The organism is Paenibacillus sp. 01T424, from assembly GCF_056398745.1.
In genome coordinates this window covers 460,422-501,379 of record NZ_JBFTPZ010000001.1, presented here as the reverse complement: position 1 = coordinate 501,379, position 40,958 = coordinate 460,422, and the positions used below count along the sequence as shown (strand labels likewise).

The 40,958-nt window shown below is 42.6% G+C and carries 44 protein-coding genes and 8 tRNA genes (1 of these 52 only partly in view); 42 read left to right on the top strand and 10 right to left on the bottom strand.

Features of this window, described 5'->3' with window-relative positions:
• Nucleotides 1-6 precede the first annotated feature (6 nt).
• The 14 genes from AC1DPK_RS02135 to AC1DPK_RS02070 all read left to right on the top strand — a co-directional run bounded on the left by AC1DPK_RS02135 (nt 7) and on the right by AC1DPK_RS02070 (nt 11,892).
• Nucleotides 7-93, top strand: coding sequence for a WxcM-like domain-containing protein (locus AC1DPK_RS02135; protein ID WP_477509127.1), 87 nt, complete (start codon nt 7-9; stop codon nt 91-93).
• On the top strand, nt 90-647 hold the full coding sequence (locus AC1DPK_RS02130; protein ID WP_477509115.1) for an acyltransferase: 558 nt from the start codon (nt 90-92) through the stop codon (nt 645-647). Before AC1DPK_RS02135 ends, AC1DPK_RS02130 begins: the two co-directional genes overlap by 4 nt.
• 22 nt (nt 648-669) lie before the next feature.
• Nucleotides 670-1,767, top strand: a complete 1,098-nt coding sequence (locus AC1DPK_RS02125) for a DegT/DnrJ/EryC1/StrS family aminotransferase (RefSeq protein ID WP_477509114.1) — start codon at nt 670-672, stop codon at nt 1,765-1,767.
• A complete protein-coding gene (locus AC1DPK_RS02120; protein WP_477509113.1) occupies nt 1,748-2,683 on the top strand; it encodes a glycosyltransferase family 2 protein in 936 nt (311 codons plus the stop codon). Before AC1DPK_RS02125 ends, AC1DPK_RS02120 begins: the two co-directional genes overlap by 20 nt.
• Entirely contained in the window at nt 2,634-3,038 is a 405-nt protein-coding gene (locus tag AC1DPK_RS02115; protein WP_477509112.1) for a GtrA family protein, read from the top strand. Before AC1DPK_RS02120 ends, AC1DPK_RS02115 begins: the two co-directional genes overlap by 50 nt.
• A gap of 89 nt (nt 3,039-3,127) precedes the next feature.
• Entirely contained in the window at nt 3,128-3,685 is a 558-nt protein-coding gene (rfbC, locus tag AC1DPK_RS02110; protein WP_477509111.1) for a dTDP-4-dehydrorhamnose 3,5-epimerase, read from the top strand.
• 71 nt (nt 3,686-3,756) lie between these two features.
• Nucleotides 3,757-4,629, top strand: coding sequence for a glucose-1-phosphate thymidylyltransferase RfbA (gene rfbA, locus AC1DPK_RS02105; RefSeq protein ID WP_477509126.1), 873 nt, complete (start codon nt 3,757-3,759; stop codon nt 4,627-4,629).
• A 698-nt stretch (nt 4,630-5,327) separates the two neighbouring features.
• Complete coding sequence (rfbB, locus tag AC1DPK_RS02100; protein WP_477509110.1) at nt 5,328-6,350, top strand: dTDP-glucose 4,6-dehydratase; 1,023 nt, start codon at nt 5,328-5,330, stop codon at nt 6,348-6,350.
• Nucleotides 6,351-7,193 (top strand): dTDP-4-dehydrorhamnose reductase, encoded by an 843-nt coding sequence (gene rfbD, locus AC1DPK_RS02095; RefSeq protein ID WP_477509109.1) that lies wholly within the window; start codon nt 6,351-6,353, stop codon nt 7,191-7,193.
• A 184-nt stretch (nt 7,194-7,377) separates the two neighbouring features.
• Nucleotides 7,378-8,784, top strand: coding sequence for an undecaprenyl-phosphate glucose phosphotransferase (locus AC1DPK_RS02090; protein ID WP_477509108.1), 1,407 nt, complete (start codon nt 7,378-7,380; stop codon nt 8,782-8,784).
• Complete coding sequence (locus AC1DPK_RS02085) at nt 8,774-9,745, top strand: glycosyltransferase family 2 protein (protein WP_477509107.1); 972 nt, start codon at nt 8,774-8,776, stop codon at nt 9,743-9,745. Before AC1DPK_RS02090 ends, AC1DPK_RS02085 begins: the two co-directional genes overlap by 11 nt.
• Before the next feature lie 185 nt (nt 9,746-9,930).
• Nucleotides 9,931-11,355 carry a cardiolipin synthase gene (gene cls / locus AC1DPK_RS02080; RefSeq protein ID WP_477509106.1) on the top strand — a complete coding sequence of 475 codons (1,425 nt, stop codon included), beginning with the start codon at nt 9,931-9,933 and terminating at the stop codon, nt 11,353-11,355.
• A 130-nt stretch (nt 11,356-11,485) separates the two neighbouring features.
• Nucleotides 11,486-11,668 (top strand): hypothetical protein, encoded by a 183-nt coding sequence (locus tag AC1DPK_RS02075; RefSeq protein ID WP_076271822.1) that lies wholly within the window; start codon nt 11,486-11,488, stop codon nt 11,666-11,668.
• A gap of 41 nt (nt 11,669-11,709) precedes the next feature.
• Nucleotides 11,710-11,892, top strand: a complete 183-nt coding sequence (locus AC1DPK_RS02070; RefSeq protein WP_339204576.1) for an H-type small acid-soluble spore protein — start codon at nt 11,710-11,712, stop codon at nt 11,890-11,892.
• Nucleotides 11,893-11,986: 94 nt separating this feature from the next.
• On the opposite strand, the gene AC1DPK_RS02065 is transcribed toward AC1DPK_RS02070, so the two are convergent.
• Nucleotides 11,987-12,298 carry a dehydrogenase gene (locus tag AC1DPK_RS02065; protein ID WP_441876393.1) on the bottom strand — a complete coding sequence of 104 codons (312 nt, stop codon included), beginning with the start codon at nt 12,296-12,298 and terminating at the stop codon, nt 11,987-11,989.
• Nucleotides 12,299-12,373: 75 nt separating this feature from the next.
• Entirely contained in the window at nt 12,374-12,820 is a 447-nt protein-coding gene (locus tag AC1DPK_RS02060) for a cupredoxin domain-containing protein (protein ID WP_441876396.1), read from the bottom strand.
• A 167-nt stretch (nt 12,821-12,987) separates the two neighbouring features.
• Here AC1DPK_RS02060 and uptA point away from each other — a divergent pair, with 167 nt between their 5' ends.
• The 6 genes from uptA to AC1DPK_RS02030 all read left to right on the top strand — a co-directional run bounded on the left by uptA (nt 12,988) and on the right by AC1DPK_RS02030 (nt 18,583).
• Nucleotides 12,988-13,596, top strand: coding sequence for an undecaprenyl phosphate transporter UptA (gene uptA / locus AC1DPK_RS02055; RefSeq protein WP_076271826.1), 609 nt, complete (start codon nt 12,988-12,990; stop codon nt 13,594-13,596).
• 65 nt (nt 13,597-13,661) lie between these two features.
• Complete coding sequence (locus tag AC1DPK_RS02050; protein ID WP_339204573.1) at nt 13,662-14,228, top strand: thioredoxin family protein; 567 nt, start codon at nt 13,662-13,664, stop codon at nt 14,226-14,228.
• An 18-nt stretch (nt 14,229-14,246) separates the two neighbouring features.
• Nucleotides 14,247-14,900, top strand: coding sequence for an MBL fold metallo-hydrolase (locus AC1DPK_RS02045; protein ID WP_441876400.1), 654 nt, complete (start codon nt 14,247-14,249; stop codon nt 14,898-14,900).
• A gap of 23 nt (nt 14,901-14,923) precedes the next feature.
• Nucleotides 14,924-17,182: a Tex family protein gene (locus AC1DPK_RS02040; RefSeq protein WP_477509105.1), complete on the top strand. Its 2,259-nt coding sequence runs from the start codon at nt 14,924-14,926 to the stop codon at nt 17,180-17,182.
• A gap of 103 nt (nt 17,183-17,285) precedes the next feature.
• Nucleotides 17,286-17,732 (top strand): RrF2 family transcriptional regulator, encoded by a 447-nt coding sequence (locus AC1DPK_RS02035; RefSeq protein ID WP_477509104.1) that lies wholly within the window; start codon nt 17,286-17,288, stop codon nt 17,730-17,732.
• Between the two features lie 179 nt (nt 17,733-17,911).
• Nucleotides 17,912-18,583 carry a nitroreductase family protein gene (locus AC1DPK_RS02030; RefSeq protein WP_477509103.1) on the top strand — a complete coding sequence of 224 codons (672 nt, stop codon included), beginning with the start codon at nt 17,912-17,914 and terminating at the stop codon, nt 18,581-18,583.
• 183 nt (nt 18,584-18,766) lie between these two features.
• Here the strand turns inward: AC1DPK_RS02030 and cmpA are convergent, their stop codons facing one another.
• Nucleotides 18,767-18,919 carry a cortex morphogenetic protein CmpA gene (cmpA, locus tag AC1DPK_RS02025; RefSeq protein WP_441876410.1) on the bottom strand — a complete coding sequence of 51 codons (153 nt, stop codon included), beginning with the start codon at nt 18,917-18,919 and terminating at the stop codon, nt 18,767-18,769.
• 80 nt (nt 18,920-18,999) lie between these two features.
• Nucleotides 19,000-19,362 (bottom strand): hydrolase/acyltransferase, encoded by a 363-nt coding sequence (locus AC1DPK_RS02020; RefSeq protein ID WP_477509102.1) that lies wholly within the window; start codon nt 19,360-19,362, stop codon nt 19,000-19,002.
• A gap of 131 nt (nt 19,363-19,493) precedes the next feature.
• On the opposite strand from AC1DPK_RS02020, the gene AC1DPK_RS02015 reads away from it, so the two are divergent.
• From AC1DPK_RS02015 to AC1DPK_RS01965, 11 genes are all read left to right on the top strand, one after another.
• Complete coding sequence (locus AC1DPK_RS02015; RefSeq protein WP_477509101.1) at nt 19,494-19,973, top strand: SprT family protein; 480 nt, start codon at nt 19,494-19,496, stop codon at nt 19,971-19,973.
• A 27-nt stretch (nt 19,974-20,000) separates the two neighbouring features.
• Nucleotides 20,001-20,076, top strand: a tRNA-Asn gene (locus AC1DPK_RS02010).
• A 5-nt stretch (nt 20,077-20,081) separates the two neighbouring features.
• Nucleotides 20,082-20,172, top strand: a tRNA-Ser gene (locus AC1DPK_RS02005).
• A gap of 105 nt (nt 20,173-20,277) precedes the next feature.
• Nucleotides 20,278-20,352 (top strand) — tRNA-Glu (locus AC1DPK_RS02000).
• Between the two features lie 56 nt (nt 20,353-20,408).
• Nucleotides 20,409-20,484, top strand: a tRNA-Lys gene (locus AC1DPK_RS01995).
• Between the two features lie 49 nt (nt 20,485-20,533).
• Nucleotides 20,534-20,618 (top strand) — tRNA-Leu (locus AC1DPK_RS01990).
• Between the two features lie 180 nt (nt 20,619-20,798).
• The gene (locus AC1DPK_RS01985) at nt 20,799-21,116 is read left to right on the top strand and encodes a hypothetical protein (protein WP_076267429.1); all 318 of its coding nucleotides are present in this window, start codon (nt 20,799-20,801) and stop codon (nt 21,114-21,116) included.
• A 110-nt stretch (nt 21,117-21,226) separates the two neighbouring features.
• Nucleotides 21,227-21,301 (top strand) — tRNA-Glu (locus tag AC1DPK_RS01980).
• A gap of 49 nt (nt 21,302-21,350) precedes the next feature.
• Nucleotides 21,351-21,426, top strand: a tRNA-Lys gene (locus tag AC1DPK_RS01975).
• Between the two features lie 49 nt (nt 21,427-21,475).
• A tRNA-Leu gene (locus AC1DPK_RS01970) sits at nt 21,476-21,560 on the top strand.
• 166 nt (nt 21,561-21,726) lie between these two features.
• Nucleotides 21,727-21,966: a helix-turn-helix domain-containing protein gene (locus AC1DPK_RS01965; protein ID WP_339204567.1), complete on the top strand. Its 240-nt coding sequence runs from the start codon at nt 21,727-21,729 to the stop codon at nt 21,964-21,966.
• Between the two features lie 52 nt (nt 21,967-22,018).
• Here the strand turns inward: AC1DPK_RS01965 and AC1DPK_RS01960 are convergent, their stop codons facing one another.
• Entirely contained in the window at nt 22,019-22,594 is a 576-nt protein-coding gene (locus AC1DPK_RS01960; RefSeq protein ID WP_477509100.1) for a 50S ribosomal protein L25, read from the bottom strand.
• 366 nt (nt 22,595-22,960) lie between these two features.
• Here AC1DPK_RS01960 and AC1DPK_RS01955 point away from each other — a divergent pair, with 366 nt between their 5' ends.
• From AC1DPK_RS01955 to AC1DPK_RS01940, 4 genes are read left to right on the top strand one after another with little or no spacing between them, the layout of a single operon-like run.
• Entirely contained in the window at nt 22,961-24,142 is a 1,182-nt protein-coding gene (locus tag AC1DPK_RS01955; RefSeq protein WP_477509099.1) for a glycosyltransferase family 4 protein, read from the top strand.
• Complete coding sequence (locus AC1DPK_RS01950; protein WP_477509098.1) at nt 24,142-25,239, top strand: glycosyltransferase; 1,098 nt, start codon at nt 24,142-24,144, stop codon at nt 25,237-25,239. Before AC1DPK_RS01955 ends, AC1DPK_RS01950 begins: the two co-directional genes overlap by 1 nt.
• Entirely contained in the window at nt 25,232-26,311 is a 1,080-nt protein-coding gene (locus AC1DPK_RS01945) for a mannose-1-phosphate guanylyltransferase (protein ID WP_477509097.1), read from the top strand. The genes AC1DPK_RS01950 and AC1DPK_RS01945 overlap by 8 nt, the downstream gene beginning before the upstream one ends.
• A 26-nt stretch (nt 26,312-26,337) precedes the next feature.
• A complete protein-coding gene (locus tag AC1DPK_RS01940) occupies nt 26,338-27,300 on the top strand; it encodes a DUF1861 family protein (RefSeq protein WP_477509125.1) in 963 nt (320 codons plus the stop codon).
• 14 nt (nt 27,301-27,314) lie between these two features.
• Here the strand turns inward: AC1DPK_RS01940 and AC1DPK_RS01935 are convergent, their stop codons facing one another.
• Both AC1DPK_RS01935 and AC1DPK_RS01930 read right to left on the bottom strand, forming a co-directional pair.
• Complete coding sequence (locus tag AC1DPK_RS01935) at nt 27,315-27,653, bottom strand: L,D-transpeptidase (RefSeq protein ID WP_076267434.1); 339 nt, start codon at nt 27,651-27,653, stop codon at nt 27,315-27,317.
• 159 nt (nt 27,654-27,812) lie between these two features.
• Nucleotides 27,813-28,040: a zinc-binding dehydrogenase gene (locus tag AC1DPK_RS01930; RefSeq protein ID WP_477509096.1), complete on the bottom strand. Its 228-nt coding sequence runs from the start codon at nt 28,038-28,040 to the stop codon at nt 27,813-27,815.
• A gap of 109 nt (nt 28,041-28,149) precedes the next feature.
• On the opposite strand from AC1DPK_RS01930, the gene AC1DPK_RS01925 reads away from it, so the two are divergent.
• Nucleotides 28,150-28,620, top strand: coding sequence for a 2-thiouracil desulfurase family protein (locus AC1DPK_RS01925; protein WP_477509095.1), 471 nt, complete (start codon nt 28,150-28,152; stop codon nt 28,618-28,620).
• 72 nt (nt 28,621-28,692) lie between these two features.
• Here the strand turns inward: AC1DPK_RS01925 and uraA are convergent, their stop codons facing one another.
• Nucleotides 28,693-29,994, bottom strand: coding sequence for a uracil permease (gene uraA / locus AC1DPK_RS01920; RefSeq protein WP_339204559.1), 1,302 nt, complete (start codon nt 29,992-29,994; stop codon nt 28,693-28,695).
• A 141-nt stretch (nt 29,995-30,135) separates the two neighbouring features.
• Here uraA and AC1DPK_RS01915 point away from each other — a divergent pair, with 141 nt between their 5' ends.
• The 3 genes from AC1DPK_RS01915 (at nt 30,136) to AC1DPK_RS01905 (ending at nt 34,729) form a co-directional block, all read left to right on the top strand.
• On the top strand, nt 30,136-30,564 hold the full coding sequence (locus AC1DPK_RS01915; RefSeq protein ID WP_477509094.1) for an NfeD family protein: 429 nt from the start codon (nt 30,136-30,138) through the stop codon (nt 30,562-30,564).
• Between the two features lie 6 nt (nt 30,565-30,570).
• Nucleotides 30,571-31,497 (top strand): SPFH domain-containing protein, encoded by a 927-nt coding sequence (locus AC1DPK_RS01910; RefSeq protein ID WP_339204557.1) that lies wholly within the window; start codon nt 30,571-30,573, stop codon nt 31,495-31,497.
• A gap of 199 nt (nt 31,498-31,696) precedes the next feature.
• On the top strand, nt 31,697-34,729 hold the full coding sequence (locus AC1DPK_RS01905) for a carbohydrate-binding protein (RefSeq protein WP_477509092.1): 3,033 nt from the start codon (nt 31,697-31,699) through the stop codon (nt 34,727-34,729).
• Between the two features lie 95 nt (nt 34,730-34,824).
• Here AC1DPK_RS01905 and AC1DPK_RS01900 read toward each other — a convergent pair whose 3' ends face one another.
• Complete coding sequence (locus tag AC1DPK_RS01900) at nt 34,825-36,582, bottom strand: sensor histidine kinase (RefSeq protein WP_477509091.1); 1,758 nt, start codon at nt 36,580-36,582, stop codon at nt 34,825-34,827.
• A gap of 16 nt (nt 36,583-36,598) precedes the next feature.
• On the bottom strand, nt 36,599-38,173 hold the full coding sequence (locus AC1DPK_RS01895; protein ID WP_477509090.1) for a response regulator: 1,575 nt from the start codon (nt 38,171-38,173) through the stop codon (nt 36,599-36,601).
• A 196-nt stretch (nt 38,174-38,369) separates the two neighbouring features.
• Here AC1DPK_RS01895 and AC1DPK_RS01890 point away from each other — a divergent pair, with 196 nt between their 5' ends.
• The 3 genes from AC1DPK_RS01890 to AC1DPK_RS01880 form a co-directional block, all read left to right on the top strand.
• Complete coding sequence (locus AC1DPK_RS01890; RefSeq protein ID WP_477509089.1) at nt 38,370-39,359, top strand: ABC transporter permease; 990 nt, start codon at nt 38,370-38,372, stop codon at nt 39,357-39,359.
• A 26-nt stretch (nt 39,360-39,385) separates the two neighbouring features.
• Nucleotides 39,386-40,273 carry a carbohydrate ABC transporter permease gene (locus AC1DPK_RS01885; protein ID WP_076267442.1) on the top strand — a complete coding sequence of 296 codons (888 nt, stop codon included), beginning with the start codon at nt 39,386-39,388 and terminating at the stop codon, nt 40,271-40,273.
• Between the two features lie 94 nt (nt 40,274-40,367).
• Nucleotides 40,368-40,958, top strand: partial view of an ABC transporter substrate-binding protein gene (locus tag AC1DPK_RS01880; protein WP_477509088.1) — the start only. The gene runs 1,026 nt beyond the window's last position; only the first 591 of its 1,617 coding nucleotides appear in the window; its start codon is at nt 40,368-40,370; its stop codon lies off the right edge, out of view.

The following is a 40,958-nucleotide window of genomic DNA, read 5'->3' as shown; positions in this document are numbered from 1 at the left end:
GATTGTGTGTTGCTAGTACTTGCATCAGAATTGTATGACTCAAATGACTATATTAGAGACTATTCTGAATTTGTTGAGGTGTACGGTACATGAACAACTTTTATGCTCATCCGCATTCGATTGTTGAAACTGAACGTATTGGTGGTGACACTAGAATTTGGGCGTTTGCGCACATTCTTCCTGGTGCTGAAATAGGTTCAAACTGTAACATAAATGATCACACATTTATAGAAAACGATGTGATCATTGGTAATAACGTCACTGTTAAGTCAGGAGTATATATCTGGGACGGTGTAACTGTTCATGATAATGTATTTATTGGTCCCAATGTAACATTTACCAACGACTTGAAACCTCGTTCAAAACAATATCCAGACAAATTCTTGAAAACAATTTTGGAGGAATGGGCATCAATTGGAGCTAACGCTACAATAATTGCTGGAAATACAATTGGTAAGTATGCAATGGTTGGTGCTGGCTCAGTGGTCACTAGTGATATTCCGAATAATACTTTGTGGTTTGGAAATCCAGCTCGCTTCAGAGGATATATTTGTAATTGCGCTGAAAAGCTGGATGACAGCTTGATTTGTCCTTCTTGTTCAAAAAAATATATTATGATTGATGGTATGATTAAGGAAATACAATAATTTGAAGAAATAGGTGATAGTAGTGATTCCGTTTCTTGATTTGAAAAAAATTAATTTGCGTCATGAAGAGGCAATTCTAAATAGTATGAGTAAAGTACTCCACTCGGGCTGGTACATCTTAGGGGAAGAGGTTAAGGCGTTTGAAGCTAGTTTCGCTGAATATTGTGCTGTAAACTTTTGTTTAGGTGTCGCAAATGGATTAGATGCTCTGGAGTTGATTCTTAGAGGCTATGATATTGGACCAGAAGATGAAGTTATTGTTCCTTCTAATACATACATTGCCTCTATGTTATCCATTTCAGCAAATGGGGCTACTCCTGTTTTGGTTGAGCCTAATATTTCAACATACAACATAGACCCTGATAAAATTGTGGAAAAAATCACACCAAAAACGAAGGCCATACTCGTTGTACACTTATATGGACAAACTTGTAATATGGAATCAATTAATCAAATAGCCCGTAAATATAACTTGAAGGTTATTGAAGATTGTGCGCAAGCTCATGGTGCTGTGTATCGAGAGAGAAAGACAGGGAATTTAGGAGATGCTGCTGCATTCAGTTTTTACCCTGGGAAAAATCTCGGAGCATTAGGAGATGGCGGTGCTATCACTACAAATGATAAGGAACTGTATGAGAAACTATATGCGTTAAGAAATTATGGTTCACATAAAAAATACGAGAATTTATACAAAGGATATAACAGCAGATTGGATGAGTTCCAAGCTCCGATTTTGAAAGAAAAATTATTGTATTTAGACCAGGACAATGATTATAGAAGAAAAATTGCATCCTATTATTTAGAAAACATAAATAATGAGCATATTGTATTACCTCACGTGGAGGATAGAACTGATTCTCATGTATGGCATGTATTTGTAATTCGAACAGTAGAGCGTCAAAAATTCATTAATTATATGAGCGAAAACGGAATACAAACGATGATCCATTATCCAATTCCTCCTCATAAGCAAGAGGCATATCAAGAATGGAAAGACTTAAGTTTCCCTATTTCGGAAAAGATTCATTCTGAAATTGTAAGCATACCGATAAGTCCAGTAATGGAACATAAGGATGTTGAGAAAGTTGTGGAGGTCATGAATGAATACAGAGCACTTTAAATTATCTATTGTAGTGCCTGTTTACTATAATGAATTAAATATTCCTCACACGATTCCAAGATTACAGAACTTGCATAATATATTACCAAACTGTGAATTAGAATTTATATTTGTGGATGATGGATCAAAAGATAACTCTCTACGACTCTTATTGGAAGCTAGAGAAAAGGACTCTCGTATTAAAGTTGTAAAGCTAAGTCGAAATTTTGGTTCTATGGCTGCTATTCAGGCTGGACTACGCTATGTTACTGGCGATTGCGTAGGAATTATATCTGCTGATTTACAAGATCCGCCAGAGCTATATGAAGATATGATTAAGGAATGGAAGTCAGGTAAAAAAGTTATTCTTGCAACAAGGTCAGATCGTGAAGAATCTTTCTCTCAGAAAATGTTTTCAAACAGCTATTATTTTTTACTGGAGAAGTTCGCATTAAAGGGCTATCCAAAAGGTGGATTTGATTTTCTTTTAATTGATAAACAAGTCGTTCAAGAAGTGTTGGATATTAATGAAAAGAACACAAATATTATGAGTCTGATTTATTGGTTAGGACATGATAGAGAGTATGTTCCATATGTACGACAAGAGAGAAAACTCGGAACATCAAGATGGACCCTATCCAAAAAAATTAAATTGGTTATAGATTCTTTTGTGAGTTTTTCTTATACACCAATTCGATTTATGTCTGCTATAGGGTTTATTACTGCAATGCTTAGTTTTTTGTATGGAGTATTTGTAGTTGTTGGAACGGTGTTTGGTATGATAGAACTACAAGGTTGGACAACAATTATAGCGCTCATTACCTTTTTACTTGGTATAATTATGATTATGTTAGGTATTATTGGAGAGTATCTTTGGAGGATATTGGATGAAAGTAGAGCCAGACCGTCATACATTGTGGATGAAAATTACGAATAAGGTATTTTTAAAATATGTATTAAGTGGCGGCATTAATACGATTTCTACTTATATCATTTATTTAATATTGTTGAAGGTAACTAATTACAATGTATCGTATTCAATCTCCTATGTTTCAGGAATCTTTTTATCCTATTATTTGAATTCAGTGTTTGTGTTTAAAGAACAAATTTCTATTAGGAAATTTATCAAATATCCGATTGTTTATGTTGTTCAATATTTTGTGAATCTAATATTGATTAACATTCTAATTAGGTATTTTGGATTATCAAGTTCACTTGTTCCTATAATTGTAATCATATTAACGATTCCAATAACGTTTACCCTTTCGAAAATAATTATAAAAGGGAAATGAATAATCAATTTCGTGATGATCAGACTATTCATAGTTGTTAGAGTTGTCAGTTGTGAGTATTTTTTACTAATAAAGAGTAGGTGGAAAAGTTGAAAGTATTAGACACTAAACTGCCAGGTGTTAAGCTTCTAGAACCAATAGTATTCGGCGATGATCGTGGTTTTTTTATGGAGACATACAACGAGATTATTGCTCATAATAGTGGCATACCTAATGCTTTTATTCAAGATAATCATTCATTATCTGTTGAAGCAGGGGTGCTTCGTGGCTTGCATTATCAATTAAACCCAAAAGCACAAACCAAATTAGTGCGTGTCACATCGGGTGCAGTCTATGATGTTGTTATCGACATTCGTCGTGGCTCTCCTACATTTGGAAAATGGGAATCTTTTATACTTAGTGCTCACAATAAGAGACAGTTATTAGTTCCTAAAGGATTTGCACATGGATTTTGCACAATTGTATCTAACAGTGAAGTTCTATATAAAGTAGATGCACTCTACTCTCCTGAGCATGACCGTGGAATCTCATGGAATGATCCAGCGTTGGGAATAGATTGGCCGACCTCAAAACCGATTACTTCAGTGAAGGATACGGAATACCCTCTTTTAGCAGATGCTGAAAATAACTTTTATTATGAAGAATAGCTTGTTCCAAAGTGCGTTTAGTAAATATACTCGATTATCAAATTGAGACTTTGAATTAGGTAGGTGTGATGGTGAAAGGCATTATATTGGCTGGTGGTAGTGGCACGAGGCTATATCCTCTAACAAAAGCAACTTCTAAGCAATTGCTTCCGATTTACGATAAGCCTATGATTTACTATCCATTGTCTGTTCTGATGTTAGCGGGAATCAAGGATATTTTAATAATATCAACTCCTGAAGATACGCCTCGTTTTGAACAATTATTAGGAAATGGAAATGATTTAGGTATATCAATTAGTTATGCCATTCAACCTAGCCCTGATGGGCTGGCACAGGCGTTTATTATTGGCGAGACTTTCATAGGCGATGACAATGTGGCGTTAATCTTAGGGGATAATATCTTCTATGGTCAAGGGTTTACAGAAATGTTAGCATCAGCTGTTCGTCGTGATGAGGGTGCAACTGTATTTGGATATAAAGTTAAAGATCCACAAAGATATGGTGTAGTTGAATTTGATTCAAATTATAGAGCAATATCTATTGAGGAAAAACCGAATAAACCTAAATCTGATTTCGCGGTAACGGGATTATATTTTTATGATAATAAAGTGGTTAATTATGCGAAACAAATCTGTCCTTCAGATAGAGGAGAACTTGAAATAACCGATATTAATAAAATATATTTGGAACAAGGTCAATTAAATGTGAAGATGTTTGGACGGGGTTTTGCTTGGCTTGATACGGGAACCCATGAATCATTAATGCAAGCCTCACACTTTATAGAGACAATTGAGAAACGCCAAGGATTCAAAGTCGCATGTATTGAAGAAATAGCCTATTTGAAGGGATATATTACAAAGGAACAGTTGAAGATACTTGGTCAAGCCCTTTCAAAAAATGATTATGGAAGATATTTGTTAGATCTATCTGATCAAAATCTATAACAGTTGAATAAGATAATCATACCGGTCATATGTAATATTTCACATTCTATTTTTGTATTTTGGAAGGGCGTAGCCTTAGAATGCAGTTGAGATAGATTGATTTTTTAAAAGGAATTACAGAATTGGCAGTTGTATTTGACCACTTATTTTCGATCATTTATCAAAATAAAGAATTCCATTCACTAACAATCTATTCTGCAACTCTGTTTATTTTATTGGCAGGCGTAACCTCCGGAATATCTAAGATAAGTTAGGCTCTCTGATTGAGCATGCAATATCAGAAACGCTTTATTCTCTCTTTATAAATACTGAATGGTTAGATATTAGTTGGTCTAATCCACCAAATGTTTATGTTTACAATTATTGCTCTACCCGGTTATTTTTTGTTTCAAAACTCTCATACACCTAGGACTTCTAAAAAAATTTCATTTTTAGAGTTGCTTGGTAAATTATCATTGTATATCTTTCTATATCATTCCTGATTCATTTATTTGGGAATTAAGTGTATCAATACAAATATTTTCAAGTATTGGTGAAAAGGTACTTTTTGTAATGATAGCAATATTGCCAAGTGTTTTAATAGGGTTGGCTGTTCAATACAAGAAAAAATTCAGCTTAATTATGGATTAGAAAACTATTAAGTGAAGCTGGACTTGAAGCATTAATTACAATTTTTTTATGAAAGGTGAGTCAGACTCGTGAAACTACTCATTACCGGCGGAGCCGGCTTTATTGGGAGCAACTTTGTTTTATATTTGATTAAGAATTATCCCAGCTACGAGATTATCAATGTTGACGCACTTACTTATGCTGGCAACCTAGAAAACTTACGTTCAATCGAGAAGCAACCCAATTATACGTTCGTTAAAGCAGATATTACTGAACGCTCAGAGATGGATCCGTTATTTTCAGCTGGTATTGATGCTGTTGTTAATTTTGCGGCAGAATCTCATGTTGATCGTAGTATTTTACAGCCAGATGTATTTGTGCGAACTAATATACTTGGTACACAAACATTGCTAGATCTAACTAAGCAATATAATGTGAATAAATTTGTACAGGTATCGACGGATGAGGTATATGGAACGCTAGGTGATACTGGACTATTTACAGAAGAGACACCTTTAGCTCCGAACAGTCCGTATTCGGCTAGTAAAGCTGGAGCAGATTTACTTGTTCGGGCTTATCATGAGACATTTGGACTAAATGTTAATATTACTCGTTGCTCCAATAACTATGGTCCATTCCAATTCCCAGAGAAGCTTATTCCATTGATGATCCAGAATGCGATTCATGATAAGCCTTTGCCCGTTTACGGGGATGGTCTGAATGTGCGTGATTGGTTATACGTAGAAGACCACTGTAGCGCAATTGATCTGGTCTTGCATAAAGGAGTTAATGGTGAAGTCTATAACGTAGGTGGACGCAACGAGCGGAACAATCTACAGGTAGTCCGTACGATTCTTGAAGAACTAGGCAAGCCAGAGTCGCTTATCTCATATGTGAAGGATCGTCTTGGCCATGACCGCCGCTATGCAATTGATGCAGATAAAATCCGCAATGAACTAGGCTGGCAGCCAAAGTTTAACTATGAGAACGGAATTAAGGAAACAATTCACTGGTACCTAAATAATAAAGAATGGATGGAACAAATTACATCAGGCTCCTATCAACAATACTACGATACTCAATACAAGGAGCGTTTGGAGGCGAAAGAATAAATGTCTAGGCTAAAAATAGTTGTAACGGGTGCTAATGGGCAACTGGGAAAAGAGTTATCACAGTGGTCGAACGTATCCGCCGATATTATTGGACTTAGTCGAGATATTCTTGAAATTAAGAGTTTATCAGCATGCCGCCAAATATTTTCACTTCACAGTCCAGACATCGTGATTCATTGTGCCGCATATACAGCAGTGGATCAAGCTGAATCCGAATCAGATGAAGCTTTTCGAGTAAATGCTGTTGGTACGCGTAATGTCGCTATTGCTGCTAGGGAGATAGGTGCCAAGCTCTGCTACATCAGTACAGACTATGTGTTTGATGGGTTTGGAGTCACCCCTTATCACGAGTATGACATTACCAACCCGAAGACGGTATATGGTATGTCAAAATTAGCAGGCGAGCATCTAGTACAAACATTACATGATCGATATTATATTGTGCGTACATCATGGGTTTATGGTAAGTTTGGAAATAACTTCGTTAATACCATGTTAAAGCTGGCTGAAGAAAAAAGTGAACTTAAAGTGGTTTCGGATCAGCTTGGATCACCAACCTATACGTATGATTTAGCAGAATTCTTAATAGAATTGGTACAGACCGATTATTTTGGAATTTATCATGCGTCTAATACTGGAGTTTGTTCGTGGTTTGATTTTGCAAAAGCAATTTTTGAAGAAAGCGGACATAAAACAATCGTTACTGCTTGTAGTACAGAGGAATTTCCTCGTCCAGCTCCAAGACCAGCTTATTCGGTTATGGAACATAGCGGTATAAGAATTAATGGTTTAAAACTGCTTCGACCATGGAGAGAAGCACTTAATCATTATTTAAATAGTTAATATTAATTAATGATATCGGGGAGGTCGAGGAAGTAAACACTGTCCAAGGCCCCCTTTTTTATATTCTTATATGATAGTTCTGATATTTTGTAATATATGTCTTTTGAGGTATTTAAACATATTAAAGATTTTGATAAACTGTTACTAGATCGAATTTTAAAGAAACGTAGGTGAACTCAGCAAAATGCTTCGACAAAACCAACGGTTTCTGACGCAATTATACATGATGGCAGATCTTATATGCGCTTTGCTTGTATTTTTATTTGCGTATTGGTTAAAGTTTTATAGTAATATATTGCCTAATATTAAATCACTACCATTTTCTACTTATTTGCTATGGGGAACAGTTTATTCTTTCTCGGCAGTATTAATTGGTTTTTATTTGCAGTTTTATTCCCCTAAGCGTCGAAAAAGATACTCTTATGACATTTGGAAGATTTTTCAGATTCAAACCATTAGTTTTCTTGGTCTGTTAGGCATGTTATATTTTACCCGTGAAGTACATATCTCTCGTGAATTTCTAGCCATTTTCTTTTTCATGAATTTTATCGCCATTGCGTCATACCGATATTGGGTCAAATCGATCCTCGCTTCATTTCGTCGCAAAGGCTTTAATAAACGTTTTGTACTTATCGTTGGGGCGGGTTCCGTGGGACGCAGTTTCTATACAAATCTGCAGCAGCACCCGGATCTTGGTTATGAGGTAGTCGGCTTTTTGGATGATTTTCAAGATGAGCATGCGCCTGAGCATCAGTATATGAAGCCGATTATCGGAAGGCTCGACGCTTTGAAGCAAAAGCTGGATATGATGCCTATTGATGAAGTCATCATTGCACTGCCGCTTGAAGCGCATGCGAAGTATGCGGAAATTATTGAAATGTGTGAACGAACGGGCGTGAAGACGCTAATCATTCCTGATTTCTTTGATCTGCTGCCGGCTAGGCCATTTTTTGATAATTTTGCAGGCATCCCGCTTATTAATGTAAGGGATATTCCGCTCGATGAGCTGAGCAATCGGATATTAAAGCGCTGGTTTGATATCGCCTTCTCATTAGTAGCGATTGTTATAACGTCTCCAATCATGTTGTTCGCTGTCATAGGGCTTAAGCTGACATCGCCTGGACCCGTATTGTTTAAGCAGGAGCGGATGGGGCTCGATCGCAAAACGTTCCATATGTTTAAATTCCGCTCGATGCGTGTATCAACGGATAAAGTATCAGATACACAGTGGACAGTAGAGAACGATCCAAGGCGCACCAAGTTTGGCAGTTTTCTTCGTCGCACGAGTCTGGATGAGCTGCCGCAGTTTTTTAACGTCCTGCTCGGCCATATGAGTGTGGTTGGTCCGCGGCCAGAACGTCCCTATTTCGTGAATCAGTTCAAAGAGGAAATTCCAAAATATATGGTTAAGCATCAGATTAGACCTGGAATAACAGGCTGGGCACAAACCAATGGCTTAAGAGGCGACACTTCCATACAAGACCGTATTATGTTTGATATTTTTTATATTGAAAATTGGACTTTTTTCTTTGATATCAAAATTATTTTCAAAACGGTACTGAAGGGCTTGATTAACAAAAATGCTTACTAACAGCGATTCAGCATGCCGAGTATCGATTATTATTCCTACATTAAATGCAGGGCCAGAGCTGGAAGAGCTATTAGAGCGATTGAAGCATCAGTCGCTTCCTCCATATGAAATCATCATCATAGATTCCTGCTCGGACGATGGGACGCAGGAGCGAGCACTCAAGGCTGGCGCCCAAGTGATGCGCGTTGAACGCCGAGATTTCGATCACGGTGGTACGCGCAACGTTGCAGCGATGCAAGCACGCGGCGATATTTTGCTATTTATGACACAGGATGCTCTCCCTTGCAACGATAAGCTCATTGAAGAGCTGACTCGCCCACTTTTATCTGGAAATAATGTGGCGTATGCTTATGCAAGGCAGCTGCCGAGACCAGAAGCTAATGTGCTGGAACGACTGGCAAGGGAACATAACTATCCGGCACAGTCGCAATTGAAAGCTTATGAGGATATTGAGGAACTTGGGATTAAAACATTTTTTTGCTCCAATGTATGCTCAGCGATTTGGCGTGAGACGTTTGAGACGATGGGGCGGTTTCAGGAGCCTGTCATCTTTAATGAGGATTTATTTATGGCTGCCAAATGCATTTTGACTGGCTATAAGGTTGCTTACTGCGCAGAGGCTCTTGTTTTTCATTCGCATGACTATTCGATAAAGCAGCAATTCAAGCGTTACTTCGATAATGGAATATCTATGCGATGCAATACATGGATCACGCCTTACAGCGCGGTTGGCAAAGCAGGCTCAAAGCTCGTTAAGCTGCAGCTGAATGAGCTCAATCGAACCGGCAAATGGCATCTGATTCCCAAGCTGATCGCTGAATCAGCAGCAAAGCTGATCGGCTATAAGCTAGGCATGAATTACCGTTTACTGCCGCAGTTTATAACAAGAAGGCTTAGCATGCATCGCCTTATCCTTACTCATATTGAAAATAATAATGCTGGCGTGACAATGAAACAATAATCCACTCATCAGATCTAATTATTAATCTGCAATTCAAATTCTTAAGCTCGTCCGATTAGCAATAATCGGCGGGCTTTTTTTAATGTTATAAGATTTTATAAGAATAGGTATGTAAGCATGCGTTCAAACTAGAGGGACTTGTAAGATTCTGCACGGTAAGGAGAAAATGAGGTGTTATTTTAACTATGGGGTACATTTGGCTGTCGGCAATATTAATCGTATATATTATTCAGCTCGCTGTGGTTTTTGTGATGGAGCATCGTCGTCAGGTACAGTTGACTGCATGGCTTTTCATTACATTTATGTTCCCGTTCATAGGTTTTATAGCCTATATCATGCTTGGGAAAGACTTTGTCAGGCGCAGGCGTATGGAACGATTTAAGCAGGAGACTATACGCTATGCGAATCAATTATCCGAGCAGGTTACAGAGGCAACGGATATGGGAAATGAGCAGTTTGAGACAAAAAATAAACTGTTTGCCATGCTTACTGGCCTAGCTCCGTTTCCGATTACCCGTAATAATGAAGCATTCGTTTTGAATAACGGTGATGACACATACGAGGAGATATTGAGAGAGCTGAGACGAGCGACCCATCATATACATATGGATTATTACACGATTAGAGATGATGAAATTGGCCAACGCTTTTTGCAGGTGTTAACGAGTAAGGCGAGGGAAGGAGTTCAAGTCCGGATCGTATATGATGGGATAGGAAGCCTGCATTTAAGTGATAAGTATATCGAAGAGCTTCATCGTGCAGGAGTTCGGACAAGCTGCTTTTTACCGCCGCGCATCGCCTTTTTTGACAGAAAACTAAATTATCGCAATCATCGAAAAATCGTTGTAGTAGATGGAACCGTAGGTTTTATCGGAGGTATCAATATCGGTGATGAATACTTAGGAAAGGACCCGAAGCTTGGCTTCTGGCGGGATACCCATTTGCGTTTAAAAGGGGACTCTGTATATTACCTGCAGGAGCTTTTTATGAACGACTGGGCCTTCGCGGCTAARGAAGAGTTGGATGGTAAAGCGTATATGACGCCGCATCATTGCCTAGGAAATGAAAGGGTGCTGATGGTCTCAAGTAAACCGGGACAGCATGCTCATAAGATTGACGAGGTCATGTTTGCTGCAATAACAGCGGCTTTGACGAGGATATATATAACGACACCTTATTTTATACCTGATTCCAGCCTGCTTATGGGTCTCAGAACGGCAGCACTCAGCGGGGTAGATGTGAGGTTGATTATACCGGGCATTGCGGACTCCAAGCTCGTACTGCTTGCCACACTATCCTATATGCAAGAGATGCTGGATGCGGGAGTGAAGGTTTATCGCTATGAGAAAGGATTTATTCACTCGAAGGTGATGATTGTAGATCACATGCTGGCCACTGTTGGAACAGCAAATGTAGATATGCGCAGCTTGCTAAGTAATTTTGAGCTGAACGCGGTGCTTTTTGACGAAGGGACGATTAAGAAGCTGGAAACGGATTTTATGGAGGATTTGAAGCATAGCCGAGAATTGGACAAAAAGACCTTTATGAATCGACCGAATCGACAAAAGGCAGCAGAAGAATTACTGCGCATGTTATCGCCGCTGCTGTGAACGATGCATGCTTGACTGCGTTTTCGGGCATATTTTTCGAAGGTGGATAAACCATGTTATTACCGCCGCGAATGCGAAATCAGGCCTACACGGTATACGTATTCGCCAAAACAAATGGGAGGGTATAACTATGACAGATACTAACGACGAGCAAAAACAAGAGGCGGCAGATCCGAAGCATGAGGGTCGAGAGGATTATTTTATGGATATCGACAGAATGGTAAATGAAGGATTGGGCGGCGGCAATGTAACGCTGCAAAACGGCCTTATTGACGAATCAACAACAGATACGATGGAACGTGAATCCAGATAGCAATTGTTCAATGAATTTATAAAAAAGGAGGGGTAGGCAGTATGGACGTAGCACGCGCGAAGCAAATATACGAATCTGAACAGACAGTTAAAGTTCATCTGGATGAGGATTCGGTCTGGATTGAAAATGTCGACGAGGCGAATGGGATGGCAACCGTTATGGTCGGCAACAATCCTGTGAACACAAAGACGGTATCCTGTGACCGATTGAAGGAAGAAGGTTAATCATTACAAGCTAAGCAACAAGCAGCTGCACAGAAAAAGAGGCAATCCCAATAATAAATGGGAAAGCCTCTTTTTTGTTTATCCAATAACCATCTTAACCGCCAAAAGCTTCTCTAAACGCGATACAAAGCTGATTGCGATCGACTTCCCATAACTCGGCAATTTCAGCGCTGACATTCTCTTCCCACCAGTCGCATTGGATCTTCCGATTGTCTTTATTTTCGTGAACCCAGATCAGGTTGACAATAACCTTTTTAAAATAAAGTTTTTCAGCTTGCTCCATTTTCTCTTTGGACACCCAAAGTTTCATGCGCTTCACGGTGCGGTATAGCTCGTTGCTGCAGGCTCTGCGGATTTTACGCGCAGTCGGTAAGCCGGCTGTATGTTTTGGCGCGTTAGCTTTCATTATAGACCGACTCCTCTCTACCCCATATGTATGCGCCCGGGGAGAAGGAGGTCACTCGTTACAGCTGTTTGCCTGCTAATCTACTGTGATATATCCAACCATTGGTCCACCGTGGCGCATATCAGTATGGGTCAAGCATAAAATAGGATAAGTCCCCTCTTTTTTGGCAGTGAATCGTACAACCGTCGTTTTGCCTTTTAGTACTTCTCCCTTAATGCCAAGGCCTTCAATGACAAAGGGATGGCTTGCTCCACTTACACCACTAATATGCAGCTCAGTTAGTTCATCCTTTTGGACAACAATTTGACCCGGATCCCAGCGATACATTTCATGCTCTTTGCCGTCAGCGGTTTGTGACTTGTATTCAACCGTAACAATCTGGAAAATTCGCGGCTCTGACGGTTGTCCATCTACCTCTTTTGATCTGTCCCAGCTTAAGTAAACGCCGGTGAATACGATAAGGACTGCAACTACAATAAACAGTTGAATTTGTCGTTTACTTACAATAAAGACCTTTGACATGAAACGCTCACCTCATCCATTCGTATCATTTAAGGCTAGTCTATGCAGGGGCTTGTCAGCACATGACAAAAGTGGAAGGTTGTCTGTATCGTATGTTAGAATAGCTTCAGCGCAGCAAAAGCAAGCGAAAGCCATATTTTATGCAGGAAGGCGGATTGAGAACAGGAATGGATTTTATTCATGAAGTATTGGACAATGTATTGCAATGGGTAGAGAGTCTAGGGTACTTTGGTATTTTGATCGGACTATTGATTGAAGTTATACCAAGTGAAATTGTGCTCGGCTTTGGAGGTTATCTCGTATACAAAGGGGATATTTCCTTCTGGGGGGCAGTGTTGTTCGGTACGTTAGGTGCAATTGGACAAAACTGGATTTTATATTGGATTGGCAGATATGGCGGACGGCCGATCGTCGAGAAATACGGTAAATATATAAAGATCAAACAAAAACATGTAGATATTTCTGAAAATTGGTTTAACAAGTATGGCGTAGGCATCGTGTTCACTGCACGTTTTGTCCCAGTAATGAGACAGGTTATTTCAATTCCAGCCGGTATGGCAAGAATGAATTTTGGATTATTTACATTGCTGACTGCACTTGCATCTCTGCCATGGTCTATATTGTTTATTTATCTAGGCAAATCACTTGGCGAGAACTGGGATAAAATCGATGAGAAAGCTGCGCCTTATGTACAGCCTGCTATTCTTATCGCAATTGCACTCCTTATTATTTATGTCCTTTTCAAATTTGTACGCTCACGCCGCAAATCGGTATAATAGAACAGTCAACCTTGCATTTTTTTCTGATGAGCAACCATTAAATAGACGAAAGAGGGATTCATATGAGCAAAAGCATTGCAGATAAACTGGGCAAAGGAATAAGCCCGCAACAATTTATTGATGGCATGACCAAAAATAAAGAGCAGTTTTTGGATTGGTCGGAAAAGTTCGTTTGGACCGACGAGAGCGATAAGGAATATTTTGATTCGCTTAACAATCGTGATGATCTACGTGTATTGATCCTGATGGCTGATTGGTGTGGCGATGTTGTACGCAATATTCCTGTTGTATTCAAAGCGCTTGAGAACAGCGGCGTTCCGATTGACGTGCTCATTATGGAAGAGCATCTCGACACGATGGATCAATTTTTGACACTTGGCGGCCGTTCTGTACCTGTCGTTATTGTTGCGGATACAGGCGGAGCAGTGCTAGGTAAGTGGGGACCGCGTCCTACTCATGTTCAGGAAGCTATGCTTGCGTTCAAAAAAGAAAATCCTGACCGTGAAGCAGCCGACTATCAAGAGAAGCTGGCGATTACAAGACAGGAAATTGGCCGTCGTTATGGAGAAGGAACTGAATATCAATCCGTTATTGTGAAAGAGCTCCGCACTTTGTTGGAGTCATTTTAAACGAATATGAGTGAGAATATGAAGATTGAAACTTTTACATTAGGTCCCCTGCAAACGAATGCTTATCTCATCACGGTGAAGGAGCCTGCAACGGTAAATGGTGAAGAGGCGCAGGAACGCGGCATCGTGATTGATCCAGGAATGAATCCACGCAAGCTGATTGAGCGCCTAAAAGATGTGAAGGTGGAAGCAATTTTATTGACTCACGCTCATTTCGATCATATGGGCGGAGTGGATGAAGTGCGAAAGCTCGCTGACTGTCCTGTGTACATACATGACTTGGAGGCAGACTGGCTAACGGATCCGCGTAAAAATGGTTCAATGAGATGGCAGGATGTAACGCCTCCGCTTTCAACGGATCCCGCTGAATATGCGCTCGCGGAAGGTCAAACCTTATCGCTGCTTGGACTATCTTTCCGAGTTATGCATACACCGGGGCATTCTCCCGGCAGCGTAAGCTTCCTGCATGGCAACCATCTGTTCTCAGGCGATGTGCTCTTCAAAATGTCAGTTGGCCGAACGGACCTGCCGGGCGGACGTGAACGTGATTTATATGACTCCATTCGCTTGAAGCTGTACAAACTAAACCCAGAAGTCATTGTATATCCAGGACATGGCGGACGTACGACGATTGGTTTTGAAATGGCGAACAACCCATATACGGGTGCATGAAGCATGAGGAAGGGGCATGACGTTTGGCGGATACAAAGGTACAGCATTTTACAGATGATGTAGAAGAGAACGCGGGAAAATCGAAATTGACAGTGGAACAGAAAGCTGCCGAAAGTCAGCGAATTATTACTGGAATAGCTGCACAGTTATCGATCCCGGTCACAAAAGTGAAATCTGCAGTAGGCTTGCTCGATGAGGGCAACACCATTCCATTTATCGCGCGTTATCGGAAAGAGATGACGGGTGAGCTGGATGAGAATGATCTAAGAGCAATCGAAGAGAAGCTGCAATATATGCGGAACCTGGAAGAGCGAAAACGCGAGGTTATTCGTCTAATTGATGAGCAAGGCAAGCTGACTGAAGAGCTGCGCGCTTCGATTACCCAATCGGTTAAGCTGCAAGAAATAGAAGATCTATATCGGCCATATCGGCAAAAGCGGAAGACTCGTGCGAGCGTCGCGAAGGAAAGAGGACTGGAGCCGCTATCAGAATGGCTGTGGTCACAGCCGCGTAGCGGTGATCCGCTTGTTGAAGCTGCCCGTTATGTGAACGAGGAAAAAGGTGTACCGACTGCTCAGGATGCTTTAAATGGAGCTTCGGACATCATTGCAGAAAATATTGCCGATGATGCATCTATTCGCGCTTGGGTTCGCAAATTCACATTTGATCAAGCGCTAATCAAGACAGAAGCAAAAAATGCTGCTGAGGAAACGGTATACGAAATGTATTACAGCTATCAGGAGCCGGTTCGAAAGCTTCCTCCACATCGTGTTCTTGCGATTAATCGTGCTGAACGCGAGGATGTGCTGCGTGTTGCCTTTGATGTTCCTACGGAACGCATTCATGAGCATATCCAGAGAAAGCTGCTTAGAAACGGGACTGCGCAATCTGTACGCGATGTGCTTGTATCGGTCATTGAAGACTCTTATAAGCGTCTTATCTCGCCATCTATTGAGCGTGAGGTTCGTGGCGAGCTGACAGAAAAGGCAGAGGAGCATGCCATTTCCATTTTCTCTGAAAACTTGCGCAATCTGCTGCTTCAACCGCCCGTTCGCGGCAATATCGTGCTCGGAGTTGATCCGGCTTTCCGTACCGGGTGCAAACTCGCAGTCATTGATGATATTGGCAAGCTGCTGGAGGTCGCGGTATCTTATCCAACTCCTCCGAACAACAAAGTGGCTGAAGCTGAGAAGCTCATCAATGGTTTAATTGATAAATACAAAGTAGAATTGATCGTCATAGGCAATGGAACAGCCTCTCGTGAGACGGAACAATTTATTGCTGACTTAATAGGCAAGCGCAAAGCGGCCGGAGCGGGCGGCGCTGAGCTTAAGTACATAATTGTCAATGAAGCAGGCGCAAGCGTTTATTCGGCCTCTAAGCTCGCTCAGGAGGAGTTTCCGGCGCTAGACGTCGCAGAGCGCAGCGCAGTGTCGATTGCCCGCAGATTGCAGGACCCGCTTGCAGAGCTCGTTAAAATCGAGCCTAAAGCAATCGGAGTTGGACAATATCAGCATGACGTTAGTCAGAAGCGCCTTGATGAGACGCTTGGCGGTGTAGTTGAATCAGCGGTTAACCATGTTGGCGTCGATGTGAACACAGCATCAGCATCTTTGTTATCCTACGTGGCGGGCATTAATGCTACCATCGCTAAAAATATCGTGAAATATCGTGATGAAAACGGACGCTTCATTAAACGAAACCAGCTGCAGAAGGTACCGCGTCTTGGCGCAAAATCTTATGAGCAATGTATTGGTTTCTTGAGAATTGCTGAACCAGTCAATCCTCTAGACAGCACGCCGATTCATCCGGAATCTTATGAGGTTGTAGACAAGCTGTTTAGTGAGATGGGCCTTAGCCTTAAGCAGTTAGGCTCAGAGGAGCTAAGAACAAAGCTTGCCGAGCTAGACGCAGATCGTATCGCGCCAACGCTTGGCGTGGGCGTACCTACTTTGCGGGACATCATGGATAGCTTGCTTCGTCCGGGTCGCGACCCGCGTGAAGAGCTTCCTCCTCCGATTTTCCATACTGATGTACTCAATATCGAGGATCTGGCTCCAGGAATGGAACTTCACGGGACAGTGCGGAATGTCATCGATTTTGGTGCGTTTGTCGATATCGGCATCAAAAATGATGGGCTCGTTCATATTTCACAGCTTAGCGATAAATTCGTTAAACGTCCGATGGATGTTGTATCTGTCGGTGATACGGTTACGGTATGGGTGCTTAGTGTCGATTCGAAAAAAGGCCGAGTAAGCTTGACGATGCGCAAGCCTAACTAACGGTTTCCATATATAAAGTGCTTGCCTGTTAGGAGGCAAGCCCTTTATAATTTAACAAGTGCATGGGCATCGCCTACTACCCTACAAAAGGAGTGAGATGACTATGAAGACAGAAAAGGCAAGCGGATCAGCCCATTCAAAATGGTTTGGACTCGCTTTGCAGGCACTCGTTATTTTATCGCACAAATCAGAATGTTATCCAAGTGCGGCTATTGCCGGCTGCTTGAACTCGGAAGCAACACAATTGCGGAAAGTGCTGGCTAAGCTGGCTGCTGGGCAATTAATTGAAACAAGAGAAGGTCGTGATGGAGGTTATAGGCTGAAACGCCCTCCAGAGGCGATATCGCTCGCTGAGGTGTACATTGCTCTCAAAGTAGGAGAACCTCTCTGCAGCGGCATGCTGGATACAATCAGCCTGCATGATGCTGGATTGAATATGAAATCAGCATTCATGGATATTGCAAATGAGATTGAACAGAATACGATCGAAACACTGCAGCAGTTTACAATTGCGCAGCTTGCTCAAAAGACATTGCCTAATTCTTCTTAAAAAGTAATTAAATTTACTAAAGTTAGTCGATTGACAAAAGTATCGACACGACCTATACTGTGTATATAAATGATACAGTTCATCTTTCATTAACTGTGCCGTACGAAGCACAGTATATTCGCGAGATTAACTGAGTAGAATCTTGCACAGATAAAAAAATTTCCTTTGGAGGGAACCATATGACAACAACTCAAAGCAATTCACAAGAAACTCAAACGAATGAACAATTGAATGCAACTTTCTTTGATGTTTTAAATAGCCGTCGTTCTGTACGTGAATACGACAGCAGTGCAGTAATTTCTGAGGAAGAAATCAGAGACATTCTTGCAACTGCGATCAAAGCGCCATCTTCATCGAATATGCAGCCTTGGCGTTTTCTCGTTGTAACTGATCCTGAACTGAAGCAAAAGCTGCTTCCCATCGCATTTAACCAAAAGCAGGTAGCTGCTGCATCAGCGATTGTTATTGTTCTAGCTGATTTGGAAATGTACACGTTGTCCGAAAAAATTTATGGATCTGCGATTGAAGCAGGTTTCATGACTGARGAAGTGGGCAACAACTTTATTGCGAATTCTACGAAAATGTACTCAGCTTTGCCAGCAGAGCGCTTGAAAGAAATCGTTGTATTTGACACAGGCCTAGTGGCGATGCAGCTTATGCTGACAGCTCGTGCTAAAGGGTATGATTCCGTTCCTATGGGCGGATATAACCGTGATCAAGTGATGGAACTGTTTAATATTTCGGATCGTTATTTGCCGACGTTGATGCTTCCAATCGGCAAAGCAGCAGTAGAAGGCCGTGAAACAACTCGTCTATCGGTTGATGATGTTACATTTTTTAAMAAATTTTAATTTATCGATAACCAAACAATAACAAAAAGCGACCCTCAGATAGTGGGGGTCGCTTTTGTTATTCTAACGATAAGTAATTAGGAGTTCGCCATTACATTCTGCTTTATTTCACCGTTTAAACGAGCTAATCCCTTAAAAGTATGGCAGCAGCCCTATACGGTTATGTGGTTGGGCAGTGATCGTTTACTGAAATTCGGTGAATTCGGTTTCGGTGCCTTCTTCCTTTGAACCTTGTTTGTTGCGGTAAAAATACCAGCAGTCATTAAGCAGCTTAATTTGTCTGCGGTCTTTCTTTTGAAATGCACGCATCATTTGATTGCACAGCCACTGTGGCATACCTATCGTTCTCCTTCCCCAGGCCTAACTTGTTGTAATACTACAATATGGGGAAGGGCGTGTGTCCGTGCAGGTCCTACCTATATACTCTGTTCTTCTTCATACTCTTCGTACCACTGTTCAAGCTGAGCTTGCAGAGCACGAATTTCTGTTAAAAGCGAAATAAGCGGATAGGACTTCTCTTGTACGCCGGCAAAATCCTTCTCAAGGCTGTTGATGTAATCCAGGCCTGAGACGATATTAATGGAATTGTCGTGAAGCTCAACATCGTTGCACTCAGCTACAGCATAAGGCAATACTGGAACATGCTCTGCCGTTAGCTTGTCAATTTCTTTATGAAGCCGGAGGTTAAGCGCACTTAGCTGATAAGCGTGCGATTCAGGCATTTCCACGAAAAGGATGATGTCATTTTGTTTCAATAGGACGTAGCGCATAGTTGCCATAATAATTATTGATCTCCCCTTTAGTTTGTTACCGTACATATACTGTAAATTTTCTGCACATTTAATAATTCCTACTTGACAGTGTAGCCTATGCCAGCTTTAAAATTCAAGTAGTTGGGGGAGAATAATGAATGAATAATGAGGCGCTGCAGCAATGGGTTGAGCATATTTCGATAACCTTTTTTAATCGTCCGTTTTTACATCAAGCTACATTCAACAGCCGACTTAAAGCAACAGGAGGACGCTACTTTACAAGGTCCCATAATATTGAGATCAGTCCTCATCAGCTTTCGGCTTTCGGGCATGAAGAAACCGAGAAAATTATTAAGCATGAGCTTTGCCATTATCACTTGCATATATTGAAGCGGGGATACCAGCATCGTGATATTGAATTCAAACAGCTGCTGGCTCAGGTAGGCGGCTCACGCTATTGTCAGTCCTTACCTGAACGCGCGGAGCGTAAGCAGCAGCCATTTCGGTACAAGCTTGTTTGTACCAAATGCGGGATGGAGTATCTGCGCAAAAGGAAGATTGATCCTGCTAAATACGCTTGTGGAAAATGTCGCGGAAAATTAGTGTTAAAAGTGATTGACAATCAAAGTAGTACATGATATATTATTACTTGTCACTTTTACTTTTCCCTGATAGCTCAGTTGGTAGAGCACTCGACTGTTAATCGAGTTGTCACAGGTTCGAGTCCTGTTCGGGGAGCCAGATTTGGAGAGATACCCAAGTGGCTCAAGGGGACCCTCTGCTAAGGGGTTAGACTGCGTAAGTGGTGCGAGGGTTCGAATCCCTCTCTCTCCGCCACATTTTTCTCACAAGTGTTTGCAACGGGAAGACCGTTCATCCGGTCTTTTTTATTTGCCACAGTGGTTGCAGCATCGTGGAAATCTCATTTGAAGTGTTCTGTATGGCCCGTTGGTCAAGTGGTTAAGACACCTCCCTTTCACGGAGGTAACAGGGGTTCGAGTCCCCTACGGGTCACCAATTATTCACACAAAAAAATGTACTAGCTCTTCGGAGCTCGTTTACAATTACAGCGAGAGCCATTAGCTCAGTTGGTAGAGCACCTGACTTTTAATCAGGGTGTCGAAGGTTCGAGTCCTTCATGGCTCACCATTTTCTTGATTAAGAAGATGCGAGCGATGAACGTTCGACTTATAAATGTGCGGTAGTGGTGGAACGGCAGACACGCTATCTTGAGGGGGTAGTGTCCCATGGACGTGCAGGTTCAAATCCTGTCTACCGCACCATAACTTACTCTTTGCCGATGTATATAGGTGAACTTAGAAGGTGTCATTTTGCATGCACTTTTCTGATAGATGATGCCACTTTATATTCAGATCATAAATCTGACTAGAGAGTGGTTTTTTCGTTATAAGTTGCTCGAGCCGTGAAAACAGATGCATCATTAGAGATGAGGAGCTGTAAACATGAAAATAAACTTAAACTTTACGAACAAGGGACAAGCAGCGATTAGCAAATTTAACAACGAGGAATTGCTTGAGATTTTCGCACGGTACAGCAATACCTTAATGAAAAAATACTCAATCGAAGTAACTGTACCAGCCGAAGGCAATGAAGCGATTATCGAAAGAGGCAAATTATCAGTATTTGTGGACAAAATCGAATGTGACGTTGAAACCTTCTTCAAAGAATTGGGAAGAGACGTTAAGGTGCCGCTTAAGAAAAGACTTACGCCTGAAGACAAGTTAGACAATGTATTTAAGGCTGAAACGATTGAATCGTAAGGCTAAAATTATATTTTAAAAAACTTGAGAAAAAATGCTTGAACTTCTGATGATAAGCTGATATAATCATTTTTGTTGTCTCAAGCATATTTGTTCTCTTAGTTCCAGACGGCCCGTTGGTCAAGTGGTTAAGACACCTCCCTTTCACGGAGGTAACAGGGGTTCGAGTCCCCTACGGGTCACCATTAATCCTCAAAGTGTACCAGCTCTATGGAGCTCGTTGCAATCACACGAGAGCCATTAGCTCAGTTGGTAGAGCACCTGACTTTTAATCAGGGTGTCGAAGGTTCGAGTCCTTCATGGCTCACCATTTTCTTTGATAAGAAGATGTGAGTGAAGGATCGTACAATTTACAATGTGCGGTAGTGGTGGAACGGCAGACACGCTATCTTGAGGGGGTAGTGTCCAATGGACGTGCAGGTTCAAATCCTGTCTACCGCACCAAAGTATATAAATCGTACGGCTCTAGAGATAGAGCCGTTTTTTTGTGTGTTCTAACAAAAAAAGAAGCACTACTTATCGTCATATTTAAAAAGTGGGAATACTAGAGGTTGGAATGGTTGATTATATATTTAGACCGTTATATATTTATCGAAGTGGGGGTGTTCACATGCCGGGGGTTCATAGTAATTTAAAAGAAATCATGAGAGCTAAAGATCCAAACCTATCGATTAGGCAGCTTGCCAAAGATATTGACTATCATTTTGATTCTGTTCGGAAGATGTATAAGGATGAGATGGTTCAGTATCCGCGGGATCTGTTATGGAGGTTATGCAAATATTTTGATGTAAGTCCTGGACAGTTTATTGTAGTCGTTCATGACGATAAAGATATAGATCCGGATAAATAAAAGGGAACCCTGTACATTTTGTATAGGGTTCCCTTTACTTTTTATATGATAATTATGCGGAAGCGACTACTTCTTCGGCTTGTGCTTGCGAGATTTTAACTAACATCGCACCAGGATCGGACAAAACTTCGATGCCTTCATGGAAGGAGAGATCAGACACTAGTAAATGATCTCCTATTTTAAGGCCGCTAATATCTACCTCGAATGCGCTGAGCAGATTGTCTGGCATGCAGCGAACCTCTACTTCGTACATCTCAACTTGAAGCATTCCGCCTTCTTTGACACCTGCTGGTTCTCCGGAGAAATGAATCGTTACTTTCGAATCTAAACTCACATTCATATTCAATTGATAGAAATCAACGTGAACAATTTTATTGCTCAGCGGATCTCTTTGTATATTTTGAATTAATACTGGCTTATTCCCTTTTTCCGGAATAGCTGCATTTAAAATAGCGCGCGGGTTGTGCTTAATGACTGATAATATTTCTTTCTCAGCGACGATAACAGAAATGCTGCCGACATCCTTGCCGTATACAATAGCTGGTACCTGTCCTTGCTTTCTTAATAGATTAATCTTAGATTTGCTTAAATCGACCCGTTCGTTTAACTGGATAGTATTGCTCATCATTTGTTGCCTCCTAATCGAATGGGGTACTGTCAAACCGACAATAAAAAAGACCGATTAGCAATAGAATGTCTAATCAGCCCGCTAACGACCATATTTTCTTGTCATATGTTAATTTTATCACAAGTTCTCTACTTGTCAAATCAGTACAAATCCCGCTCGATTGACAAGAAAATATGGTCGTGTTAAGGTTTAAACAGCAGATAGGAGCGGAATTGCAAGAAATGGCAGCAACTGAAAGCTGTTAAGTGGTAACACTGGGATAGCTAAAAACCAAAAGCATATCGTTTAATCTCGGAAATAAAGACATCTTTATTTCTTTTTTTTATTGTCATTTGTAAATATTTTAAAAATAAGGGAGCGATTTCATTGAAAAAGGTTTTAATCAAGCGGAATATAGCATTTTTGGGAACGAGCTTGCCTAGAGAATGCGGATTAGCTACTTTTTCTCAGGATCTGATGAATGAGATCGAACAAATGCAAGATTTTAATGCACCACGCATGATTGCGGTTAACAACAACAAGTCCTATGCGTACGGCAATCAGGTGATGGCTCAGATTGGACAGCACAATCGTGCAGATTATAGCAAAATAGCCATTGATCTTAATCAATCCAATATCGATATGTTAGTCATTCAGCATGAGTTCGGCATTTACGGCGGGGAAAGCGGAGAATACGTTTTGGAATTGGCAGCGAAGCTCAAAATCCCGTTTATCGTTATTTTTCATACCGTATTGTCCGAACCGAGCGAGAAACAGCGTTTAATTATGAAGCAGCTGGCGGATTTAAGCTATAAGGTCATTACGATGGCCCATACCAAAATACAGGATTTGCATGAGGTTTACGGCATAACGCTTGAAAAGATAGAGATGTTCCATCATGGGGTTCCGGTAGTTGCGACCGAATCTAGAAATGAGCTTAAAGAAAGGTTCGGGTATACGAATCGGCAAATCATTTCAACATTCGGTTTTTTAAGCCCAGGCAAAGGGATTGAATATGCCATAGAGGCCATGAACGGCGTAGTGAAGAAGCACCCGGAAGCACTTTATATGATTTTAGGCAAAACGCATCCTGTTGTGAAACAAGAGGTTGGAGAAGTGTACAGGACGAAGCTGACAGATCTAGTGGAAAAGCTAGGCCTTCAGCAGCATGTTACGTTTGTTGATAAGCATCTAACGCAAGAGGAGGTTGTTCAATCTCTTGTATTGTCGGATATTTATATGACGCCTTATCTTGGCAAGGATCAAGCTGTAAGTGGAACACTAGCATTCGGAATTGGTTACGGCAGGGTGATTATTTCGACTCCGTACCGCTACGCTGTTGAGATGCTGGCTGACGGAAGAGGATTGCTCGCAGATTTCCACAATTCCGCATCATTAGAAAATCATATTGTAACGATATTGGACGATCCGAATCTAAAAGCGGAAATGGAGAGCAAGACGCTCGCTTTAGGCAGTACAATGATGTGGAATGAAGTCGCCAAATCTTACGCGGTACTTTTCCGTGAAACGATGGCACATCATTATGTGTTAAAAGGAAGTGCGGTTTAATGGGAGTAAGTATGATCAAGCCGTTATCAACCGATTATTTACGCTCATTAACAGATGATACAGGCATCTTCCAGCATACTAAATTCGGTATTCCCGACCGTTCCAAAGGTTATACTTCCGATGATAATGCAAGGGCTTTGATTGCGGCAGTTATGCTCAATAAGCGCATTAGAGATAAGGAATCCTTGAACCTTATAAATACGTATTTGGCCTTTATTCATCATGCTCAAAATGAAGACGGCAGCTTTCGAAACTTTATGGACTACAACCGTTTGTTCATAGAAAAAACAGGCTCTGAGGATTGTCTGGGGCGCTGTTTGTGGGCGCTTGGATTTACACTTTCGGAGCCATCCGTCCCGCATAATGTGCAAAATACATGTAAATATATGATCAATCAAGCGCTGCCGCATGTGCGGAGCTTGAGATCGCCAAGAGCGATGGCTTATGCAATTATCGGCTTAACTTCCATGATGCAGACCGAGAACGCGCTCCGTTATAAGTTCCCATATCCGAATATGGAAAGCGATGATCCAGCCTTTCTTCCAGAGGCTCAAATCGTTTCGTTAATTGAGGAATTAGCGATGAGGCTGCATACGCAGTATCAAAGCAATAAAGGAGAGGGCTGGCAGTGGTTTGAGGATCGTATTACTTATGGCAATGCGATGCTGCCTTGGGCGCTTTTCAAAGCATCACATTTTTCGCATATAGAAGCATTCAGACAAACCGCTAAAGAAAGCTTGGACTTTCTAGCTTTAATTACTTTTGCAAAAGAAGGTTATTTCAAACCCGTGGGCAGTCATGGCTGGCTTGATAGAGGCGGAGAAGCAGCGTTATATGACGAGCAGCCGATAGAAGCTTGCGAGATGCTGTTAGCCTGCTTAGAAGCGTACAAGACGTTAGGGAAGGAAACCTATCGCGAGCAAGCTTCCTTATGCTATGAATGGTTTCATGGGCGGAACTCCCGTCATGAATCGTTAATAGATGCAGAGACCGGCGGCTGTTACGATGGCATACATGCAAGCGGCCTGAATTTAAATCAAGGCTCGGAAAACATTGTTTCATACTGCATGGCTCATGAGGTGATGCACAATGAATAAATTTGCTACGATTCTCGCAGGCGGAGGCGGAACACGTTTTTGGCCTTTATCCCGGCAGGAGCTGCCAAAGCAGCTGATCAATATAAGCGGCACCGACATTATGCTCAATGATACGATTGAACGCTTTAACGGTGTTATTCCGATGGAAAACACGATCGTAGTAACGAATCGCACCCAAGCGGTGCTGCTCGAGAGGATCATGCATAAGAGTGTTCAGCACGTTAACATTCTGGTAGAGCCTGTTGCCAAAAATACGGCAGCGAGCATACTCCTTGCGGCTTTATTTATTGAGAAAAACCATGGTGATTCTCTTATGGTCGTATTTCCATCCGATCATCATATTACCGAATCGGATAACTTTAAGAAAACATTGAATGATGCTTGCATCGTGGCTATGGAGACAAACAAGATTGTTACGATTGGCATCAAGCCTACCTTTCCTTCAACTGGCTATGGTTATATTTCTTGCAAGAAAGACTCTTTCATTAAGGAGCCTTGTCATGTTTATGAGGCAGCCGAATTTGTCGAAAAACCTAATTTTGCAAAATCGCAATCCTATCTTCAATCCGGTCATTATTTGTGGAACAGCGGTATGTTTATTTGGAAAACCTCCTGCATCATTGATAATTTCAAAAGGTTTCTTCCGAGGCTCTTTAAAACAATGCTCCCTTTAATTGCGTACATGGGCACGGAGCGCGAAGAGGAAATGATTAATGAGATTTATCCTTTGCTGCAAAACATTTCAATCGACTATGGTATTTTAGAGCGCAGTGACGAGGTTGTCGTTATTGAAGGCGATTTTGGATGGAATGATATTGGAAGCTGGGATGCGCTCGGCGCGATATTTCCTCCAGATGAGCATGGAAACATTGTCAAAGCGAACTATGTAGGCATCGACACACAGAACTCCATCATCTACGGCGATGACCGGCTCATTACTACAATTGGAATTGATGGTCTGATTATTGCGGATACCAAGGATGCGCTGCTGATATGTGCCAAAGACAAGGCGCAAGAGGTAAAGGAAATCGTTAGAATTTTGAAGGATAAGGGAATGCACGAATACGCCTAAGAAAGGCTTACATTCAAATGAACCCCATGATGAAGCTGGAATGGATAACGAAAACATGCAAAGAGATGCTGCTAGAATATGAGCCTGCTCAAAAACAAGGCACGAAGCTTTATTTTGCTGGCGTTGGGGACCGCGATGTTTACAATATTACTGCTCCATTCTTGAATGAGGGGGAGCTGTATATTGCCGGTCGTGTGGAAGATCGCCATTCGGAGGAATCCGAGATTATCTTCTTTACATGCAAAGATGGGATATGGACTCCGAAGCTGGATTTGCCTAAGTTTCAGCTGCAGGATCCCTTTATTACGAAAATTAACGGCGAATGGATCTTCGGCGGTGTGCATCTTTATTTTGACTCTGAAACATCGAGGTCGATCATAGGCTGGAAAACTGTGCTTTACCGAGGGAAAAATTTGCATGAGCTTGTACATGCTGCAACAGGCCCTTGGAACATGAAGGATATTCGCTTAACACAATTATCTGATGGGAAGATCGGTATTTTTTCGAGACCATTTGGGATTGAAGGCACGAGAGCTGTAATCGGCTTTAGCATCATTGATTCCTTTGAGGAGTTGTCGGAAACAGCTATTATTAAAGCTCCATTGTTTCGTGATCAATTTCTAAAGGATGAATGGGGAGGGGCAAATGAAATTCATTTGCTCAAAAATGGGTATCTCGGCGTATTAGGCCACATCTCTTATACGGATGAGGATTCCAATCTTCATTATCATGCGATGTCATTTGTTCTCAATCCTTGGACGAGAGAGAAGTCACCGGTCAAAATCATAGCAACAAGAAGCGACTTCCCTGAGGGCCCGGCTAAACGCCCGAATTTAGTTGATGTAATCTTCAGTGGTGGACTGGTTCGCAAGGCTAACAACCGAGCGGAGCTCTATGTGGGAGTTAGTGACACGGAGGCGCATCACATCGATATTGCAGACCCGTTCACGGAGTACGAAGCGATGAAGCAAGATGAAGCTGAAAGCTAAAGCTGGCTTCTAGTCTAAGGGCGAATGGTAACACGCGTGCCAATAGGCACTATTTTGGACAAGGCGAGTACATCATCGTTAAACATTCGGATGCAGCCGTGTGAGACGATATGTCCGATGGAAGAAGGATCGTTTGTGCCATGGATGCCATAATGCGGCTTTGAGAGCCCCATCCAAAAGGCGCCGAACGGTCCGCCGGGATTGGGCTGCTTATTAATAATCGTAAATTCACCTGTAGGCGTTTGAGTTACCATTTTGCCGATGCCAACGGGAAAAGCTTGAGTGACGACGTCGCCGTCCAGCAGATAGAGCTGACGATCGGAAAGATCGATGATAATACGGTAGTCGGGCATGGGGGACTCACTCCTTTTCTCCTATGTTATGTAGTGCGGCAGCGGTTTGCTTCAAAGGATTTAGGCGCGCCAAAAAAAGAGAACCCTAAGGATGTGTCCTAGGGCTCTTTGGTCATTTTATTTTATAGTCAATAACTCTAGCAATATTCTGCCTCGCCCTCATTTTCCCTCGCATTGTTTATGCGCTTGTTTTACATCTGCTAGAGAATAGACAGTGTTGATCTCTGCTTTGATCGTTCCATCTGCAATGAGTTGAGCAAGCTGTTCAAGGTTAGCATGAGTAGGGAAGGAAAGCAGCTCCTTTAAATTTTTTATATCGTTCAAATGCTCGGCTATTTGTATATGAGTTAAATGTACCTTGATGCTATTAAGGAAGCAAGCAGGCACTTTTTTGCGGATCGTAACGATTCCTTAAGATTAGCTTGCTCAGCTTCTATGGTACAATAAAAGTAATAGATGAATGAACATCATGATTTTTCTTAAAGAGGTGCAGATTATGATCCTAGTAAGCTCTTGTTTAGCAGGGTATGAGGTAAGATATAATGCAACGCATAGTGTAAATGAAATCATTCAACAATTGGTGCAGCAAAAGAAAGCCGTTGCTGTATGTCCTGAATTGCTGGGCGGTTTCTCTACTCCAAGAGAGTCAGCCGAAATTGTTGGCGGCGACGGCGATGATGTGTTAAACGGTACAGCTAGAGTAGTAGAGAAATCGGGCAGGGACGTAACGGCGATGTATATGGAAGGTGCACACATTACGCTCAAAAAAGCGAAGGAAGTAAATGCGGAAGTGATTGTACTTAAGGAATACAGCCCTTCTTGCGGCAGCGCCATGATTTATAATGGGGAGTTTAAAGGCAATAAGAGGACTGGAAATGGGGTTACGACTGCTCTGCTTAGAAGAAACGGCATAAGAGTGATATCCGAAGAGCAGCTTGGGGAATTTTTGGTGGAAATGAGTTTCTAGCAGAAATAAATTCAAGAAAATAATAGAATCATAAATAAAAAGGAGCCTCCTAGGAGGCCCCGTCTTTATTGTTTAGTGACCTGATGATTCGTGGTCGTTGGATAGCTTAAGTACGTCAAATACTTTGAACAATAGACTAAGTATAATAGCTACTACGGTTGCAAGCGCCATCCCAGTAAGCGAGAAGTCCCCGATTGTAAGCTTTACGCCGCTAAGTCCAGTCACAAGAACGACGGTTGTCAAAAACAGGTTGGTCGGTTTGCTGTAATCCACTTTGGACTCAACGAGCATCCGGAAGCCGGAAGCAGCGATAACACCGAACAGCAGCAAGGATACACCGCCCATAACTGGCGTTGGAATTCCGGAAATAAGTGCAGAGAATTTACCAGAGAAGGAAAGGACGATCGCAATGACAGCCGCGCCGCCAATGACAAAGGTGGAGTAAACCTTTGTGATCGCTAGAACACCAATGTTCTCGCCGTAGGTCGTGTTCGGCGTAGAGCCTACAAAACCTGATAGAATGGTGGAAATACCGTTGCCCAGCATGGAGCGGTGCAGACCTGGGTCCTTCGATAGATCTTTGTCTACGATATTGCCCGTAACAACCAAATGCCCAATATGCTCGGCAATGACGACAAGCGACGCAGGTGCAATCGCAATAATCGCCGACCAGTGGAACTCAGGGAAAGTGAAATGCGGCAATTGAACAAAGCTATTCTCAGCAAGCTTGCTGAAATCAGTGAAGCCCATGAAATGAGCGAGTACATAACCTGTAGTAATACCGATCAGAATCGGAATAATGCGCATGAATCCGCGGAATAAGACGGAACCTAACACCGTTACGGCAAGGGTGACGGTAGATAGGATTACGATCTTTGGATCCGGGCTCCATACGACGGCAGGATCGGCATCAGTCGGAATAATCCAGCCTGCCATCCGAGCAGCAACTGGAATGAGCTCTAAACCGATAATCGCGACGATTGCCCCCATCGCTGCTGGAGGAAATACAACATTGATCCAGCCGGTGCCTGCTGCTTGAATGATGAGAGCGACAATCGTAAAGATAACGCCTGAAATAATAAATCCGCCTAATGCAGCGGCATAGCTGCCTCCGCCCACTTGATCGCCGATTACGGCGCCTGCTGGAGCGAGGAATGCAAAGCTGGAACCGAGATATGCTGGAATCTTATTGTTGCATATCCAGAGATAAAGAAGTGTTCCGATTCCGTTCATAAGCAAACAAATTGCCGGATCAACACCGAGTATATTCGGTACGAGCACGGTAGAGCCGAACATAGCAAATAAATGCTGCAAGCTTAGCAGTGCGCTTTGCAGGGCAGGCGGTCTTTCATGAACCCCAATTGCTTTTTTCATGAGAATAAGCTCCTTCAATTTAATAGGTTGTCTATTTTTGACCCTTGTTGATTCTACATAGTGAAGCGGGGTTTGACAAGTGTTTTCTTATCATACGCTGGTCATATACGAATACATTAATGAAGAAGGGGAGGTGAAAGGATGGAATTGTGGGTGATATATCTTATTCTCGCTGGCATACTGATCGTCGTGGAAATGCTGACGCTTACATTTTATTTGCTTTGGCTTGCGATTGGTGCTATAGTCGCTGCTGTCATTGATTGGTTTTGGCCGGGCTCATTTGTCGTGGAGATGGTGGCTGGGTGTATCATTGTCCTTATCTTGACTATCTTCACAGGTCCAATTACTCGTCGTTTCCATTCCTCAAAAGGTTTTAAGGATGCCGTGGACGAGCTCGTCGGCAAACAAGGAATTGTGCTTGAGGATATTGCGGCAGATGTTCCCGGTATCGTCAAGGTGGGAAATGAAACGTGGAGTGCAGCATCGAATGAACGGTTATTGAAGGGTGATACAGTTAGGGTTGTCAGTCGCGGCAGTGCAGTGCTTCAAGTTGAGAAATGGGGAGGCTAACTAGATATGGGTTATATTATTGCTATTATTTTATTGGTTATCGTTGTCGTTTTTGTATCATTATCGATCAAAATCGTACCGCAGCAAAGGATAGGCGTTGTCGAGCGCCTAGGAAAGTTTAACCGGCTGCTTACGCCGGGAGTTAATATTCTAATTCCGATTATTGATCATGTACGAACGTATCATGATTTGCGTATTCAGCAGGCGAACGTTCCGCCGCAAACGGTCATAACGAAGGACAACGTACAGGTCAAAATCGATACGATTATTTTTTATCAAGTGACCGGCCCAGAACAGGCTACATATGGCATATCTGATTATGTATACGGGGTGCGAAATATAAGCACAGCTACAATGAGGCAAATTATCGGTAAAATGGAGCTTGATGAAACATTATCAGGCCGTGAGAAAATATCGACCGACATTCGGATCGCGCTGGATGAAGCGACAGAGAAGTGGGGCGTGCGTATCGAGCGGGTAGAGGTTATTGATATTCAGCCGCCAGCGGACATTCAAGATGCAATGGATAAGCAAATGAAGGCGGAGCGAAGCAAACGAGCTATGGTGCTTGATGCAGAAGCGGCGAAGCAGGATATGATCTTGCGGGCAGAGGGTGACAAGCAAAGTAAAATATTGAAGGCTGAAGGCGATAAGGAAGCCAGAATCCGTCAAGCGGAGGGTCAACGCCATGCGCAGGAGCTGGAAGCGCTTGGCGAAGCGAAGGCTATTCAATCCATTGCAGAAGCTGAGAAAAACCGAATTGAGCTTATACGCTCTGCGGGACTAGATGAGAATGTGCTGACATACCGCTCGCTCGAGGCATTATCCGATATTGCTCAGGGAGCTGCGAATAAAGTGTTCATTCCAACACGTGCAATCGATACACTTGGCAGCATTGGAGCTATTGGGGAAATGCTTAAAGCGAGCAAATAAATATAGTGATTGCAAAAAAATGTCTCAGGAGCAGTGTATTCTGCTTTTGGGATATTTTTTTTGCAATCCGATATTATATTTTTCTAAAGTCAGTGGGTTTGTAGTACGAATCATAACATTCTTGGATAGTTCAACATGAGATTCACCCTTAAACTTAAAAAGAAAGCGCTTTATATTAAACGGGTAAGAGGAGGAAATAATGTTGAGTAGATTTAAATTCAAGAAAGGTTGGTCCATTATTTTTGCATTGCTTGTGTTATTCCAAACGGCGGTCGGTGCGAATACGACAGTTGCTGAGGCTCAGACACCGGTTGCTGCTGTAAACAGCCAATCCTATGAGGCTGAGGCAGCCATTAATCAGCTTAGCGGTAAAGCAGAGGTTAAGGACTGCGAGCTTGCGGTTGGCTGCTCAGGCAATCAGCTGGTAGGCAGTCTGTGGGGCGGTTCTGCTTTGCAGTTCAACGCTGTGAATGTGGATACTAAAGGGATCTATACGATGACGGTGCATTACATATCGGGCGATCCGAGATCACTAGCCGTCAGTGTGAACGGCGGGGGAACCGATCATTATGATTTGCCGAAAACGGCAGATTGGAGCACGCGAGGGACTTACGAGATCCAGCTGGAGCTTCGTCAAGGCGAGAACGTCATTCGTTTCGATGATGAAGGCGGATACGCGCCGGATATTGACAAGATCGAGCTGAAATTGCTGAATGCTGTTCCGGGCACAGATCCGAATGAACCRCCTGCTGGAAGCGGACAAGTGTATGAAGCGGAAGGACCGGACAATAAGCTAGCCGGCAATTCTGCTGTAAAATCCTGCAAAGCGGAAACGGAATGCTCCGGTGGAAAAAAGGTAGGCGACATTTGGGGCGGATCAACGCTGCTTTTCCAAAAGGTTGCTGCTCCAGCAGAGGGGATCTATACCTTGAAGGTGAGCTATATTTCCGGCGATCCTCGGTCATTTTCCATTCGTGTGAACAATAGCGAGAAAGAGACCTATTCCCCGCCTGCGACTGCGAACTGGGATACGGTTGGTGTGTTCAGTATTGAGGTACAGCTGCAAGCGGGCAGCAATACCATTTTATTTGATGATGACGGCGGATGGTCGCCGGATATTGATAAAATCGAAATCATCAGCTCGCAGGCACCGGGTGAAAATCCGGGTGATGTGGATGGGATCGGCAATATTGGCAAGCAAATCGATTCCAGCAAATTTGGCTCGATTAAAGTGGAGCAGCATAAGTCAGGCGTCACTTTATCAAACGGCGTCTACAAAATCATTTATAACACAGAGTCTGGACTTTCAGCGTTCGAATGGAACAACAAGACGATAGCCAAAGGATTGTACAGCAGTATCCAATTGGACAAGCAGCTCGACAGCAAAAACTACGCTGAGCATTTGTTCTCCATGAAAAAAGTTGAAAAAATAAATGACGGTCATGGCAAAGGCATTCGGGTAACGATTGAGAATCGTGAGTCCGGCCTGCCGACGATGAAGCAAATTTATCAAATCTATGAGCGTTTGCCTTATTTTCTTATTAGTCAACAAGTAACGGGTAAAGACATGCTCAGCACAAATGATATGGCTCCTCTTGTCCTTAATGCCAAGGGTGGAATCGATATTGGAAGCTACTCGGATAATAGGGTGCTGGTCGCTCCGTTCGATAATGACGCGTGGTCTATATACCAAGCGCGGACGATGAATACTAGTCTGAACAACAATAACTATGTCAGCTCAGAATTGACAGCTATTTATGATAATACTAGCCGAAATGGATTGGTTATTGGTTCAGTCACACATGACAAATGGAAAACAGGAATCTATTGGAGCGGTTCTGATAATCGTTTAAACAAGCTTAAGGTATACGGCGGTTTCTCTTCCCCTACCTCGACACATGATACGATTCCACATGGAAAGGTAACGGGAACGACGATTACTTCGCCGCAAATTCTCGTTGGCTACTATGCCGACTACCGCCAGGGCCTTGAGAGCTTCGGTCAAGCGAACGCTGCAGTTGCGCCGCCGCTTGCATTTAAGCACGGTGTGCCAAAGGGTGTGCCTGTGGGCTGGAACAGCTGGGGCGCATATGAAAGTGATTTAAGCTACGATAAAGTAGTCGCTGTGTCTGATTTCTTCAAGAAAAATTTGCAGAAAAATTCCTTCTCGAACAAAGGCAATGTTTATATTAATTTGGACTCCTATTGGGATAATCTGTCCGAGGAGCAGCTGAAGCAAGCAGTTAAGGTTATTAACAAAAATGGGCAAAAAGCCGGCATTTATTATGGCCCTTTTGTTTATTGGGGCGATAACATGAGTCAGGTCGTAGAGGGTACAGACGGGAAATACACGTATGGAGATATTATTTTGCGGGATCAAAGCGGTAGCCCGCTGCCGAAAGTAGACGGCGCCTACGCGATCGATCCGACTCATCCGGGTTCTAAGCAGCGGATTGAATATTATTTCAAACGGTTTCTTGATTACGGATATGAGTATATTAAAATCGATTTCCTAAGCCATGGCTCCTTCGAGGGCAAACATTATGACCCTAATGTTCAAACGGGCATTCAGGCTTACAATCAAGGCATGGCTCATATCAATAAGGTGCTTGGCGGAAAAATGTTCATCAGCGCCTCTATTGCTCCTTTATTTCCGAGTCAATACGCCCACGCAAGACGGATCTCATGCGATATTGACGGCTCACTGAGCCGCACGGAATATCAGCTAAACAACCTTACCTATGGCTGGTGGCAGAACGGAACGATCTATCCGTATACCGATCCAGATTATATGACGCTTGTGAAGGGCGGTTCGTTTGATGCTGCGCAGTCTCGGATCAATTCAGCGGCTATTTCCGGTACTGTATTTCTAAACTCAGACGATGTCAGCAATCCGGCAGCACAAGAATTGATGAAGAAGCTGCTCACTAACAAGCAAGTTAATGAGGTTGCACTTAAAGGTCAGGCGTTCAAGCCAGTAGAGGGCAACAAAGGTACAGGGGCTGCGGATACATTCATCATGCAAGAAGGGAAAGATTACTACCTTGCTGTATTTAACTATACGAATGCCCCTGTGTCGAAAACAGTAGATTTTGCGCGTGTTGGCATTCCATCGTCCTCCAAAGTAAAAGTTACGGACCTATGGACGAATGCATCCAGTCAGGCAGCAGGTCAACTTAAGGTTGACTTGAATGGCGCGCAATCGAAGCTTTACAAAATTACCGTAAAATAAACCAGCAGCAAGAATCATGACTAAGCAGCTATGGCTGTGARACCGAAAAATCCCTCAAGCAATAGTGCTTGAGGGATTTTTTATTGTCTAGCATTTTAACGTCCAGGAATTTTTATCGTTACCGTCGTGCCAATTCCGAGCCTGCTGTAAATAGAGACGCCATATGATTCGCCGTACAAAAGTTTAATTCGATTGTCGACGTTGCGAATGCCATAACCAGACAAGTTGTCGCTGCTAACCGGCAGCTCTTCTCCGCTATGGCCGCGCATATGCATGCCCATGCCGTCATCGATGACTTTGAGAATGATATCATGGCCGTCGCGATATGCTTTTATCATAATGTTAATTCCGAGCGTGTCGTCCCAAATGGCATGGTTCATCGCGTTTTCAACGAATGGCTGCAGCGTCAGCTTTACGATTGGGCAGGGCAGCACAGATTCTTCGATTTGATAATGCACGCGAATGAGTTCGCCGAATCTTACCTGCTGGATGGCAACGTAGTAGCGGGTAAGCTGAATTTCTTCATGGATTGAAAGTTTGTTTTTCCCTTTGTTGAGCGAGATCCGGTAAAACTTTGCTAGATCCGTAACCATTTTGTTCATTCGCTGATCAGAATTTCGAATGGCAAGCGACGATATGGAGGCGAGTGTATTGTACAAAAAATGCGGATTAATTTGCGCTTGCAGCACATTCATCTCGGCTTCTCGCTTATCGATTTCTTTCTTGTATACGTCGGAAATTAAATTGCTGAGCCGCTGCGCCATCTTCCGCAGCACATTTCCGATTTGGCCAATTTCATCGCGTCCAAGCGGCCTCATGTCGAAGAGATCGAACTCCTCTCTTTCGATGCGCCGGATCATGCCGACTAAATAATCGACGCGTTTCGTAAATTGTCTGGCTGTGGCGTAGATGAACAGCGTCATAAGCCCAAAGCTGATTAACGCAAAAATTAAAATCCGCTTAGCTGTTTTATTCGCCTTGGTAAGGAAGCTGCTGTAAGGGACTAGCGAGATGCTTTTCCAACCGAATTTGGTCGTATTATATACGACAAGCATTTTTTCTCCATTAAAGCTGCTGTCGAATCTTCCTTCTCTAGCGCTCGGAAATTTTTCCTTCACAAATTGATTAAGCGGACGATTTAACATGTTTTTGTCCTTAGCGGACATAATAAGGCCGCTATCATTAACGATTAATATCGTTTTCTCTGATGTTTCTTTCTCCATCAAACGGAAAATATCCGATTCCAAAATGTTGATGGTCAAAATCCCATAGGCATTGTCTAGATTGCTAATATTAAGCATGCGTGTCAGCGTAAACATGGAAGGCTGGTCAACAACAGGGGGCGTTGCTACAAACCGAACATTTCCGTAGCTGTTAAGCAATGAGCGGTACGTAGTTGACCGTTTGAACGCATCATCCATTCGTTTAATGTAAATGCCGTCAGCTGGAAGCGAATCGTTATTAATATAAATAGACATGGAATGAATATCTGGATTTGTAGTCAGCATATTCGAAAAGGTGTTATTAATGTATTGATAGGCATCAACAAACAGAGACGGCTCCTCTGTATAGTTATTCGTTAAGTAAGCGCGCAGCGAATTGTTTAAATAAAGATTTGCTGATAGCTTTGTGTACGTATCCAGCTTATTTTCTAGATTTGAATTGATTTGAGCAACAGACGCAACGGAGTTCGTGTACATTTGGTCAGAAAGCTCGCTCTTAATCGTCTGATAAGAATATAAAACAAAAAACACTAAAGGAATAATGGCCCCGAGTAAAAACATGACAAACAGCTTTTCTCTTAGCCGCAAATTGTTAAAAGGCCTCGTCAGCCAGCCTGTTACCTTTTTCATGCACTCTCACTCCAGCCTATAGATACATTTTCCGAAACTCATTAGGTGTACTGCCTTTGTGCCTATGGAAGATGGAGCAAAAATAAGAGACGTTCTCATACCCGACGCTGTGAGCGACCTCACGCACCTTAAGGGATTTGTCCTTTAACAAGTCAGCTGCCCGGTTCATACGAACCTTCGTTATATAATCAAGAATCGTCTCACCCATTTTTTCTTTAAAAATGCTTCGAATATAGTTGGGTGATAAGTAGACCTCCTTGGCAATCTCCTCGACTGTAAGCGGCAAATGATACCTTTCGTTAATAAGCTTAACGATTTGGTCGGCTATGGCCTGATTGCGGTCAACATCTCTTTCGCTTAAAGTCTTTCTTATTTCTTCGCAGAAGTGCATGACATAAGCTTGAATCTGTGAGGATGAGCTCATCGACGAAATTTCCTTCCAATGGTCCACAAGCAGCAAGTCCTTGAGCGAGCCTGCAAGCAGCATGGAGAAATGCTGCTCTAATGCAGCCATTAGCCGAATAATGGCTCGGATAGTGAAATTTCGATGGATACGTTCTACGCGAATCGTTGAGAAGAGCGCTTCTAACTGCATGGTTACCTGCTTGGCGTCTCCTGACTGCAAGGCGGAAGCAAGCCGAGCTGCAAGCTGCTCGCCATCATCATCCGTTTGTTTGGTAGGCAATAAATCATCCGGCGTTATAACGGCTCCGCCGAGCTTGAAAAACTTCTCCTCATTGCAAGCTCGCGCCTGCAAGTAGGCATCCCAAATAAGATCAAACCCGATATGCGGCGCGGACAATCCTATCGTAATTTGTGCGCCGAAGGAGAGGGAGAGCTCCTCTCGGAACTTCTCCCAGAAATCCATTGCAGCTTTTGCGGCTCTCTGCTCATTGCGCCATTGAAAGAGAACGAATAAAGCATGCGGCTCGCTTTCAACAACAATAAAGGAATCGAGATATTGTCGGGCAATAGTCCGCATGAGCTCCACTCTATCGGGAGAGGCTTCGCTTGCTGGCTGTGCCGAAATAGGATAGTCTGCCGGCGCATCTATCGTTGCATAAAAGGCTGCAAACTCCCTGTTTGCACTGAAATCGGATGAGCTAAGCTCCCATTTCCGAATCCAATCCTTTCGCTTCTCTTCATTCGGCTCGCGTATAATACGGGTCATCCATTTTTCACGCAGCCATTCTCCGCCCTGATCTGACAACTGTTCCTCCTCGCATTTTTTCTTTACCTTCTCAATTAATGCAATCAGCTCCTCCATATCTATCGGTTTTAACAAGTAGCCAGTCGCCTCAATGTTCAGCGCTGCCTTAATATACTGAAACTCGTTATGTCCGCTCAAAAATATGATTTTTACGTTCTTATCGATTTGTTTTGCTCTTCTTCCGAATTCCAGCCCGTCCATAATGGGCATGCGGACATCTGTCAAAATAATGTCAGGCTTTAACTCAGAGAGCTTGCTAAGCGCYTCCTTGCCATTTCGCGCCGTTCCCGCGACCGTAATGCCGATTTTGTCCCATGGCACATAATGCTCCATCGTTTCGAGCTCAATGGCTTCATCATCCACTATCAAAATGCTGTACATGCTTGTTCCCACCTTTTATCATGTATCTGTTTTTGAATGTTTATTTAGTTTATCTGCAATACCGCATTTCAACAATGGAGCATATGGAAGTGTGTCGTTTTGCGTTACAAATCGGTAAATGCTTGTATAGAATGGGCAGGGCGGCCGACCTATAATGAAGTCACTAAGCAACGCAAGATTGGCAGGAGGTTATTAAATGGAATCCATAATGAAAGCGGAATCAAGTAAATCTGTTCCACCCAAAAAGAAGCGCAGCATTGAAAATTCTAATGTATGGGGCAGATTGAAGGAACAGCGGCTATTATTTGTGCTCATGCTTCCGGCTTTAATCGTCACACTCATATTTTCTTACGTTCCCATGTTTGGCTTATACATGGCTTTCATTAATTACTCGCCAGGCGGAGGATCGTTTTTTGGACAGTTTTTTACTACAGAGTTTGTAGGGCTGGAGTGGTTTAACTACTTCTTTACGAATGGCGATTTCGTCAGAGTAATGCGCAATACGCTGGCACAAAGCTTTCTATCTCTGTTATTCGGTTTCCCAATGCCGATTATTCTTGCCTTAATGATTAATGAAATGCGCAATGGCTGGTTCAAACGGACGTTTCAAACAGTATCTTACATGCCTCATTTTATTTCGTGGGTCATTGCCGCAAATATTATTATCACGGTACTTTCTTCAAGCGGTGTCATAAACAATTTGTTGACGGGGCTTGGAATTATCGATGAGCCGATTCAGTTTATGCAAAATGGTCCGCTATTCTGGTGGATTATCGCTTTCTCCAACACATGGAAGGACATGGGCTTTAACGCCATTATGTATTTGGCCGCTATCTCAGCTATTAACCCGGAGCTGTACGAGGTGGCGAAGGTAGACGGGGCAAGCCGATTAAAGCAAATGCTGCACATCACGCTGCCGTCTATTAAACCGACCATTATCATTCTTGCCATTTTAGCGGTAGGCGGAATATTGAATGCAGGTTTTGATCAGCAATTTTTGATGCAAAATAATACGGTGCTCCAATATTCGGAAGTTATTGACACGTACACGTACAAATATGGTTTGCAAAACGGAATGTTCTCTTACGGAGCAGCTGTTGGATTATTCAAATCGGTCGTCGCGTTTATCCTTGTTCTAAGCGTCAATAAGATGGCCAAAAAAATGAATGAACAGTCGTTGTTCTAGGACAAACAAGAAAAGGAGAACACTTCATGGCAAAATTTAAAAATGATTTTCTGTTTATGTCGATCGTCTACTTATTCATCATCGCAGTTTTTATCGTAACCTTTTATCCTTTCTGGAACATATTTATCATTTCGTTCAATAGTGCTGAAGATACGCTGCGAGGAAATCTGTATTTGTGGCCAAGAGATTTCAGCCTAGCCAGCTATAAGCAAATTTTATCCGATAGCGAGATTTGGACGGCCATTAAAGTTACGGTGCTGCGGACGCTAATCGGAACGCCACTCGCGGTTATTGTCATTAGTATGCTTTCCTATTCACTAAGTAAACGCGAGCTCGTTGGAAATCGGTTCTGGTCACTGTATTTTGTGTTCACGATGTATTTTGGCGGCGGACTCATTCCATATTACATGGTGCTCAAAAGCTTGCATCTCATTGACAGCTTTATGGTGTTTATTTTACCGGGCATGATGAACGTCTTTTATATGATTATTGTTCGAACCTTCATGCAGCAGCTACCGCAGGAGCTGGATGAATCAGCCAAAATAGACGGCGCTAATTACATGCAAATTTTCTTCAAAATTATATTGCCGCTAACGACACCAGTGCTCGCGACGATCGGCATGTTTACGGCCATTGGCCACTGGAACGCTTGGTTCGATTCCTACGTGTTCACGTATAACTCTGATCTTAAGACGCTTCAGGCCGTGCTTGTAAAAATCTTGAACCAGTATCAAACCAGCTCCATGGTTGGCGATGCGCAGCAGCTCGCTGATGCTTCGAAAAGACTGGCCGTGTCTCCGGATACGATTCGGATGGCGGCAACTATGGTAGCAACGCTTCCGATATTAATGGTTTATCCATTTTTACAAAAATATTTTGTTAAAGGCATGACCCTTGGTGCAGTAAAAAGCTAATGAAGCGGGAACTTTGTTGGAGGTGATGCCGATCACGCTTAAATAGGGATGAAAATGTACTATAATAGAATCACTTAAGAGGGGGATTTATACTATGCGTACTAAAAAATGGATCGTATTATTTTTAAGCATGATCGTTGTCATTTCCGTATTATCAGCTTGCGGCTCCAATAATGCTAAAGAAAACGGCAACTCGAGTGCTGGCGAGAATAGCGCTGGAAATGACAAGTCTAACGAACCACTGACCATAACCTTTTTCGATAAAAATACGGGAGATAAATTCAGCAACGCGGTAGCGGCAGAAATTACGAAGCGGACAGGAATTACAGTAGAAATTCAGCAGCCAACCGGCAATCCAGCGGAGAAGCTGAATCTGATGCTTGCAAGTGATGATCTGCCGGATCTCATCATGTTTGAGAGAAGCAGTGATTTGGTTAACAAATACATTGAGTCGGGTGCTATCATTCCACTAAATGATTTGATTGAAAAAAACGGCCCAGATGTAGCAAAAATGTATGGCGATGTACTTAACAAAACGCGATATAAAGATGGTAAAAACTATTACCTTTCCAACTGGTATGGGTTTGAGAATGAGCCCGTATTCGGCTTCAATATGCGTAAAGATATTTTGAAGGAGCTGGCTCCTGATAAAGCAGAAGGCGGAGTGCCTTTCACGGAAACTGAA

Excerpts from the sequence above, each read along its gene's own strand:
- AC1DPK_RS02115 (WP_477509112.1), top strand. The coding sequence starts at position 2,634 with ATGAAAGTAGAGCCAGACCGTCATACATTGTGGATGAAAATTACGAAT.
- AC1DPK_RS02060 (WP_441876396.1), bottom strand. The coding sequence starts at position 12,820 with ATGTCAAAGGTCTTTATTGTAAGTAAACGACAAATTCAACTGTTTATT.
- AC1DPK_RS02065 (WP_441876393.1), bottom strand. The coding sequence starts at position 12,298 with ATGAAAGCTAACGCGCCAAAACATACAGCCGGCTTACCGACTGCGCGT.
- AC1DPK_RS02085 (WP_477509107.1), top strand. The coding sequence starts at position 8,774 with ATGCTTACTAACAGCGATTCAGCATGCCGAGTATCGATTATTATTCCT.
- AC1DPK_RS01940 (WP_477509125.1), top strand. The coding sequence starts at position 26,338 with ATGATGAAGCTGGAATGGATAACGAAAACATGCAAAGAGATGCTGCTA.
- AC1DPK_RS02090 (WP_477509108.1), top strand. The coding sequence starts at position 7,378 with ATGCTTCGACAAAACCAACGGTTTCTGACGCAATTATACATGATGGCA.
- AC1DPK_RS01915 (WP_477509094.1), top strand. The coding sequence starts at position 30,136 with ATGGAATTGTGGGTGATATATCTTATTCTCGCTGGCATACTGATCGTC.
- AC1DPK_RS01985 (WP_076267429.1), top strand. The coding sequence starts at position 20,799 with ATGAAAATAAACTTAAACTTTACGAACAAGGGACAAGCAGCGATTAGC.
- AC1DPK_RS01890 (WP_477509089.1), top strand. The coding sequence starts at position 38,370 with ATGGAATCCATAATGAAAGCGGAATCAAGTAAATCTGTTCCACCCAAA.
- AC1DPK_RS02070 (WP_339204576.1), top strand. The coding sequence starts at position 11,710 with ATGGACGTAGCACGCGCGAAGCAAATATACGAATCTGAACAGACAGTT.
- uraA (WP_339204559.1), bottom strand. The coding sequence starts at position 29,994 with ATGAAAAAAGCAATTGGGGTTCATGAAAGACCGCCTGCCCTGCAAAGC.
- AC1DPK_RS01965 (WP_339204567.1), top strand. The coding sequence starts at position 21,727 with ATGCCGGGGGTTCATAGTAATTTAAAAGAAATCATGAGAGCTAAAGAT.
- AC1DPK_RS01925 (WP_477509095.1), top strand. The coding sequence starts at position 28,150 with ATGATCCTAGTAAGCTCTTGTTTAGCAGGGTATGAGGTAAGATATAAT.
- cmpA (WP_441876410.1), bottom strand. The coding sequence starts at position 18,919 with ATGCCACAGTGGCTGTGCAATCAAATGATGCGTGCATTTCAAAAGAAA.
- AC1DPK_RS02075 (WP_076271822.1), top strand. The coding sequence starts at position 11,486 with ATGACAGATACTAACGACGAGCAAAAACAAGAGGCGGCAGATCCGAAG.
- AC1DPK_RS01900 (WP_477509091.1), bottom strand. The coding sequence starts at position 36,582 with ATGAAAAAGGTAACAGGCTGGCTGACGAGGCCTTTTAACAATTTGCGG.
- AC1DPK_RS01935 (WP_076267434.1), bottom strand. The coding sequence starts at position 27,653 with ATGCCCGACTACCGTATTATCATCGATCTTTCCGATCGTCAGCTCTAT.
- AC1DPK_RS02130 (WP_477509115.1), top strand. The coding sequence starts at position 90 with ATGAACAACTTTTATGCTCATCCGCATTCGATTGTTGAAACTGAACGT.
- AC1DPK_RS01885 (WP_076267442.1), top strand. The coding sequence starts at position 39,386 with ATGGCAAAATTTAAAAATGATTTTCTGTTTATGTCGATCGTCTACTTA.
- AC1DPK_RS02020 (WP_477509102.1), bottom strand. The coding sequence starts at position 19,362 with ATGGCAACTATGCGCTACGTCCTATTGAAACAAAATGACATCATCCTT.
- AC1DPK_RS01945 (WP_477509097.1), top strand. The coding sequence starts at position 25,232 with ATGAATAAATTTGCTACGATTCTCGCAGGCGGAGGCGGAACACGTTTT.
- AC1DPK_RS02050 (WP_339204573.1), top strand. The coding sequence starts at position 13,662 with ATGAGCAAAAGCATTGCAGATAAACTGGGCAAAGGAATAAGCCCGCAA.
- uptA (WP_076271826.1), top strand. The coding sequence starts at position 12,988 with ATGGATTTTATTCATGAAGTATTGGACAATGTATTGCAATGGGTAGAG.
- rfbD (WP_477509109.1), top strand. The coding sequence starts at position 6,351 with ATGTCTAGGCTAAAAATAGTTGTAACGGGTGCTAATGGGCAACTGGGA.
- AC1DPK_RS02015 (WP_477509101.1), top strand. The coding sequence starts at position 19,494 with ATGAATAATGAGGCGCTGCAGCAATGGGTTGAGCATATTTCGATAACC.
- AC1DPK_RS02120 (WP_477509113.1), top strand. The coding sequence starts at position 1,748 with ATGAATACAGAGCACTTTAAATTATCTATTGTAGTGCCTGTTTACTAT.
- AC1DPK_RS01910 (WP_339204557.1), top strand. The coding sequence starts at position 30,571 with ATGGGTTATATTATTGCTATTATTTTATTGGTTATCGTTGTCGTTTTT.
- AC1DPK_RS02045 (WP_441876400.1), top strand. The coding sequence starts at position 14,247 with ATGAAGATTGAAACTTTTACATTAGGTCCCCTGCAAACGAATGCTTAT.
- AC1DPK_RS01950 (WP_477509098.1), top strand. The coding sequence starts at position 24,142 with ATGGGAGTAAGTATGATCAAGCCGTTATCAACCGATTATTTACGCTCA.
- AC1DPK_RS02035 (WP_477509104.1), top strand. The coding sequence starts at position 17,286 with ATGAAGACAGAAAAGGCAAGCGGATCAGCCCATTCAAAATGGTTTGGA.
- AC1DPK_RS01960 (WP_477509100.1), bottom strand. The coding sequence starts at position 22,594 with ATGATGAGCAATACTATCCAGTTAAACGAACGGGTCGATTTAAGCAAA.